This is a genomic window from Streptosporangium sp. NPDC000239 (genome assembly GCF_040300765.1).
Taxonomy (GTDB): Bacteria; Actinomycetota; Actinomycetes; order Streptosporangiales; family Streptosporangiaceae; genus Streptosporangium.
In genome coordinates, this window is the sequence record NZ_JBEPEI010000013.1 from 57,672 (window position 1) to 114,426 (window position 56,755).

Annotated in this window: 53 protein-coding genes (2 of these 53 only partly in view); 29 read left to right on the forward strand and 24 right to left on the reverse strand. The window is 70.8% G+C overall.

Going from position 1 to position 56,755, the window contains the following annotated elements:
• Positions 1-717, reverse strand: the 5' portion of a protein-coding gene (locus ABT340_RS27810) for a 5-deoxy-glucuronate isomerase (protein WP_352013782.1). 75 nt of this gene lie to the left of the window's left edge; the window shows 717 of its 792 coding nt (coding positions 1-717); the start codon lies at positions 715-717; the stop codon falls past the left edge of the window.
• 273 nt (positions 718-990) lie between these two features.
• Here ABT340_RS27810 and ABT340_RS27815 point away from each other — a divergent pair, with 273 nt between their 5' ends.
• Positions 991-1,797 carry an SDR family NAD(P)-dependent oxidoreductase gene (locus ABT340_RS27815; RefSeq protein ID WP_352013783.1) on the forward strand — a complete coding sequence of 269 codons (807 nt, stop codon included), beginning with the start codon at positions 991-993 and terminating at the stop codon, positions 1,795-1,797.
• Between the two features lie 20 nt (positions 1,798-1,817).
• Here ABT340_RS27815 and ABT340_RS27820 read toward each other — a convergent pair whose 3' ends face one another.
• Positions 1,818-2,093: a hypothetical protein gene (locus tag ABT340_RS27820; RefSeq protein ID WP_352013784.1), complete on the reverse strand. Its 276-nt coding sequence runs from the start codon at positions 2,091-2,093 to the stop codon at positions 1,818-1,820.
• 199 nt (positions 2,094-2,292) lie between these two features.
• On the opposite strand from ABT340_RS27820, the gene ABT340_RS27825 reads away from it, so the two are divergent.
• From ABT340_RS27825 to ABT340_RS27845, 5 genes are all read left to right on the forward strand, one after another.
• Positions 2,293-3,945, forward strand: coding sequence for a fumarate hydratase (locus ABT340_RS27825; RefSeq protein ID WP_352013785.1), 1,653 nt, complete (start codon positions 2,293-2,295; stop codon positions 3,943-3,945).
• Between the two features lie 104 nt (positions 3,946-4,049).
• Positions 4,050-4,493, forward strand: a complete 444-nt coding sequence (locus ABT340_RS27830; protein WP_352013786.1) for a TIGR03668 family PPOX class F420-dependent oxidoreductase — start codon at positions 4,050-4,052, stop codon at positions 4,491-4,493.
• 257 nt (positions 4,494-4,750) lie between these two features.
• Positions 4,751-5,359, forward strand: a complete 609-nt coding sequence (locus tag ABT340_RS27835; RefSeq protein ID WP_352013787.1) for a superoxide dismutase — start codon at positions 4,751-4,753, stop codon at positions 5,357-5,359.
• A 69-nt stretch (positions 5,360-5,428) separates the two neighbouring features.
• Positions 5,429-6,607 (forward strand): serine/threonine-protein kinase, encoded by a 1,179-nt coding sequence (locus tag ABT340_RS27840; protein WP_352013788.1) that lies wholly within the window; start codon positions 5,429-5,431, stop codon positions 6,605-6,607.
• A gap of 35 nt (positions 6,608-6,642) precedes the next feature.
• On the forward strand, positions 6,643-8,274 hold the full coding sequence (locus ABT340_RS27845) for a serine/threonine-protein kinase (protein WP_352013789.1): 1,632 nt from the start codon (positions 6,643-6,645) through the stop codon (positions 8,272-8,274).
• A 64-nt stretch (positions 8,275-8,338) separates the two neighbouring features.
• Here the strand turns inward: ABT340_RS27845 and ABT340_RS27850 are convergent, their stop codons facing one another.
• Positions 8,339-9,586 carry an SLC13 family permease gene (locus tag ABT340_RS27850; protein WP_352013936.1) on the reverse strand — a complete coding sequence of 416 codons (1,248 nt, stop codon included), beginning with the start codon at positions 9,584-9,586 and terminating at the stop codon, positions 8,339-8,341.
• 144 nt (positions 9,587-9,730) lie between these two features.
• Here ABT340_RS27850 and ABT340_RS27855 point away from each other — a divergent pair, with 144 nt between their 5' ends.
• Genes ABT340_RS27855 through ABT340_RS27875 form a run of 5 tightly spaced genes read left to right on the forward strand, consistent with a single transcriptional unit; the run spans position 9,731 to position 14,872 of the window.
• On the forward strand, positions 9,731-11,152 hold the full coding sequence (locus ABT340_RS27855; protein ID WP_352013790.1) for a class II fumarate hydratase: 1,422 nt from the start codon (positions 9,731-9,733) through the stop codon (positions 11,150-11,152).
• Entirely contained in the window at positions 11,149-11,535 is a 387-nt protein-coding gene (locus ABT340_RS27860) for a tautomerase family protein (RefSeq protein WP_352013791.1), read from the forward strand. Before ABT340_RS27855 ends, ABT340_RS27860 begins: the two co-directional genes overlap by 4 nt.
• 43 nt (positions 11,536-11,578) lie before the next feature.
• Entirely contained in the window at positions 11,579-12,142 is a 564-nt protein-coding gene (locus tag ABT340_RS27865) for a GyrI-like domain-containing protein (protein ID WP_352013792.1), read from the forward strand.
• A 50-nt stretch (positions 12,143-12,192) separates the two neighbouring features.
• Positions 12,193-12,939, forward strand: coding sequence for a 3-hydroxybutyrate dehydrogenase (locus ABT340_RS27870; protein WP_352013793.1), 747 nt, complete (start codon positions 12,193-12,195; stop codon positions 12,937-12,939).
• 34 nt (positions 12,940-12,973) lie between these two features.
• The gene (locus ABT340_RS27875) at positions 12,974-14,872 is read left to right on the forward strand and encodes a helix-turn-helix domain-containing protein (RefSeq protein ID WP_352013794.1); all 1,899 of its coding nucleotides are present in this window, start codon (positions 12,974-12,976) and stop codon (positions 14,870-14,872) included.
• Here ABT340_RS27875 and ABT340_RS27880 read toward each other — a convergent pair.
• The gene (locus ABT340_RS27880; protein ID WP_352013795.1) at positions 14,857-16,836 is read right to left on the reverse strand and encodes a glycosyltransferase family 2 protein; all 1,980 of its coding nucleotides are present in this window, start codon (positions 16,834-16,836) and stop codon (positions 14,857-14,859) included. The genes ABT340_RS27875 and ABT340_RS27880 overlap by 16 nt on opposite strands.
• 60 nt (positions 16,837-16,896) lie before the next feature.
• Positions 16,897-17,607, reverse strand: a complete 711-nt coding sequence (locus ABT340_RS27885) for an aggregation-promoting factor C-terminal-like domain-containing protein (protein ID WP_352013796.1) — start codon at positions 17,605-17,607, stop codon at positions 16,897-16,899.
• 326 nt (positions 17,608-17,933) lie between these two features.
• Between ABT340_RS27885 and ABT340_RS27890 the strand changes: the two genes are divergently transcribed.
• Genes ABT340_RS27890 through ABT340_RS27900 form a run of 3 tightly spaced genes read left to right on the forward strand, consistent with a single transcriptional unit; the run spans position 17,934 to position 20,625 of the window.
• Complete coding sequence (locus ABT340_RS27890) at positions 17,934-18,608, forward strand: response regulator (RefSeq protein ID WP_352013797.1); 675 nt, start codon at positions 17,934-17,936, stop codon at positions 18,606-18,608.
• Positions 18,605-20,032 (forward strand): ATP-binding protein, encoded by a 1,428-nt coding sequence (locus ABT340_RS27895; protein WP_352013798.1) that lies wholly within the window; start codon positions 18,605-18,607, stop codon positions 20,030-20,032. The genes ABT340_RS27890 and ABT340_RS27895 overlap by 4 nt, the downstream gene beginning before the upstream one ends.
• A gap of 32 nt (positions 20,033-20,064) precedes the next feature.
• A complete protein-coding gene (locus tag ABT340_RS27900; protein WP_352013799.1) occupies positions 20,065-20,625 on the forward strand; it encodes a hypothetical protein in 561 nt (186 codons plus the stop codon).
• Positions 20,626-20,648: 23 nt separating this feature from the next.
• On the opposite strand, the gene phoH2 is transcribed toward ABT340_RS27900, so the two are convergent.
• The 8 genes from phoH2 to abmR form a co-directional block, all read right to left on the reverse strand.
• Positions 20,649-21,998 carry an RNA 5'-3' helicase PhoH2 gene (phoH2, locus tag ABT340_RS27905; RefSeq protein WP_352013800.1) on the reverse strand — a complete coding sequence of 450 codons (1,350 nt, stop codon included), beginning with the start codon at positions 21,996-21,998 and terminating at the stop codon, positions 20,649-20,651.
• Between the two features lie 222 nt (positions 21,999-22,220).
• On the reverse strand, positions 22,221-22,988 hold the full coding sequence (locus ABT340_RS27910; RefSeq protein ID WP_352013801.1) for an isoprenyl transferase: 768 nt from the start codon (positions 22,986-22,988) through the stop codon (positions 22,221-22,223).
• Between the two features lie 47 nt (positions 22,989-23,035).
• The gene (locus tag ABT340_RS27915) at positions 23,036-23,545 is read right to left on the reverse strand and encodes a hypothetical protein (protein WP_352013802.1); all 510 of its coding nucleotides are present in this window, start codon (positions 23,543-23,545) and stop codon (positions 23,036-23,038) included.
• 129 nt (positions 23,546-23,674) lie between these two features.
• Positions 23,675-24,076 (reverse strand): SCO6045 C-terminal-like domain-containing protein, encoded by a 402-nt coding sequence (locus ABT340_RS27920; protein WP_352013803.1) that lies wholly within the window; start codon positions 24,074-24,076, stop codon positions 23,675-23,677.
• A complete protein-coding gene (locus ABT340_RS27925) occupies positions 24,069-24,890 on the reverse strand; it encodes an MbnB/TglH/ChrH family RiPP precursor modification enzyme (RefSeq protein ID WP_352013804.1) in 822 nt (273 codons plus the stop codon). The genes ABT340_RS27920 and ABT340_RS27925 overlap by 8 nt, the downstream gene beginning before the upstream one ends.
• Positions 24,883-25,878, reverse strand: coding sequence for a TIGR04222 domain-containing membrane protein (locus ABT340_RS27930; protein WP_352013805.1), 996 nt, complete (start codon positions 25,876-25,878; stop codon positions 24,883-24,885). The genes ABT340_RS27925 and ABT340_RS27930 overlap by 8 nt, the downstream gene beginning before the upstream one ends.
• Before the next feature lie 215 nt (positions 25,879-26,093).
• On the reverse strand, positions 26,094-27,893 hold the full coding sequence (locus ABT340_RS27935; protein WP_352013806.1) for a phosphoenolpyruvate carboxykinase (GTP): 1,800 nt from the start codon (positions 27,891-27,893) through the stop codon (positions 26,094-26,096).
• A 290-nt stretch (positions 27,894-28,183) separates the two neighbouring features.
• Positions 28,184-28,711 (reverse strand): ATP-binding transcription factor AbmR, encoded by a 528-nt coding sequence (gene abmR / locus ABT340_RS27940; RefSeq protein ID WP_352013807.1) that lies wholly within the window; start codon positions 28,709-28,711, stop codon positions 28,184-28,186.
• Between the two features lie 122 nt (positions 28,712-28,833).
• On the opposite strand from abmR, the gene ABT340_RS27945 reads away from it, so the two are divergent.
• A complete protein-coding gene (locus tag ABT340_RS27945) occupies positions 28,834-29,433 on the forward strand; it encodes an acyl-CoA-like ligand-binding transcription factor (RefSeq protein ID WP_352013808.1) in 600 nt (199 codons plus the stop codon).
• Between the two features lie 194 nt (positions 29,434-29,627).
• On the opposite strand, the gene ABT340_RS27950 is transcribed toward ABT340_RS27945, so the two are convergent.
• The 3 genes from ABT340_RS27950 to ABT340_RS27960 form a co-directional block, all read right to left on the reverse strand.
• Entirely contained in the window at positions 29,628-30,875 is a 1,248-nt protein-coding gene (locus ABT340_RS27950) for a C40 family peptidase (RefSeq protein WP_352013809.1), read from the reverse strand.
• 198 nt (positions 30,876-31,073) lie between these two features.
• Positions 31,074-31,574, reverse strand: coding sequence for a transcription elongation factor GreA (gene greA / locus ABT340_RS27955; RefSeq protein WP_352013810.1), 501 nt, complete (start codon positions 31,572-31,574; stop codon positions 31,074-31,076).
• Between the two features lie 106 nt (positions 31,575-31,680).
• Positions 31,681-32,109: a DUF4307 domain-containing protein gene (locus ABT340_RS27960; RefSeq protein WP_352013811.1), complete on the reverse strand. Its 429-nt coding sequence runs from the start codon at positions 32,107-32,109 to the stop codon at positions 31,681-31,683.
• A gap of 222 nt (positions 32,110-32,331) precedes the next feature.
• On the opposite strand from ABT340_RS27960, the gene mca reads away from it, so the two are divergent.
• Both mca and ABT340_RS27970 read left to right on the forward strand, forming a co-directional pair.
• The gene (gene mca, locus ABT340_RS27965; RefSeq protein WP_352013812.1) at positions 32,332-33,216 is read left to right on the forward strand and encodes a mycothiol conjugate amidase Mca; all 885 of its coding nucleotides are present in this window, start codon (positions 32,332-32,334) and stop codon (positions 33,214-33,216) included.
• Between the two features lie 67 nt (positions 33,217-33,283).
• The gene (locus ABT340_RS27970; protein ID WP_352013813.1) at positions 33,284-33,475 is read left to right on the forward strand and encodes a hypothetical protein; all 192 of its coding nucleotides are present in this window, start codon (positions 33,284-33,286) and stop codon (positions 33,473-33,475) included.
• On the opposite strand, the gene ABT340_RS27975 is transcribed toward ABT340_RS27970, so the two are convergent.
• The gene (locus tag ABT340_RS27975; RefSeq protein ID WP_352013814.1) at positions 33,470-34,609 is read right to left on the reverse strand and encodes a hypothetical protein; all 1,140 of its coding nucleotides are present in this window, start codon (positions 34,607-34,609) and stop codon (positions 33,470-33,472) included. The genes ABT340_RS27970 and ABT340_RS27975 overlap by 6 nt on opposite strands.
• Positions 34,610-34,892: 283 nt before the next feature.
• Here ABT340_RS27975 and ABT340_RS27980 point away from each other — a divergent pair, with 283 nt between their 5' ends.
• Complete coding sequence (locus ABT340_RS27980) at positions 34,893-37,589, forward strand: M4 family metallopeptidase (RefSeq protein ID WP_352013815.1); 2,697 nt, start codon at positions 34,893-34,895, stop codon at positions 37,587-37,589.
• Positions 37,590-37,689: 100 nt separating this feature from the next.
• Positions 37,690-38,901, forward strand: coding sequence for a pyridoxal phosphate-dependent aminotransferase (locus ABT340_RS27985; protein WP_352013816.1), 1,212 nt, complete (start codon positions 37,690-37,692; stop codon positions 38,899-38,901).
• Positions 38,902-38,944: 43 nt separating this feature from the next.
• Here ABT340_RS27985 and ABT340_RS27990 read toward each other — a convergent pair whose 3' ends face one another.
• From ABT340_RS27990 to leuC, 6 genes are all read right to left on the reverse strand, one after another.
• Positions 38,945-39,856, reverse strand: a complete 912-nt coding sequence (locus tag ABT340_RS27990; RefSeq protein WP_352013817.1) for an SCO6745 family protein — start codon at positions 39,854-39,856, stop codon at positions 38,945-38,947.
• A 74-nt stretch (positions 39,857-39,930) separates the two neighbouring features.
• On the reverse strand, positions 39,931-40,224 hold the full coding sequence (locus ABT340_RS27995; protein ID WP_352013818.1) for a YciI family protein: 294 nt from the start codon (positions 40,222-40,224) through the stop codon (positions 39,931-39,933).
• A 103-nt stretch (positions 40,225-40,327) separates the two neighbouring features.
• The gene (locus ABT340_RS28000; protein WP_352013819.1) at positions 40,328-41,323 is read right to left on the reverse strand and encodes an SAM-dependent methyltransferase; all 996 of its coding nucleotides are present in this window, start codon (positions 41,321-41,323) and stop codon (positions 40,328-40,330) included.
• 305 nt (positions 41,324-41,628) lie between these two features.
• A complete protein-coding gene (locus ABT340_RS28005; protein WP_352013820.1) occupies positions 41,629-41,862 on the reverse strand; it encodes a tautomerase family protein in 234 nt (77 codons plus the stop codon).
• Between the two features lie 107 nt (positions 41,863-41,969).
• Positions 41,970-42,572 (reverse strand): 3-isopropylmalate dehydratase small subunit, encoded by a 603-nt coding sequence (gene leuD, locus ABT340_RS28010; protein ID WP_352013821.1) that lies wholly within the window; start codon positions 42,570-42,572, stop codon positions 41,970-41,972.
• Positions 42,573-42,576: 4 nt separating this feature from the next.
• Entirely contained in the window at positions 42,577-43,980 is a 1,404-nt protein-coding gene (leuC, locus tag ABT340_RS28015; protein WP_352013822.1) for a 3-isopropylmalate dehydratase large subunit, read from the reverse strand.
• A gap of 326 nt (positions 43,981-44,306) precedes the next feature.
• Between leuC and ABT340_RS28020 the strand changes: the two genes are divergently transcribed.
• The 10 genes from ABT340_RS28020 (at position 44,307) to ABT340_RS28065 (ending at position 54,404) form a co-directional block, all read left to right on the forward strand.
• Entirely contained in the window at positions 44,307-45,362 is a 1,056-nt protein-coding gene (locus ABT340_RS28020; protein WP_352013823.1) for an iron-containing redox enzyme family protein, read from the forward strand.
• Between the two features lie 69 nt (positions 45,363-45,431).
• Positions 45,432-45,713: an acyl carrier protein gene (locus ABT340_RS28025; RefSeq protein WP_352013824.1), complete on the forward strand. Its 282-nt coding sequence runs from the start codon at positions 45,432-45,434 to the stop codon at positions 45,711-45,713.
• On the forward strand, positions 45,710-47,302 hold the full coding sequence (locus ABT340_RS28030; RefSeq protein ID WP_352013825.1) for an amino acid adenylation domain-containing protein: 1,593 nt from the start codon (positions 45,710-45,712) through the stop codon (positions 47,300-47,302). Before ABT340_RS28025 ends, ABT340_RS28030 begins: the two co-directional genes overlap by 4 nt.
• Positions 47,299-47,982 carry an acyl-CoA dehydrogenase family protein gene (locus tag ABT340_RS28035; protein ID WP_352013826.1) on the forward strand — a complete coding sequence of 228 codons (684 nt, stop codon included), beginning with the start codon at positions 47,299-47,301 and terminating at the stop codon, positions 47,980-47,982. The genes ABT340_RS28030 and ABT340_RS28035 overlap by 4 nt, the downstream gene beginning before the upstream one ends.
• On the forward strand, positions 47,975-49,171 hold the full coding sequence (locus ABT340_RS28040) for an acyl-CoA dehydrogenase family protein (RefSeq protein WP_352013827.1): 1,197 nt from the start codon (positions 47,975-47,977) through the stop codon (positions 49,169-49,171). Before ABT340_RS28035 ends, ABT340_RS28040 begins: the two co-directional genes overlap by 8 nt.
• Entirely contained in the window at positions 49,168-49,941 is a 774-nt protein-coding gene (locus ABT340_RS28045; protein WP_352013828.1) for a thioesterase II family protein, read from the forward strand. Before ABT340_RS28040 ends, ABT340_RS28045 begins: the two co-directional genes overlap by 4 nt.
• A gap of 54 nt (positions 49,942-49,995) precedes the next feature.
• A complete protein-coding gene (locus ABT340_RS28050; RefSeq protein WP_352013829.1) occupies positions 49,996-50,667 on the forward strand; it encodes an MPN domain-containing protein in 672 nt (223 codons plus the stop codon).
• On the forward strand, positions 50,664-50,984 hold the full coding sequence (locus ABT340_RS28055; protein WP_352013830.1) for a Dabb family protein: 321 nt from the start codon (positions 50,664-50,666) through the stop codon (positions 50,982-50,984). Before ABT340_RS28050 ends, ABT340_RS28055 begins: the two co-directional genes overlap by 4 nt.
• Positions 50,985-51,063: 79 nt before the next feature.
• On the forward strand, positions 51,064-52,305 hold the full coding sequence (locus ABT340_RS28060) for an MFS transporter (RefSeq protein WP_352013831.1): 1,242 nt from the start codon (positions 51,064-51,066) through the stop codon (positions 52,303-52,305).
• Between the two features lie 113 nt (positions 52,306-52,418).
• Entirely contained in the window at positions 52,419-54,404 is a 1,986-nt protein-coding gene (locus tag ABT340_RS28065; protein ID WP_352013832.1) for a thioredoxin domain-containing protein, read from the forward strand.
• Between the two features lie 167 nt (positions 54,405-54,571).
• On the opposite strand, the gene ABT340_RS28070 is transcribed toward ABT340_RS28065, so the two are convergent.
• Positions 54,572-56,755: the 3' portion of a transglycosylase domain-containing protein gene (locus ABT340_RS28070; RefSeq protein ID WP_352013833.1), read on the reverse strand. The gene runs 48 nt beyond the window's last position; 2,184 of the gene's 2,232 nt are visible here — the last part of the coding sequence; the start codon falls outside the window, past its right edge; the stop codon is at positions 54,572-54,574.

Sequence of the window (56,755 nt, forward strand, 5' to 3'; positions counted from 1 at the left end):
CGGGCGCTCGGGCCCGGCCAGCACGCTCAGGTGGTAGAGGTCATGGCCCGGCGCCGCCGTCGACGGACCGTGGCAGCCGTGCGGGACGAGCACCACGTCCCCTGAGGAGACCTCGGTCACCGTCTCGTGGGCGCCGTGAATCCGCTGGTAGCCGGGCCCGCCCTCGAAGTAGTAGATCCGCTCGCGCACGGCCCCGCACTCCGGGGTCGCGTCGTGCTCGTACGGCGGGCAGGGCGTACGGTTGCCGCCCGGGGTGAGCACCTCGACCGCGACGAGCCGGTCGCACTCGAAGGCGCCGGGGGCGCAGAAGCCGTTGATCTGGCTGCTCGTCCGGCCCTCCCCGCGCACCTCGACGGGCACCTCGCGGGCGGGGCCGTACCTGACGGGAAAGCTTCTGCTCGCGCGGGCCGTGGGGAAGGCGAAGCGGCCTGCGCCGGTGATCCTGACCGTCGCGCCGACGGGCAGGTAGGCGAAGTCGCTGACCGCGTGGAAGACGGAGACACGCCCTTCGAGGGCGAGCCGTACGCCGTCGCACTCGATCCGGCACGAACCGGAGAGCGGCAGGACCAGCATCTCCTCGTCGCCGGTGCAGAAGAGCACGCTCTCGTCGGAGAGCGTGAGCAGGCGGAGCCCGGCGTGGTTCCAGCCCGCCGTCTCCGGGGTGATCCACAGCGCCCACGGCGCCAGGGTGGAGGTACCCGCGGGGACGAGGGTCATGGTCTCTCCCGACGTCGTGTTTCGCACGATCCTTCGCCCATGCCGCCTCCAGCGTGTCCTGGCCGTTACCGGCAGGCGTATAACACCGTCGGCCCGACCACAAGACCCACCGCCGCACACGGTATGACGGCGGCCGTGGACATCGACATAACGACGGCCGATTCCCGCGCGAATTACCCGTCCGACCTGCGCCGGGGCCGGGGCGGGCGGCCGGACTACCTTCGACAACCGCGGCCCGGGACCGGGTCGCGGGGTTCGACTGGAGGAGGACACATGGACCTGCGACTGTCCGGACAGGTGGCCGTCGTCACCGGGGCGTCCAAGGGAATCGGGCTGGCGGTCGTGAGCACCCTGCTGGCCGAGGGCGCCCGGGTGGTCGCCGCCTCGCGCGGGAGCAGCCCGGGGCTTGAGGCGCTCGCCGGAGACGACCTGGTGCACGTCGCGGTCGACCTCATGGAGCCGTCGGCTCCCGGACTGGTCGTCGCCCGTGCCGTCGAGGAGTTCGGCGGGCTGGACATCCTGGTCAACAACGCCGGAGGGCCGCCGCCCGGGGTGACGTTGCCGCGTTCGTCGTTCTTCGAGGCCGGTGACGACGACTGGCGGACGGTGTTCGAGCTCAACCTGTTCTCGGTGGTGCGCGCCGTACGGGCGGCCGTCCCACTGATGCTGCGGCGGGGCGGCGGGGCGATCGTCAACGTCTCCTCGGGCAACGCCAGGCAGCCCTCGCAGATGAACGTCGACTACGGCGCGGCCAAGGCGGGCGTGAACAACCTGACCAAGGCTCTGTCCGAGGAGTTCGGCCCGCAGGGCATCCGGGTGAACACGGTCTCCCCCGGTCCGGTCCGCACGCCGTGGTGGACCAAGCAGGGCGGCGCGGCCGACGTCATCGCCTCGATGACGGGTTCCGACCGGGACAGCGTGATGGACCGCCTGGCGCCGGAGATGATGCGCCTGACCACCGGCCGCCTGGTCGACCCGCAGGAGGTGGCCGACGCGGTCGCGCTGCTGGCCTCCCCGAGGTCGGCCAGCACCACGGGGGCCGACTTCGTGGTGGACGGCGGCTTCCTCAAGGCGGTCTGATCCGTCGCCTCCTCCGGAGGTCAGTGGGTGAGCCGCTCGTGGGTCTGTCCCTGGATCTGTCCGGGGCTCTGCTCCGGGGCGCTGCGCTGGCTGGGCAGGTCACTCCTCTCCAGCCGGCGCCTGCGCTGCTCCGCCTTGGAGATGTCGGCCGGCTGCTGGGGCGCCTCGCCTTCGTTGCTTCTGATGGTCGCCAGCGCTATCGCGATCAGCGAGACCGCCAGTCCCGCGACCACGAGGAGAGCCAGGATCGCGAGCATCACGATGTTGCTGCTCAGGATGGTGTCCACGGTTCCCATGACGTCCTCCGGCCTTCTCTCTTTCCACCTTTCTCCTCTTCTTCGCGAAGGGTGGTCGAAAAGCCGTCATTAAAGGCCCAAATGTTGATATATGCCTTTTGGTGGGTTTGTGGTGCCCGACCACGGCGAGGAGGCGTGAGCGGCAGGCCGTACCCTCTATGAGACCGGAGAAGGCCACCGGCACGGAGGACCGAGGACGATGCCCGAGTTCGACTACACCGACCTGCTTCCGCTGGGACAGGACGAGACCGAGTACCGCCTGATCAGCACCGAGGGGGTGCGTGTCGTCGAGGCGGCGGGCCGCAGGTTCCTCGAAGTCGATCCCGAGGCGCTGCGACTGCTGACCGAGACGGCCGTCCACGACATCTCCCACTACCTTCGCTCCTCCCACCTGGCCCAGCTTCGCAAGATCGTCGACGACCCCGAGTCGAGTGGGAACGACCGCTTCGTCGCGCTCGACCTGCTCAAGAACGCCTCGATCTCGGCGGGCGGCGTGCTGCCGATGTGCCAGGACACCGGCACCGCGATCGTCATGGGCAAGCGGGGGCGTCACGTGCTCACCGACGGCGCGGACGCCGAGCACATCTCGCGCGGTGTCTACGACGCCTACACCAGGCTGAACCTGCGCTACTCCCAGATGGCCCCGATCACCATGTGGGAGGAGAGGAACACCGGCTCCAACCTGCCCGCCCAGATCGAGCTGTACGCCGAGGACCCCAACGGGCACCCCGACGAGTACAAGCTGCTGTTCATGGCCAAGGGCGGCGGCAGCGCCAACAAGTCCTTCCTGTACCAGGAGACCAAGGCGGTCCTCAACGAGAAGCGGATGCTCGCCTTCCTTGAGGAGAAGATCCGCTCCCTGGGCACCGCCGCGTGCCCGCCGTACCACCTGGCGATCGTCGTGGGCGGCACCTCTGCCGAGTTCGCCCTGAAGACGGCCAAGTACGCCAGCGCCCGCTACCTGGACTCCATCCCCACCTCGGGCTCCCCCAGCGGCCACGGCTTCCGCGACACCGAGCTTGAGGCGAAGGTCTTCGAGCTCACCCAGAAGCTCGGCATCGGCGCCCAGTTCGGCGGCAAGTACTTCTGCCACGACGTCCGCGTCATCCGCCTGCCCCGGCACGGCGCCTCCTGCCCGGTCGCCATCGCGGTCTCCTGCAGCGCCGACCGCCAGGCGCTGGCCAAGATCACGGCCGACGGGATCTTCCTTGAGCGGCTGGAGACCGACCCGGCGAGGTTCCTGCCCGAGACCACGGACGAGCACCTGTCCGACGACGTGGTACGGATCGACCTCAACCGCCCGATGCAGGAGATCCTCGCCGAGCTGACCAAGTATCCGGTCAAGACGCGCCTGTCCCTGACCGGCCCGCTGGTCGTGGCCCGTGACATCGCGCACGCCAAGATCGGCGAGCTGCTCGACGCGGGCGGCGAGATGCCGCAGTACATGAAGGACCACGCGGTCTACTACGCCGGTCCCGCCAAGACCCCCGAGGGATACGCCTCCGGATCGTTCGGCCCGACGACGGCGGGCCGCATGGACTCCTACGTCGAGCGCTTCCAGGCCGCGGGCGGTTCCATGGTCATGCTGGCCAAGGGCAACCGCTCCAAGCAGGTCACCGACGCCTGCGCGACCCACGGCGGCTTCTACCTCGGCTCCATCGGCGGCCCCGCCGCCCGGCTCGCCCAGGACTGCATCAGGAAGGTCGAGGTCCTGGAGTATCCGGAGCTGGGCATGGAGGCCGTCTGGAAGATCGAGGTCGAGGACTTCCCGGCGTTCATCGTGGTCGACGACAAGGGCGACGACTTCTTCACCGACCGCACGGGGCCGGTGCTGTCCATCGGGCGGCGCTGACCTGAGACGACCCTGGGAGGGGGCGGGGAGATCCTCGCCCCCTTTTCCGTGTTCCGTTTTGCGTCCCTGCCAAGGTGTTCCGGCGGCCGCGTTTCAATGGCCGGATGGACACCTCACGGGCGCGGGCCCTGTTCGTGACCGCCAGGGTCGCCCGCCTGGCAACCGTCAGCGCCGGTGCCGCCGTCAGCGCCGGCGCGCCCCGGATCGTCCCGGTGACCTTCGACGTGGACGGTGACACGGTCGCCTTCGCGATCGACCACAAGCCGAAGCGCACGACGGATCTGCGGCGGCTGCGTGACATCGCCGCCGACGACCGGGTGTGCCTGCTGGCCGACCACTACGAGGACGACTGGACGCGGCTGTGGTGGGTCCGTGCCGACGGCAGGGCCAGGATCGTCACGGACGGGCCCGGCAGGGAGCGCGCCCTGGCCCGTCTGGCCCGGCGCTACCCGCAGTATCGCGAACGGCCTCCGCACGGCCCCGTCGTGCTCATCGAGGTGACGTCGTGGACGGGATGGGCCTTCAGCGATCCGCCGGGAGAGGGCTGAGAAAGGTCCCGCGCGGGAGGACGGTGCGAACGCCCTCGATCCGACCGGCTCGGGACGGCCCGGACCACACGGACGTCCGTGCCGCGCCGCGCCGTACGGGTGTGCGGGACCCCCTCCGGACCAGCTGACACCTGCCATCATGATGTAATTGCGAATTACTTGCAACTACTAAGAGTCCTAGGTCGCAAGTCTGATGCACATGCATGTATCCGGCAGTAGTGTCGGCGAAGTACCGACCAACGAGGAGGTAGACCTTCATGGGTGAGTACACCCTTCCGGATATGCCCTACGACTACGCGGCGCTTGAGCCCGCGATCACCGGCGAGATCCTGGAGCTGCACCACTCCAAGCACCACGCCGCCTACGTCAAGGGCGCCAACGACACCCTGGAGCGGCTGGCCGAGGCCCGCGACAAGGGCGAGTTCGGCGGTCTCGTCGGCCTTGAGAAGACCTTCGCCTTCAACCTGTCCGGCCACGTGCTGCACTCGATCTTCTGGGAGAACCTCTCCCCCGACGGCGGCGACCGCCCCGACGGTGAGCTGGCCTCCGCCATCGACGAGCACTTCGGCTCGTTCGAGGCCTTCCAGAAGCAGCTGACCACCGCGACCGCCGGGGTGCAGGGTTCCGGCTGGGGCGTGCTGGCCTGGGAGCCGCTCAGCCGCCGCCTGGTCGTCGAGCAGATCTACGACCACCACGGCAACGTCGGGCTGAACACCACGCCGCTGCTGGTCTTCGACGCCTGGGAGCACGCCTACTATCTCCAGTACCGCAACGTGCGCCCCGACTACGTCGAGAAGCTGTGGTCGCTGATCAACTGGGACGACGTGAAGCGGCGCTTCTCGACAGCGACGAGCGCGAAAATCTGACCGAAGAACGCAAGAAGTTTCGGCCCGGTCCCTACTGGTCGCATTACGCAAATCGGTAAGCTGCCCATCATGCGTGCGCCCTCCGGATACCTCCTTGCAGCGCGCTACCGGCTTTCCGAGCCGGTCGGGCGCGGCGGCATGGGTACCGTCTGGCGCGCGCACGACGAGTTGCTCGACCGCGAGGTCGCGGTCAAGGAGGTGCGGCTGCCCCTCGTCCTGGACGAGGACCTGCGGGCGGAACTGTGCGCCAGGACCGAGCGTGAGGGGCGGGCGACCGCGATGGTCGCCCATCCCTCGGTCATCACCGTCTTCGACGTCGTGACGGAGGACGAGCGTCCCTGGATCGTGATGGAGCTGCTGCGCGCCAGATCCCTGGAGCAGCTCCTGCAGGACCGGGGACCGCTGCCGCCCCGCGAGACCGCCGAGATCGGCCGCCAGGTCCTCGGGGCGCTGCGGGCCGTACACGCCAAGGGGATCCTGCACCGGGACGTCAAGCCGAGCAACGTCCTGGTGACCGACGACCGGGCGGTGCTCACCGACTTCGGCCTGGCCGCGCTCGAAGGCGACGTGTCGATCACCCAGGCGGGCATCGTGCTCGGCTCCGCCGGATACATCGCCCCTGAGCGCGTGCTCGGCGCCAAGGCCACCCCCTCGGCCGACCTGTGGTCGCTCGGCGCGACCCTCTACACCGCCGTCGAGGGCCGCGGCCTGCACGGACGCCGTACGGCGGCCGCCGCCCTGGCCGCGTTGACCAGCGGTGAGCCGATCCCGATGGAGAAGGCCGGCCCGCTGACCCCGGTACTGCGCGGCCTGCTCATGATCGACCCGGCGGCCAGGCTCGACGCGGTGCGCGCCTCGATGATGCTCGCCAGGGTCGCGGCGGGCGGGACGGCGGAGGAGCCGCTCGCCAGGACCACGGGCAGGATCGGCAGGAACACCGCGACGCTCACGGTCCCGTCGTTCAACCGCCGTCCGCAGCACCGTGGGCTGCACCGCGCGGGTTCCGCGCCGTTGCCGCCGCCCCCGCTCATCCCTCCGCCTCCGCAGACCGTGGCGCAGCCTCCCGCGCCACCCCCGCCGTACCCGCCGCCCTCGTCCAGGGCGCACCGCCGCCCGGCGGAGGGGATGCACCGCAAGCCGATGAGCCAGGCCCCGGAACCGCGGCCGTTTGTCCGGTTCGTCACGCCCCTGATCCGCCTGGTGCTCCCTCGGCTGTTGTGGCCTAAGGAGCTCCGTAAGCGAAGATAAAGCGAGCTTCAAGGAAGAATCGCTATCTTCTTCTCATGCCGGAACAGCAGACGCGCGTGCTCGCTGACCGCTACGAGCTGATCACACCGCTCGGCCGGGGGACGATGGGGACCGTTTGGCGTGCCCACGACCGTTCCCTCGGTCGTGAGGTCGCGATCAAAGAGATCCGTCAGGAGCCCGGGCTCAGCGAGGCACAACGCGCCGAACTTCGGGAGCGCATGATCCGTGAGGGTCGTACGGCAGCCCGCATCAGTCATCCCTCGGTGGCCACCGTCCACGACGCGATCGTCGAGGACGGCAGCCCGTGGATCATCATGGAGCTCGTCCAGGCCCGCTCCCTCGAACAGGTCATCGAGGAGGAGGGGCCGCTGCCGCCCCGGCTCGTCGCCGAGATCGGCGTGGACCTGATCGGCGCGCTGCGCGCCGCCCACGACCAGGGCATCCTGCACCGGGACGTCAAGCCGGGCAACGTGCTGGTCACCGAGAGCGGCAGGGTGGTGCTCACCGACTTCGGCATCGCCAAGGCGGAGGGGGACAGCAGCCTCACCAAGACCGGCATGGTGATCGGCTCGCCCGGCTACACGGCGCCGGAGCGGGCACGCGGTGAGCACACCGGCCCCGAGTCCGACCTGTGGTCACTCGGCGCGACGCTGTACTTCGCCGTCGAGGGCCGTCCGGCCTACGAGCGTTCCTCGGTGGCCGAGACCCTGGCCGCGCTGATGACGGACAAGGCCGATCCGCCGACCCAGGCCGGCCCGCTCCGGCCGGTGCTCGAACACCTCCTGGAGCGGGACCACACCGCCCGTCCCTCACACCTGCAGGCGATCGCGATGCTCAGGACCGTCGCGGACACCCCGACCGGGTCCATCCCGGTCGTGCCGCCCCTGGAGGCCCCCGGCGCGTCCCAGAAGGCGGCCTCCCAGAAGGCGGCGCCCGGAACAGCCGCCGGGGGCACCGGAGGCACCGAAGGCACTGCCGCGAAGGCCGTCCCTGAGGCGTCCAGGCCTGCCGGGGTACCCGTCAACCCCGTCCAGTCCCCGTCCCGCCCCTCCACGGCCCAGCCGCCCGTACAGGCCCCGGCTCCGGCTCCCGCCCAGCCCTCCGCGCCGGCTCCCGCTCCGGTCTCCTCGCAGGGAGACGACGAGGAGTTCGACGCCAACCGCACGGTGGTGGTCATCCGCCCCAAGGGGGGTCTGCGCCTGCCTCCCGGTCCGCAGGCCGCCGCTCCCGTCCCGCCGACGGCCCCCGCGCCGGTCGACGGGCGCCCTGCCGTACCCGGCCTCGGAACGCCGGTCGCGGGAGCGCGGACTCCCTCCCCGCCTGCCCCTCCGGTGCGGGACAGGCCGGTCGCGGGCCCCTCGGCCCCTCCCCCTTCCCCGGGCTTCCCGCCCGGCGGAGCCGTACCGCCGCCGCAAGGACCGCCGCTCCAAGGACCGCCGCAGGGTCCCTGGGCGCCCGCCGGGCAGCCGGGGGACGGCGTGCGTTCCCACGGGCTCGGGACCGACCTGTTCGCCATCGCCGGGCAGAACGGCCCCTCCGCCCAGAACGGTCAGGCGCCCCAGCGGAAGTCCTCCGGGAGCCGGACCGGGGTGCTCGTCCTCATGGGCGTGGCGGCCGTCGCCCTGGTGGTGATCGTCATCCTGGGCGTGTCCTTCCTGACCGGCTGAACCGGCTGAACCGGCTGAACCACGGCGCCCGGCGACGGACCGGGCGCCACGGGGCGTCGCCGGGTCAGACCCCGATCACGTTCAGGGACGCCCACAGCGCCACGACCGCGAGCGGCAGCGTGGCGCCGACGGTGAGCAGGCCGAGCCGGGTGAACTCCCCCAGCCCGACCCCGGTGTCGTGCTCGCGCACGATCCGCCGCCACAGCAGGGTCGCCAGGGACCCGGCGTAGGTGAGGTTGGGCCCGATGTTCACCCCGATCAGCACCGCGAGGACCGCGCCCGGCCCGGCGGGGGCGGTCAGCGGCAGCAGGACCAGTACGGCGGGCAGATTGTTGATCACGTTCGCCAGGACCGCGGCCAGCGCCGCGATCCCCAGCAGGGCGGGCAGGCCGGTGCCACCCGGGACCAGGTGACCGAGCGCGTCGGCGAGGCCGTTGCCGACCACCGCCCGCACCACGACGGCCAGCGCCAGGACGAAGGCCAGGAACGGCACCGCGGCCGACCGCACGACGGCCACCGGGGTGGTGTGCCCCCTGGCCAGGGCACGACAGGCGAGTACGGCCGCGCCCGCCAGGGCCGCCCACGCGGGGTTGATCCCCAGCCAGGAGGCGACCACGAACCCGGCCAGCGTGCACACCACGGTGACCAGCGCGAAGACCGGTGTCTCACGAGGCTCGGCGACGGCCGGGGCCACGGCCCCCGCGTCCAGGTCCGTGGCGAAGAACCTCAGGAACAGGACGTACTCCACCCCGACCGCGGCCAGCCAGGGCAGCGCCATCAGGGCCGTGAACCGGGTGAAGCTCAGGCCGCTGGCGGCGAGGGCGAGCAGGTTCGTCAGGTTGGAGACCGGCAGCAGCAGCGAGGCCGTGTTCGACAGGTGGGCGCAGGCGTACACGTGCGGCCCTGGGCGGGCGCCGAGCCGGGCGGCGGTGGCGAGCACGACCGGCGTCAGCAGCACGACCGTGGCGTCCAGGCTGAGCACCGCGGTGATGAGCGAGGCGGCGGCGAACACCTGGGCCAGCAGGTGACGTGGCCGTCCCGCCGCGCCACGGGCCATCCAGACGCCGCAGGCGTGGAACAGCCCCTCGTCGTCGCACAGCTTGGCCAGGACGAGCACGGCCGCCAGGAAGCCGACAACCGGTCCCAGCCGGGCCATCTCGGCGACGGCCTGTTCCACGGAGATCGCCCCGATCGCGACGACCGCTCCGGCGGCGGGGACCGCGACCACGGCCTCCTGCCAGCCCCACGGCCGGATGACCGCGCAGGCCAGCACCACCAGGAGCAGGAGGACCGAGACCGTCTCGGCGAGCACGGCGTTCAACGGCGTCCTTTCCTGGGCGGGACCTTCCGGGCACGGACAGGGCGGCCACGACTGTGGGAGGAGTCTCGCAAACGCCCTCAGGTATGGTCACCTCACCCCAGGCGTCCGTGTCCGGCGAAGGCGCAAACTGGAAGCATGAGCGAGTTTCGGATCGAACATGACTCGATGGGCGATGTGCGGGTCCCGGCGGACGCGAAGTGGCGGGCGCAGACACAGCGGGCCGTCGAGAACTTCCCCGTCTCCGGCCGTGGCCTGGACAGCGCGCACATCGCGGCGCTCGGCCTGATCAAGGCCGTCGCGGCCGAGGTCAACACCGAGCTCGGTGTGCTCGACAAGGAGATGGCCGAGGCGATCGCCGAGGCGGCGACGGACGTCGCGGAGAACGAGTGGGACGCCGAGTTCCCCGTCGACGTCTTCCAGACCGGCTCAGGCACCTCCTCCAACATGAACGCCAACGAGGTGATCGCGACCCTCGCCGAAGAGCGTCTCGGCCGCCCCGTCCACCCGAACGACCACGTCAACGCCTCGCAGTCCTCCAACGACGTGTTCCCGACCTCGATCCACGTCGCGGCGACGACCGAGGTGACCTACCACCTGATCCCGTCCCTGCGGCACCTGGCGACCGCGCTCAGGAACAAGGCGCTGCAGTTCGAGGACGTGGTCAAGGCGGGCCGTACGCACCTGATGGACGCCACCCCGGTGACGCTGGGGCAGGAGTTCGGCGGTTACGCCACCCAGATCGACAACGCCATCACCAGGGTTCGCGGGGTGGTCCCCCGCCTCGTGCAGCTGCCGCTCGGCGGCACGGCCGTGGGGACCGGGATCAACACCCCGCCCGGCTTCGCCCCCAAGGTCATCGAGAAACTCCGCGAGGCGACGGGCCTGCCGTTCTCCGAGGCCCCCGACCACTTCGAGGCGCAGGGGGCCAGGGACTCCATCGTGGAGCTGTCCGGCCAGCTCCGCACCGTCGCGGTCTCGCTCAACAAGATCGCCAACGACCTGCGCTGGATGGGCTCGGGGCCGCGCACCGGACTCGGGGAGATCAACCTCCCCGACCTCCAGCCCGGTTCCTCGATCATGCCGGGCAAGGTCAACCCCGTCGTCCCCGAGGCCGTGTGCATGGTCGCGGCCCAGGTCATCGGCAACGACGCGGCCATCGCCTTCGCCGGGGCCTCGGGCAACTTCGAGCTCAACGTGATGCTGCCCGTCATCGCCCGCAACGTGCTGGAGTCGATCCGGCTGCTGGCCAACGTCTCCCGGCTGCTGGCCGACCGCTGCGTCATCAGGATCACCGCCAACGTGGACCGGCTGCTCGAATACGCCGAGTCGTCCCCCTCGATCGTCACCCCCCTCAACCGGCACGTCGGCTACGAGGAGGCCGCGAAGATCGCCAAGCAGGCCCTGGAACAGCGCAGGACGATCAGGGAGGTCGTGGTCGAGCGCGGTCACGTCGCCAGCGGCGCCCTCACCGAGGAGCAGCTCGACGCGCTGCTCGACGTGCTCTCCATGACCCGGCCGCCGTCGGCTCCCGAGGATCGGGGAGACTCCCGGACATGACACAGATCAAGATCTACGGCCGCCGCGACGTCTGGGCCGACCGGCGCCGGGAGGTGTCCGACACCCTGCACGCGTGCCTCACCGAGGTGTGGCGGCTGCCCGAGGACAAGCGTTTCCACCGGTTCCTGCTGCTCGACGCCGAGGACCTCCTCTGCCCGCAACGGAGCGAGCGGTACCTCATCGTGGAGATCGTCTGTTTCACCGGCAGGACGGACGAGGCCAAACGCGACCTCATCCGCACGCTGTTCGCCAGGGCCCAGGAGCGACTCGACCTGCCCGCCGCCGACCTGGAGATCGTGATCATCGAGTCTCCGCAGGTCAACTGGGGCATCAGGGGCCTGCCCGGTGACGAGCTCACGCTGACCTACCCGGTTTCCGTCTGAGGCGACTGGACTTTCCCCCCGTGGGAGAGTCCAGCCTTACGGCATGAAGCAGATCCACCGCGACCTCTACAAGGCCACCACGACCCCACGCCTCCTCGACGTCCCCGAACTGCCCTGCCTCATGTTCGACGGCTCGGGCGCCCCCTCGGACGAGTCGTACCTCGACGCCGTCGCCGCCCTGTACGGCGTGGCCTACGCCGTACGCGCCGAGTTGAAGCCGGTCGTGACCTACTCGGTCGCCCCCATCGAAGGGCTCTGGGACGGCGACCCCGGGGACCTGTCCACCATGCGCTGGACGGCCCTCATCCCCCAGCCCGCCCAGGTGACCGCCGAGATCGTCGAGCGGGCGGTGGAGACCGTACGGCGTAAGCGGCCCGGGACGCGGCTCGACGGCCTGCGGCTGGGCACCATGAACGAGGGCAGGTCGGCCCAGATCCTGCACGTCGGCCCCTTCAGCGAGGAGCCCGCGACGGTCAAGACGCTGATGGAGTTCATCACCGGGCAGGGCCTGGCCCTGGCGGGCAGGCATCACGAGATCTACCTGTCGGACTTCCGCCGCACCGCCCTGGAGAAGCAGCGGACCATCATCCGTTACCCCGTCGGCTGACGGGCCTGGCGTCCACCGGATCGGCGGGACCGGACACTACATTCGACGTCATGACTGATCTGGCGGGGCGACTGGCCCTGGTGACCGGGGCGGGCAGCGGGATCGGACGGGCGTGCGCGCACCGGCTGGCCGCCGCCGGGGCGCACGTGGTCGTGCTGGACAGGGACGCGGGGGCCGCCGCCGAGGTGGCCAGGGAGGTCGCCGGGACGCCGGTCGTCGCCGACCTGGCCTCGCCCGGCTTCGTCGACCTGGTCCCCGCCGACGTGGACGTCCTGGTGAACAACGCCGGGTTCCAGCACGTGGCGCCGATCGAGGAGTTCCCGCCCGAGGTGTTCTCCACGATGCTGAAGGTCATGGTCGAGGCGCCGTTCCTGCTGGTCAGGGCGGTGCTGCCGGGGATGTACCGGCGGGGCTGGGGGCGGGTCGTCAATGTCTCCTCGGTCCACGGCCTGCGTGCCTCGCCGTACAAGTCGGCCTATGTCACGGCCAAGCACGCCCTCGAAGGGCTGTCGAAGGTCGTCGCGCTCGAAGGCGCCGAACACGGCGTCACCTCCAACTGCGTGAACCCCGCCTACGTCCGCACGCCCCTGGTCGAGGAGCAGATCGACGACCAGGCGAGGAACCACGGCATCGGCAGGGACGAGGTCGTGGAACGGATCATGCTCGGCCCGGCGGTGATCAAGCGGCTGATCGAACCGGAGGAGGTGGCCGAGCTGGTCGCCTACCTGTGCGGCCCGCACGGCTCGTTCGTCACCGGGGCCTCCCTGCCTCTCGACGGAGGCTGGACGGCCCGCTGAGAGCCACCGCCGGGGCGGGCGCGACAATGACGTCATGAGCGCGCGGGTCTTCCTCGAACTACTGGCCAGGGAGGCGTCCGCCGTGGAGTTCGAGGGCCCGGTCCTGGCCGCCAGGAGCGCGGGCGCGGACGCCGCGACGCTGGCCGACCTGGAGGAGGCCAAGATCGTCGCGCTGCGGGTGCGGGAGCTGCTGCGGCGCAGGGCCCGGCGTGAGGCCGAGCTGTCGGCGCTGTTCGACACCGCGGGCGACCTGGCCGGGCTGCGCGACCTCGACGCCGTCCTTGAGGCCATCGTGCGCCGGGCCAGGCAGCTGCTCGGCACCGACGCCGCCTACATGACGCTGCACGACCCCGACCGGGGAGACACCTGGATGCGGGTGACCGACGGCTCGGTCTCGGCCAAGTTCAGGGCGTTGCGGCTGCCCATGGGGGCGGGGCTCGGCGGGCTGGTGGCCCAGACGGCGACGCCGTACTCGACGGCCGACTACTTCGCCGACCCCCGTTTCCGCCACAACACGGACATCGACGACGCCGTGGTCGAGGAGGGGCTGGTCGCCATCCTGGGCGTCCCGCTCAAACTCGGCGGCCGGGTCATCGGCGTGCTGTTCGCGGCCAACCGCGGCGTGCGGCCCTTCAGCCAGGACGAGGTGGTGCTCCTGGGCTCGCTGGCCGCGCACGCGGCGGTGGCGATCGACAACGCCAGGCTGCTGCAGGAGACCAGGAACGCCCTTGAGGAGCTGAGCGAGACCAGCCGCCTGGCCAGCGCCCACAGCGGGGCCGTCGAGCGGGCGGCGCACGCCCACGACCGGATGGCCGGGCTGGTGCTGCGCGGCGGCGGCGTCGAGGACGTGGCCGCCGTGGTGACCGAGGTGCTCGGCGGCTCGCTGGTCGTGCTCGACGACGCGGGACGGCCGATCGCCGGCGACCCGGGCGAACTGGGCGAGGGCGTCACGGCGGTGATCGCCGAGGCGGCCAGGACGTCCCGCGCGCTCGGCCGTACGGTCAGGAGGGGCAACCTGCTGGTCGCCTCGGTCGACGTGGGCGCGGAACCGTTGTGCACGCTCGTGCTGCGGGCCGCGGAACCGGTCGCCGACACCGACCAGCGCATCCTGGAACGGGCGGCGCTGGTCACCGCGCTGCTGACACTGTTCCGCCGTACGGTCGCCGAGGCCGAGGGCCGGGTCAGGGGCGAGCTGCTCGAAGACCTGATCTCCCGTCCCGGCATGGACGGCCTGACCGAGCGGGCCCGGCGGGTCGGCGTCGATCTCGGGGCCGCCCACGTGGTCGTCGTGGCCCGCTACGGCGACGAGCGGGAGCGGGCCGCGTTCTGGGCCTCCTCGCACGCCGCGCTCAACCGCGGCCTGGCGGCCCAGGGCGGGGACGAGGTCGTGCTGCTGCTGCCCGGCGAGGACCCCGGCGCGCTCGCCAGGCGGGTCGCGGCCGAACTCGGCGCCGCCCTCGGCCGTCCGGCGACGGCGGGCGCCTGTGGCCCCGTACGCGGCCCCGGAGAGGTGGCCGGGGCCCACCAGGAGGCAAGGCGCTGCGCGGACGCCCTGGTGGCCCTGGGCCGCGAGGGAGAGGGTGCGGGCGTCGCCGAGCTCGGCTTCGTCGGGCTGCTCGTCGGCGGAGGCCGTGACATCGAGGCGTTCCTCACCGCGACCGTGGGCCCGGTGCTCGACTACGACGCCCGGCGGGGGACGGCGCTGGTGCGCACGCTCACCGCCTACTTCGGCACCGGCTGCTCCCTGTCCCGTACGGCCGAGGCCCTGCACATCCACGTCAACACGGTCACCCAGCGCCTTGACCGGGTGGCGCAGCTCCTGGGGCCGGGCTGGCAGGCCCCGGAACGGGCCCTGGAGGTCCAGCTCGCCCTGCGGCTGCACCGGCTCAGCGGCCGGCCGGGCTCGGCCCCGCCGGGTCAGCCGGGCACGTAACGCCGCTGGGCGGCCCTCGTCACCCTGACGACCCTGCGAACCCCCGGGATGCGCAACGCCACCCGTTTGAACAGCGGGTAGCGCGGGGCCGGTCTCCTCGCGGCGGAGGCCGCGCGGACCTCGACCCGGCCACCGAGGCTCATCCCGACCTTGAAGCGCAGTCCGACCTCCCGGTCCCCGATCCGCAGGAACGGCCGCCAGTCGCCGGGGGCGAGGAACCCCTCACGGTAGACCCGCCGTACCGGCACCTTGGCGACGAGCCGCCCGGCGAGCTGCCCCGGCACGCCCGGCTCGACCAGCGCGGGCGCGCAGATCTCGTGCTCCCCCCTGCTGGCCCTGCGCAGCACCAGCTCCGCCGCGGGCCCCCCGCTCGGCGGCACGTACGGCACGGGCACCACGACGAACACGTGGTCGCGCCGCGAGGTGACGGTCGCCCCCGGGGAGACCAGCGCGATCGACTCGGCGAACGAGCGGGGCTCGACGCACACGCCGAGTTCGCCCCGGTCCGACCACCAGGGGATGACCAGGCGCTCGGAGTGGTCGGCCAGTGTCCCGGTGCGGTTCGGCGGGGAGCCGGTCACCCGGGCGCGGACCTGGTGGGGGCCGCCGTACATGCGGACGTGGACCTCCCACAGGCCGGGGGGCAGCGCCTCCCCGAGGGCCGCGGAGGAGGCGTCGAGCCTGGCCGATCCGGTGACCTGGAGCCTGACCCCGTTGTGGTGCCTGCTCTGGATCACCGAGCAGGTGACGGGCAGGAAGTAGATGAGCCCGCTCTCCTCGTGCCTGACGTAGACCTCGAACCTGGCCCGGGAGGCGGCGTGGGTGACGTCGGCCAGCTCGGGCCGCAGGCTGAGGCCGTCGAGGGGGACGGGCGGCTCCCAGGCCAGGCCGTCGTCGCCGTACCGGACGAACCGCACCGGTTCCCCGCCCGCGCGGACGATCTCCACGGCGAGGTTCATGGTGAAGGCGCCGTCCTGCCAGGACAGGCCCCTGAGGTCGGCCCGCAGGCGGGTGCCGCGCATGGCCTGGGCGAGTTCGACGAGCTGGTCGAGCCTGCCCGCGCGCAGCAGCGCCGCGCGCACACGCATGTGGACGGGCAGGTAACGGTCCAGGCGTGGGGGGAAACGCTGCACGACCAGTTCGCGCAGGGTCGTGAAGGTCGCCGCCCTGTCCTTGGACGAGGTGACGAACCCGGCCCCCGCGAGACGGCGCAGCACGGCCGTGCGGAACCAGTGGGCGTACATCCGGTCGCGCCGCCGCCCCTGGGGGACCTCGTAGTCGACGACGTCGAGCAGTTCGCGTAGTTCGGTGGCGTGGACGTAGGGGTCGTCCTCCTGACGCGCCGGACGTTCCCCGAGGAGGCAGCAGACCCGGTCGGCCAGGACGGTGATCGTCCTGGCCCGCAGGTAGGCCCTGGTCACGAACGTCTGCTCGGCCAGCGTCCCCCCGGGGTCGGGGAAGGTGAGCACCTCCTCGTCGAGGAACTCCCTGCGGTACAGCTTGTGCGGCGTCGGCAGGGTCAGCAGCCGGTCCCCGAGCAGGTCGGCGTTCTCCCGGTTGCGTTCGAAGATCTTGGACGGCGGCGCCTGGCCGTCCGCCAGCCGCCCGATGAGGATGTCCGCTCCGGTCTCGACCGCCCGGTCGTACATGCGCTCAAGGGCGAGGCGGTCGAGGCGGTCGGTCTGGTCGAGCAGGTAGACGTACTCGCCCCTGGCGACCGCCATGGCGACGTTGCGCCCGCGCATCGGCGAGCCGGTCCGCCCGAGGTGCAGGACCCGGACGTTCGAGCGGACCGCGGCGATGGCGTCGAGGCGGAGCTGGATTCCGTCGTCCGATCCGTCGTCGGCGAAGATGACCTCGTACTCCTCCGAGGACATCGACTGTTCGAGCACGGACCGGATACACGCGTCGGCGGTATCACCGGGGTTGTACACCGGCACTACGACGCTGACTTTTACATCCATGCGCCCAAGCGTGCGACGCCCGCGTCTTCGAGATGGTCAGACTTGCCGACTCTTGGAGTCTCAGTACCACCCCGTGGCCTGGGAATGGCCCCAAGCACCACAAGGGGTGCCGTAACGCCCCTTGATGTAGGTGAGGCCCCACTGGATCTGGGTGGCCGGGTTGACCTGCCAGTCGCTGCCCGCGCTGGCCATCTTGCTGCCGGGCAGGGACTGCGGGATGCCGTAGGCGCCGCTGTAGCGGTTCATCGCCCGCTCGTTCCAGCCGCTCTCCTTCATCCAGAGCTTCTCCAGGCAGCCCCACTGGTCGCCCCAGCCCATGGCCTCAAGCATGCTCTTGCCGAGGGCCTTGTTGCCGGTGGGGTTCGCGCTTCCCGGTGGGAAGGCCTTGGGGTCGAAGCCATTGCCGCCCGGCGCCTTCTTCGGGATGACGATCGGGTCCAGCGGGTCACGGTCGCCGCGCGCCGCCTTGAGTTTGTCCTCCTTGGCGGCCTGGGCCGCCTGCGCCTTCATGACGTCGGTCTTGGGGTCGGGCGCGAACGGGTCGCCGCCGCCGAACACCCTGGCCAGTTCGTCCACCGAGAGCGCCGACGCCGAGGAGGTGGCCGAGGCGTTCTGGATGGCGGTGTGGACGGTGAAGCCCCCGCCGCCGACCACCACGACGATCGACGTGCCGATGATGACGGCGCGCTTGGGAGTCAGCCATCCCCGCGGCTTGACGGTCCCGTCGGAGCGGGCCGTACGACGGGAACGCGGAGCCCGGGGCTCCTTCAAGTGCGGTGATCCTGAACTCACGACCTATGAGCTTGCCGTGCTCTGGGGGGTGCTTCGCAACCCGAACGATGGAGTTGACGGCTGTTCACGGAACGTCCAATGGGATTTGTGTGACCTAGGTGCGTGACTACATGGTCTTTCCTTGACACTGACCGGCAAATGTGATGTTAATCACACTTTTCTCAAGAGACCTGTCCCACGGGCCCCTGTTCCGAGGGAAGTGGCCTCGGTCAAGCCTCACAGAACAGCGTCATGATCTCGCCCAACCCTCGTCACAGTTTCGTGACGTGGCAGGTGCTATCGGGCATTGCAACAATAATGACCGCGTGGCTGGCATCCTCCTTGTAGAAGACGACCCCTCGGTCCGGACGGGACTTGAGCTGGCACTGAGCCGTCAGGGCCACACCGTGACCTCGTACGGCACCGGCGAGGAGGCACTCGACCACATCCGGTCGCGCCGCCCCGAGATCGCCGTGCTCGACGTCATGCTTCCCGGGATCGACGGAGTCGAGGTGTGCCGCAGGATCAGGAAGCTGGACCAGCTCCCGGTGATCCTGCTCACCGCGCGGGGCGACGACCTGGACGTGGTGGTCGGGCTTGAGGCCGGAGCTGACGACTACGTGATCAAACCGGTCGAGCCGAGGGTTCTCGACGCCCGGATCCGCGCGGTCCTGCGCCGGGTCGAGTCCCTGGCCTCCGACCGCATCACCTTCGGCGACCTGGTCGTCGACCGGGGGGCGCTGAAGGTCTCGCTCGCCGGCCGGGAGGTCCACCTGACCCCGACCGAACTGCGCCTGCTGCTCGAACTGGTCCGTCACCCCGGCCAGGTCCTCAACCGCAGATACCTGTTGCGGGCCGTGTGGGACCACACCCACGTCGCGGACTCCCGGCTGGTCGACGCCTGCGTCCAGCGGGTCCGCGCCAAGATCGAGGCGGTGCCCGCCGAGCCCGAGTTCATCCACACGGTGCGTGGTTTCGGCTACCGCTTCAGTCCGCCGTGAGACGGATCTACACCGGCCTGCGCGGGCGCCTGGTCATCACCTTCACCCTGATCGCCATCGCGGCCTCCTCCCTCGTCGCGGGGATCGGCTACGAGCTGGTCAAGACCCGGGTGATCGAACGCGCAGAACAGGTCGCGGTCGGCGACGTGCGCAACACCCTCGAAGGGATAAGGGTGCCCATCGGCGGCCTCTGGCCCGGTGAGACACCGCCGACCGACACGGAGATCGACGAGCTGCAGAAGAGGCTGCGGACCCCCAACGGCGCCGTCGTCGTCCGCTACGAGGACCCCCGCGTGCCGCGGGACGAGTACCTCTACCCGGACGGCGACTTCAGCATGAACGACGTTCCGACCGACCTCGTCCTCGGGGCCGACCGCAAGATCGCGATCAAACGGCAGCGGATCAACGGCCGCATGTGGCTGATCGTCGGCACCCCGGTGTGGCGGATCGAGCCGATCCACACCGCCCAGCCGACCGGGATGAGCATCTTCGCCTTCGTCCCGCTGTCCGAGGAGGAGCAGCTCCTGAACGACCTGCGCCAGCCCCTGGCGGCGGCGGGGGTCATCATGCTGGGCATCGCGCTCGCGGTCGCCCTGCTGTCGGCCAGGCGGGTGCTGCTGCCCGTCAGGAGGCTCGGCTCCGCCGCGCGCGCCCTCGGCGCCGGCCACCTGGACACCCGGCTGCCGGTGCACGGCCAGGACGAGCTGGCCGAGCTGACCGCGACGTTCAACGACACCGCGGCCGCCCTTGAGCGCAGCGTCTCCGAGCTGCGCGCGCTTGAGGCCATGTCCCGCCGTTTCGTCGCGGACGTGTCCCACGAACTGCGGACCCCGCTGACCGCGATGACCGCGGTGACCGACATGCTCTCCGAGGAGGCGGACCGGCTGCCCAGCGAGCCCGCGGCGGCCGTACGGCTGGTGCTCAGGGAGATCGCGCGGCTGCGAACCCTGGTCGAGCAGCTCATCGAGGCCAGCCGGTTCGACTCGGGGACGGCGACGCTGCACCTGGACAGCGTGAACGTCGCCGACGCGGTCAGCGACTGCCTTGAGGTGCGGGGCTGGCTGGACAAGGTGCGGACGAACGTGCCGCAGGGCCTGACCTTCTCCCTCGACCCCCGGCGCTTCGACGTGATCGTGGCCAACCTGGTCGGCAACGCCCTGCGCCACGGCGAGCCCCCCGTCGTGGTGACCGCGCGGAGCACGCCGAACGGGCTTGAGGTGAAGGTGCGCGACCACGGCAAGGGAATCCCCGCCTCCGACCTGCCGCACGTGTTCAACCGCTTCTACAAGGCCGGGGCCAGGGGCGACGGCAGCGGTCTCGGCCTGTCCATCGCGCGGGCCAACGCGCACCTGCACGGCGGCACGATCTCGGTGCGCCCGCAGGACCCGGGCACGCTCTTCACGGTCTGGCTGCCCCCGGCATGAACCGAGACACCAGGAGAACGAGGAGAACGGCGATGCGGCGCGCGCGGCGGCTCACCTGCCTGCTGACGGCCGTCCTGACGCTGAGCGCGTGCGGGATCGCGCCGACCGAGGTGCAGGACCTGGGACGCCCCCCGGTGATCAGCTACAGCCCCACGTGGGTGACGGTCTACCTGCTCCACAACGGCCGTCTGGAGCCCGCCAACGTCCCGGTCGGCTCGAACTCGGCGAAGAACATCATCGACGCCCTGTTCAGGGCGGGCAAGCAGCCGCCGAAGCCGGAGCTGAAGCTGACCAGCGCGCTCGGCTCCTTCAGCCACCACGACACCGAGACCACGAGGTACCGCGACGAGTCGCCGCGCAACGACCCGTCGGGCAACCTGGGCTACCGGCTGACCGTGATCGTCACGGGCGCCGGGGAGATGTCCAGGGAGGCTCTCGCCCAGATCACCTGCACGATCCGGCAGAACAAGCAGGAGAGCATCTGGAGCGTCGAGGTCACCAGGCTGTTCCCCGGAGCGCCGAAGACCTGGGGGGAGCACACCTGCTTCGAGTACCGCGATCTCGCGGCCAAAGGGGTGCGACTCCCCCCGTGATCGTCACGGGCCCTGCGGCCCGATCACATCGTGACGTCCTCCAGCATCTCGGTGACCAGCGCGGCGATCGGCGAGCGCTCGGAACGGGTCAGCGTGACGTGGGCGAACAGCGGGTGTCCCTTGAGCTTCTCGACCACCGCGACCACGCCGTCGTGCCTGCCGACCCGCAGGTTGTCGCGCTGGGCGACGTCGTGGGTGAGCACGACCCTGGAGTTGGCGCCGATCCTGCTCAGCACGGTGAGCAGGACGCCCCGCTCCAGTGACTGCGCCTCGTCCACGATGACGAAGGCGTCGTGGAGCGAACGCCCGCGGATGTGGGTCAGCGGGAGGACCTCCAGCATGCCCCTGTCGATGACCTCCTCGATCACCTCGGGGCTCGTCACCGCGCCCAGGGTGTCGTAGACGGCCTGGGCCCACGGGCCCATCTTCTCGTTCTCCGAACCGGGCAGGTAGCCCAGCTCCTGGCCGCCGACGGCGTACAGGGGGCGGAAGACGATGACCTTGCGGTGCTGGCGCCGTTCGAGCACGGCTTCGAGGCCCGCGCACAGGGCCAGGGCCGACTTGCCGGTTCCCGCCCTGCCGCCCAGCGAGACGATGCCGACCTCGGGGTCCATCAGCAGGTCGAGCGCGATGCGCTGCTCGGCGGAACGGCCGTGCAGGCCGAAGACCTCCCGGTCGCCGCGCACCAGACGGACCGACTTGTCCGGCTGCACCCGGCCGAGGGCGGAACCACGGCTGGACAGCAGCCGCAGGCCGGTGTGGGTGGGCAGGTCACGTGCCTCGGCCAGGTCGGCCGTGCCGTGCTCGAAGAGCGTCTCGACGTCCTCGGTGGTCACCTGGAGCTCGGCCATGCCCGTCCAGCCCGACTCGACGGCGACCAGTTCCGCCCGGTACTCCTCGGCGGCGAGACCGATCGAGGCGGCCTTGATCCGCATCGGCAGGTCCTTGGAGACCAGAACCACGTCGTGCCCCTCCGCGGCGAGCGTACGCGCCACGGTCAGGATGCGGGTGTCGTTGTCGCCGAGCCGGAAGCCGACGGGAAGGATGGATGGGTCGCTGTGGTTGAGCTCCACCCGGATGGTGCCCTCTCCGATGGGCATCGGCTCGTCCAGCCGTCCGTGTGTCACCCTCAGGTCGTCGAGGGACCTCAGCGCCTTGCGCGCGAAGTATCCGAGTTCTGGATGATGGCGCTTGCCCTCCAACTCGGTGATGACGACGATCGGGAGGACCACCTCGTGCTCCGCGAAACGGCTTATCGCCGCTGGATCCGCCAGGAGGACCGAGGTGTCCAGGACGTACGTACGCCGGTTGGTGACCGGCGACGTCGGTGAGGACGACGAAGGGTTTGCCACGCGTTCTCCCCCGGGCGCCATGGGGGGCGCCCTGCCATGAGCTGGGATGCGGACCGGACCCGGACCCACGCTCGCGGCATGACGAGGAGGCACCGGTGACCGGCCCTCCTTGGCAGGTCGTGACGCAAAGGTGGGCCCTCTCCGGAGTAGACGAGCTGCGCCCGTCTACTTGTTACGGTACGTCCTGAATGCCCGTCTTCCAACAGGGCAAGTCCTGCTGAAAGACGGAGTTCACGTCCTGTTTCAGGAGCCGTACCGTCGGTGCCGCGCGGCGTACGAGCGCAGGGCCCGCAGGAAGTCGATTCTGCGGAAGTCAGGCCAGTAGGCCTCGCAGAAGTAGAACTCCGAGTGGGCGCTCTGCCACAGCAGGAAGCCGGACAGCCGTTGCTCTCCCGAGGTCCTGATGACCAGGTCAGGGTCGGGCTGGCCGCGCGTGTAGAGATGCTCCGCGATGTGCTCGACATCGAGGACCTCCACGATGTCCTCGATGCTCGCGCCCTTGCTGGCGTGCTCCTGGAGAAGGGAGCGCACCGCATCAGCGATCTCACGCCTTCCCCCATACCCAACGGCAACGTTCACAATCAAACCCGGACGGTGTGATGTTGCCTCTTTAGCGTTTTTCAGGACACGGGCCGTGTGATCGGGCAGCAGGTCAAGCGCTCCCATGGGCTTGACATGCCAGCCGTCATCCACGAGTTCCTGGACCACGTCCTCGATGATCTTCACCAGGAGGTCCAGCTCGTCCTGGGACCGGTTGAGGTTGTCACTGGACAGCAGCCACACGGTGACCACCTCGACCCCGGCCTCCCGGCACCAGCCGAGCAGCTCGGAGATCTTGTCCGCGCCCTTGCGATGACCTCGGCTGACGTCCTCAAGGCCCATCGAACGCGCCCAGCGCCTGTTCCCGTCGACGATCACGCCGACATGCCGGGGGACCATCTCGCTCTGACGGGACAGCTTCCCTTCCAGCCGCCTCTCGTAGAGCCGGTAGACGAGATCACGCACGCCCATTGAAGCCCTCCCCTCAACGCCCGCCGTCGAAGGGCGCCGCCAGGCAATTATCGCCGCCCCAGAGACCTCCGCGCCCCCTCTATCGGGGTTCTGGGGGAGTTGCCGGACTTCTGTGCTCCCAGACATTCCTCGGCCTCGGCGACGAGTCCGTCCACGAAGGCCCCGAGTTCCGCTGAGGTGAGCACCGCGCGCATCCCGACACCGCCCTGGCCCCAGGCTTCGAGGAAAGCCCGCCTGGCCAGGCGCCACTCTCCGGGGTGGTCCCGGCCCCCGGGAATCCAGATCGGGATGGTACGCAGCTGGCAGCGCAGCTCACCCCCGCTGACGATCCCCCTCCTCGTCCGGTACCGGAAGGTGAACAGCTCGTCGTCCTCGGGGAAACGGTCGTCCGGATCCGGCCACTGGTCCTGCTGACCGGCGCGGGCCTCCGCGACGCCCGTGGCGAGGCTGACGAGGAACCACCCGCACCTCTCGCCGACCGTCCCGTACAGCGCGCCGTCCCGGTGGAGTTCGAGCGTGACCTCGTACGGCGAGCCGATGCTGTCGCGGCACGCCACCGGCGTAACGGTCAGGTACGACCCATCAAGGCAACGCAATCCCCCCACCTCAGAGAGGGTATCCCTGGCACAGGCTGCCAAAACGTCCCCGGGGCCGAGCGGGCCACCATGGGACACCCCCGTCCCGGCTCAACCGCTCCCTCTCCCCAGGACCCGGCCGAGCAGCCGTCCCAGCCCGCCGGAGCGGCCGACCGGCGCGGCGGCACCGGGGGGCTCCGGGAGCAGCCCCCGCTCGCCGAGCCAGGCCGCGAAGTCACGCGCGTCGGCCCGGGAGCCGCCCTCCGGCTTGGGGCGTCCGCGCGCGTAGCCGTCGAAGTGGGCCGCGAAGCCGCCGCCGAGCAGGACGACCAGGTCGGGCCTGACCCTGGCGACCGCACCGCGCCGTTTGGAGATCAGCGCCCCCTCCTGGACCCGCAGCCGCGCCGCGTCGAACCCCTCGGGGACCTCGCCCCCCGCGACCAGGGCCGCGACCAGCTCCGCCTGCGCCCTGCCCAGCTCCTGCCGCGCCCGCTCACGGGAAGGCTCAGACACGGGCCATCGCACCGCGGATACGGCCGAGCTCCTCCTCGAACACGACGTCACTGGGGTAGTCGCCGTCCCATTCGAGCAGCACGCCCGGCGGCTCGGTCCTGGCGCACAGCTCGGTGAGGATCTCCAGCACCTCCTGCGGCACCCGGGAGGTGTGCGTGTCGTGCCAGAGCCCGTGGTGGGAGTGCCCGCCCGCGACGTGGACGTAGGCCAGGGCGGAAAGCGGCAGCCCGTCCAGCGCGGAGACCGCCCCGAGCCCCAGGTTGACCTGGTTGGTGTAGAGGTTGGCGACGTCGACCAGCAGCCCGACCCCGGTCGCCTCGACCAGCTCCCCGAGGAACTGCGCCTCGGTCATCTCGTCCTCGGGCCAGCCGAACAGCGCCGCCACGTTCTCCAGCGCCAGCGGTACGGCCAGCGCGTCCTGGGCCCGCCGTACGTTCTCCACCACGACCGACAGGGCGGCCCTGGTGCGCGGCACGGGCAGCAGGTGGCCCGCCTCCATGCCGCCCGCCCGCACGAAGGCCAGGTGCTCGCTGACCAGGGGTGAGCCCAGAGCCCGCGCGCAGGCGTCCAGGTGGGCCAGCCTGTCCGGGTCGGGCGGCTCCGCGCCGCCGATCCCGAGGCCGACCCCGTGCGGGATCACCGGAACGCCTCGGGCCAGCAGCACCCGCAGCGACTCGGGGAGCGCGCCGGGCCGGATGTTCTCCGCGATCACCTCGACGAAGTCGACACCGGGCATGCGCTCGACGGTCAGGTCGATCTCGGGCCGCCAGCCCAGGCCGACCCCCAGTCGCCCGGCCGCCCCGTGCTCAGCCACCGCCGCATCCTCCTCCGCAGCCGGAACCACAGCCGGAGCCGCCGCCGCAGCTCGACCCGCCCGAGTCCCCACCACCGCCCGAGTCCCCTCCTGCGCCCCAGTCTCCCGACCCGAAGTCACCACCGCCGCCGAAGGAGGAGCCGTCGGAGGAGGACGAGCCTCCGCCGCAGGCGCCCGCGGCGCAGCTCGACCCGCCGCCGGCGGTGTGGGCGTTCCTCTTCAGCTCCTCGGTCAGCAGCGGGTCGCCCAGCTCGCCCAGGCCGTACAGGGCCACGGGGAAGGCGACCGCGAAGGCCAGGTCGGAGGTCGCGGGACGGGCGCCGCGCACGTGGACCCCGCGGGCGGCGGCGAGCGTTTCGTGCCCGGCCCGGCTGAGCGCCCCCCGCAGGGCTCGCCGCATCCGCGAGTAGACGACGAGGCCGCTCACCGAGGCCACCGCCCCGGCCAGCGTGGACAGCACGCCCAGGTGCCCCCACGACAGGACGGACAGCAGCGAGCCGAACTCGAAGAGCGCCGCGATCACGGTGAGGACCAGCAGCCTGCGGTGGAGTCTGCGCGCCTCGGCGAAGGCGCCCTCGGGCACCAGCAGTCCCATCCCCAGCAGGCGGTAACGCAGGCCGTCCACGGCGACCCCGGTCCCCACCGTACGGCGCAGCTCCGCCGCCGGGCAGGAGCCGCCCCGCTGCCTGAGGGCGTCGAGAACGGCCTTCTCGACAGGTTCCGCAGGAGGCAGGGCGCCCGTCACGAGGCTGATCCGGCCGCCCCTGGCGACCCGGATCGAACCCGCCCTGGCCAGCACGCCGAGCGCGGTGTTGACCGCCCTGAGCGGCCCACCGGCCAGATAGGCCAGCTCGTAGGGGCCCAGGGGCGCGCCCGTACCCCTCGGGGGGCCCGCGAGCACCCTGCGATGCTCGCTCCGCAGCCCCACCGCGGTGGTCCATACAGCCGCCACGAGGGTGACGCCGATGACGAGCAGTGTGAATTCCATGTCCGCCTCCGGGGGAAAGGCAAGGCGTGCGCGCGTGACTGTTCTGTCAGGTAGACGTGGGGAACGTCCCCGAGGTTGCGCCTGACCGCCTTTTTGTCGTCATCTTTGTCGCCTTGGTCTTCCCCTACCCCCGTACGGCACCCGTACGACACGACACGCCGGTCCCCGTACCGGAACCGGCGTGTCGGATGTCCCCGGCGAAAGGGACGCGTGGATCAGCCCAGACGCTCGACCAGCGCCCGGTACTCGTCCCACAGTTCCCTGGGCAGGTGGTCGCCGAAGGTCTCGAAGAAGGCCGGGACCAGGGCCGCCTCCTGGCGCCAGACCTCCTCGTCCACGGTGAGCAGGGTGCGCAGGTCCTCGGCGGGGATGTCGAGGCCCTCGGTGTCCAGCTCGGCGGGCAGCAGGCCGATGGGCGTCCGTACGGCCTCCGCCTCACCGTTGAGGCGGTCCACGATCCACTTCAGGACGCGGCTGTTCTCCCCGAAGCCGGGCCAGATGAACCGGCCGTCCTCGCTCTTGCGGAACCAGTTCACGTAGTAGACCCGCGGGAGGCTGACGCCCTCACGCCTGCCCAGGCCGATCCAGTGGGCGAAGTAGTCGCCCATGTTGTAGCCGCAGAAGGGCAGCATCGCGAACGGGTCGCGGCGCAGCTCGCCGACCTTGCCCTCGGCGGCGGCGGTCTTCTCCGAGGCGATGTTGGCGCCGATGAACACGCCGTGGTTCCAGCTCAGCGACTCGGTCACCAGCGGTACGGCGCTGGCCCTGCGCCCGCCGAAGAGGATGGCCGAGATCGGCACGCCCCTGGGGTCCTGCCACTCGGGGGCGATGGTCGGGCACTGCCCGGCGGGCACGGTGAAGCGGGCGTTGGGGTGGGCGGCGGGCTCGTCGCTCTCCGGCGTCCAGTCGCGGCCCCGCCAGTCGGTCAGGTGCGCGGGAGGCTCGTCGGTGAGCCCCTCCCACCACACGTCGCCGTCGTCGGTCAGGGCGACGTTGGTGAAGATGCTGTTGCCCCAGAGCGTCCTGATCGCGTTGGCGTTGGTCGACTCGCCGGTGCCGGGGGCGACGCCGAAGAACCCGGCCTCGGGGTTGATGGCGTACAGGCGGCCGTCGTCGCCGAAGCGCATCCAGGCGATGTCGTCGCCGACCGTCTCGACCTTCCAGCCCGGGATGGTCGGCTGGAGCATGGCCAGGTTGGTCTTGCCGCAGGCGCTGGGGAAGGCCGCGGCGATGTAGCGGGTCTGCCCTGAGGGGGGCGTGAGCTTGAGGATGAGCATGTGCTCGGCGAGCCAGCCCTCGTCGCGTGCCATCGTGCTGGCGATGCGCAGGGCGTAGCACTTCTTGCCCAGCAGGGCGTTGCCGCCGTAGCCGGAGCCGTACGACCAGATCTCGCGGGTCTCGGGGAAGTGGCTGATGTACTTGGTGGAGTTGCACGGCCACGGCACGTCGGCCTGGCCGGGCGCGAGCGGCGCGCCGACCGAGTGGACGGCCTTGACGTAACCGCCGCGCTCCTCGATGAGCCGCAGCGCCCGCTCCCCCATCCGCGTCATGATCCGCATGGAGACCACCACGTACGGCGAGTCGGTGATCTCGACGCCGAGCTGGGAGATCTCACCGCCCAGCGGCCCCATGCAGAACGGCACGACGTACATCGTGCGCCCGCGCATGCAGCCCTTGAAGAGCCCGGCGAAGGTCCGGCGCATCTCGTCGGGGGCGATCCAGTTGTTGGTCGGGCCCGCGTCCTGTTCGCGCTCGGAGCAGATGTAGGTCCGGTCCTCGACACGGGCGACGTCCGTGGGGTCGGAGGCGGCGTAGAAGCTGTTCTGCCGCTTGGACAGGCGGGTGAGCGTCCCCTGCTCGACCAGCAGGTTCGTCAGCCGGGTCCATTCGACCTCCGAGCCGTCGCACCATTCGATCCGGTCGGGCTGGGTCAGCTCGGCGATCTCGTTGACCCACGCGGCCAACTCTTCGTGGGTGGTAGGACTGGGGGCGGTTACGTCCTCGATAACGGACACTGCTACGGCTCCTTACGCTCCTCAGGGCCAGGTCATCATTGACGACCAAACCGCCGTTAATCCAATTGGCATAGACCAGTGAATAACGGCTGTCCGTCGCCGCAACGACTCCGAACCGGCCCCGGCGACCGGCATAAGGGCAGGCAGGAGTCATGATGTTCCGGGTGACCTACCCAAAAGAAGCGACGTTAAAGGAGCGTGTTCCGGCAGTGGTATAGGCCATTAACAGAGGTCTAAACCAATCACCGCACAGGTTCAGACCAATTTCGGCCCGTTTTCCCTGGCCCGCCTCAGGAACCGATGTCCGGGCCGGAGGCGCGCACCCGGTCGACGTGCTGAAGCGCGTCGCGCAGATCGGCCAGCCAGGTGTCGGTGTGGGCGCCCACCAGACGCACACACCAGGCGAGCGCGTCACTACGGCTGCGTGCGACCCCAGCCGCCACAAGAGTGTCCAGGACGCGCCGCTCGGGCTGGCGCAGACGTGTCATGACCGGGACCGAGAGTGTGGTGAACATCACCGTCTCGTCACCCACCGCGATGCCCCACGAGACCTTCCTGCGGAAGCGGTGCTCGGCCTCCCTGGCGATCTCGACGCGCCGCTCCCTGGTCTCCTCGCGGAAGCGCTGGATGCCGCCCTCGACGGCGGCGGCCCGCTCGATCTCGGAGACGCCCTCGGCGGGCGCGGGCGCGGCGAGCCTGCCGACGACCGTGATCTCCTCACGGTCGAGCACGATCTCGGGACGCCCCTCGAACCACCCCTCGGGCAACCGCCCGGAGAACCAGCCACGCAGCTTCTCGACCGCTTCGTCACTATCCATGTAATCGAGATTACATCGCTTCATCCAAGGGGACCATCGCCGGCCCCGGACAGGGACGGGTGGGCCTCCTGTGGCACTCGTTGCAGTGTTCACACCTGTCGCCTAGACGCGACAATCGGCCCATGAGCTCACCTCAGCGCCCCGAGGGACTACGCGAACGCAAGAAGGCCAGAACCCGGCGAACCATCCAGGAGCAGGCACTGCGCCTGTTCGCCGAGCAGGGCTACGACGAGACGACCGTCGAACAGATCGCGGAGGCCGCGGAGATCTCGGCGAGCACCTTCTTCCGCTACTTCCCCACGAAGGAGGACGTCGTCGTCCAGGACGACCACACCCCCCTGGTGATGACGGAGCTGGCCGCCCAGCCCCCTGAGCTGGCACCGGTCCCGGCGCTGCGCGCGGCGGTGCACACCGCCTTCACCCGGCTCGCCCCCGAGGAGGAGGCGCAGATCCTCGCCATGACCAGGCTCCAGCTACGCCACGTCGCGCTGCGGGCCAGGGCCGTGGACAGCATGATCTGCACGATCGACACCCTGGCCGAGGCCCTCGCCGGACGTCTGGGCCGCCACAGCGGCGATCCGCTGAGCCGTACGGCCGCGGGCGCGGTGGTCGGCGCGATCCTGCCCGCCCTGTTCGGCTGGGCCGAGTCCGGCGGCGTCACCCGCCTAGCAGACACCGTCGACGAGGCCCTGTCCCTCCTGGAAGGAGGCCTAAAGGTCTAGGACTCCTCCGGTGCCATCCGTGAGGGGTGTGGCTTGTGCCTTACCGGTGCCGTGTGTGAGGAGTTTCGGCTTGGGCGCGTCGGTGCTTGGACTGAGGAGCGAAGGAGCGAAGCGGATGAGCGGCGAGGGAAAGCACCGACCCGACGCGCCCAAGCCCGCGCCGCCGCAGGCGGCGCAAAGAGACAGAGCCGCAGCTACCTGACCTGGGCGGCTATCTGGGGGCTGATGCGGACGGCGCCGGCGAAGTTTCTGGTGTAGATCGGGACGAGCTTCACCACGTCACCGGTCCTCGGCGCGTGCAGCATCTTGCCGTCGCCCCAGTAGATCGCCACGTGGGAGACGTAGCCGGGGTTGGTCGGGTCGTTCCGCCAGAACAGCAGGTCACCCGGCTGGGCCTGGGACAGTTCGATCCGCGGCCCGGAGACGAACTGCTGGTGGGTCACCCGGGGGACCTGGATGCCCGCCTGGCGGTAGGCCCACTGGACCAGGCCTGAGCAGTCGAAGGTGTCGGGGCCCTCCGCCCCCCACACGTAGGGGCGGCCGAGTTTGCTGATCGCGGCGGTGAGGACGGTCCTGATCTGGGGGGCCGTCGGGAAGGCGCCCACGGGCCAGACGGTGCGCCTGGGCGCGGTGAACACCGGGTTGATCGTGGCGACCTGGCTGCCCTTGGGCAGGACGCGCAGCAGCCTGTTGCGCAGCTCGGCCGAGTCGGCGCCCGGCGCGCTCACCACCAGCGCGTTGTCCTGGGGGAAACCGAGGGAGCGCGCGGTCTGCTGGGAGACGACGGCGTCGATGGCGCCCATGCCCATGGTCGCGTAGGCGCCGACGCGCAGGCTCGTCCTGGAGGTGGAGACGGTCTTGCCCAGGGTCATGCCGCCGTCGTTGCCCAGGACGAAGGAGACGACCAGTTCTCCCGCCGAGACGTTGCGCCAGAGCCGGTCGGAGCGGGCGGTCGGCTTGGGGGTGAAGGCACGGAACGTCGAGGGGTTGACCCCCAGCGTCTGCACCCGTTTCCCGTCGAGGACGACCTCGGCGGCGTCGGCGCGTTCCACCGCCCGTACCCCGGAGAGCCGGGTCACCCTCGCCACGACCGCCGAGCTGAGCGGTTTGTTCGTCACGACGAACAGGTGCGGCTTGCGGATCGTGGTCAGCGGGGCGACCGGCGGTGGCGGGGTCTGGGCCGGGGTGGGGGTCGCCGTGTTCTGCGGGACCTCCTGAAGAGCTCCCTGGAGCGTCTGTCTGGCGACGGGCCTGCGCAGGGCCGTCGTCGAGGAGTCGTCGGGCAGCCTCAGGACGATCACCACGGCCGCGGTCAGCATGACCACCGCGACCGTCGCCACGATGGGAACGGCAGGGCGCGGCGTGCGGATGCGGGGGCTGTAGGCGAGGTCCTGTCTGGCCTCGTCGATCAACCGGGAGACACGCGTCCGCCTGTCGGGCACGACATCTTCCCTTCCACCCGTCCTGATCCACCCCTACGTAGAGTGCCGTACGCTGCGCCACAATGCGCAGGAACTCACCAAAACGCTCCAAACACGACACGCTGTGCAGTGGCGGCGGGGTTTCGGCCGGCCCGAAGGGCCCTGGACATGGCTATCCGCCGGGACCCGGTCCCGGCGGATCAGCGTGTCCGATGCGGATCAGTTGCCGATGTACGGCACGGCCTCGATGATCTCAACCGTGTTGGACCTGCCGTTCGGCATGGTGTAGGTGGCCTTCTCGCCGATCTTCTTGCCGTTGATCGCCGCCCCCAGCGGCGACTTGGGCGAGTAGACGTCGATCGGGGCACCGCTCTCCTCGCGGGAGGCGAGCAGGAAGGCGACCTCCTCGTCCTCTCCCTCGAACCGTACGGTGACGGTCATGCCGGGCCCGACCACGCCCTCGGCACGGGGGGCCTCACCGACCTTGGCGTTGTCGATGATCTGGCGGAGGTGGAAGATGCGGGCCTCCATCTTGCCCTGCTCGTCCTTGGCGGCGTGGTAGCCGCCGTTCTCCTTCAGGTCGCCCTCTTCCCTGGCGGCCTCGATCTTCTTCGCGATGTCGACACGCCCGGGCCCCGAGAGGTACTCAAACTCCGCCTTCAGGCGGTCGTACGCCTCCTGAGTTAGCCAGGTGACGCTCTCGTTTCGGGAGTCGGCCACGGGTTCTCCTTGCTTCCTCTGTGGGGCTTGGTACTAAGGGGTAGCGCTCGTTCGAATTTCGACAGGCTAACAAGTTAACCGGCCGAGCGCTTCCCCAAATGTCTCACTATACGAGATAGCAGTAGTGAACGTCGCCGGAAGTAGCCTGGCTACTGGTCTCTAGCCTCTCGGTAAGGCGGACATACCCCTCACCAGCGGGAATATTGACCTCGCGGCTGCCCACTTCGACGTGATCCACATCCATGGCCCTGAGCCTGCACACGGCGGCGCGGCTGGACGGCTTGACCACTTCGAAGGTGATCTGCAGAGAATCGCCGCGGCTGGTGTCGAACGCGATGACCTGGTCGATGACCTCGGTGTTGCCCTTGGACGCCCACATCACGTATCCCCAGCCCCCGGCGCACACCGCGCAGAGGATCGCGATCACGACGTGCACGACGAAGCGCCCCCTGCGCTCCGGACGGTCGGGGAAGTCGTCCGGGGTGCCAAGCACGGGGCCGGTCTGACGGCCCGTCCCGGCCTCGCTGGTGGCCATGCGGAATCTCCCTGCGCTACCTCGGTGTTATCCAAGACAATTGTCTCTCGCGGGGGCCTTGCCCTCGCGACCGCCCAAGAGAAACTAACCTCTCTTTAGAGTGACCCAGCCCAACCCGGGGAGCGGTGCGGCAGGCGGGGGCCGAGCACGTCACGGCGATGAGCGCGTCCGTGCGGCCCGCGCGGACCCCAGCGCGCCCAACGAAGAGGAGACACCGAGCCCGTGAGTGCACCGCTGAGGCTGATGGCAGTTCACGCGCATCCCGACGACGAGTCGAGCAAGGGTGCCGCGACCATGGCACGCTATGTCGCCGAGGGCGTGGACGTGCTCGTCTGTACCCTCACCGGAGGGGAACGCGGCTCGATCCTCAATCCCAAGATGGACCGTCCCGACATCCTGGAGAACATCGGGGAGGTCAGGCGTCTGGAGATGGAACGCGCGCGGGAGATCCTCGGCGTCGAGCAGCGCTTCATGGGGTTCGTCGACTCGGGCCTTCCCGAGGACGAGAGCGAGCCGTTGCCCGAGGGGTGCTTCGCCGTGCAGCCGCTTGAGGTCGCCGCCGCGCCGCTGGTCGCCGCGGTGCGCTCGTTCAGGCCGCACGTCATCCTCACCTACGACGACGACGGCGGCTACCCGCACCCCGACCACATCATGACCAACCGTGTCTCGGTCGAGGCCTTCGAGGCGGCGGGCGACCCCGACCGCTACCCGGAGGCGGGCGAGCCCTGGCAGCCGCTCAAGCTCTACTACCAGATGGGCTTCACCAAGGCCCGCTTCGAGGCGCTCCACGAGGCGATGAACGCCCGCGGCATGGGCTCGCCGTACGCCGACTGGATCTCCCGGTGGGAGGACCGGCCCGAGAAGTGGCCGGTGACCACCCGGGTGCCCTGCGGCGACTACTTCGAGGTCCGTGACCTGGCGCTCCTGGCGCACGCGACGCAGGTCGACCCGGACGGCTTCTGGTTCGTCTGCCCGCGCGAGCTCCAGGCGGAGATCTGGCCGACCGAGGACTACCACCTGGCCCGCTCCCTGATCGACACCACGCTCCCCGAGGACGACCTGTTCGCCGGCATCCACGCCGACGAGGTCTCCCCCGCCTGCCACTAGGGAAATCACCGGCCCCTTCGGCCCCGCCGGAGGCGGGACCACGGGGTCGGGATGGCAGACTTGAAGGGTGCCTACAGATCCGAACTCTCTCAATTCCCTGGTCAGCCCCGGCCTGCTGGGCTTCCTGATGGTCGCCGCGCTCGGGCTCGCCCTCTACCTGCTCGTCAAGTCGATGCGGCGGCAGATCTCCAAGATCGAGGTGCCGTCCGAGGCCGAGCTGCGGCAGCGCGACAGGGACGGCGCCACGCCGATCTCATGACCAGGCGCGCTCAAGGGCCTTCGGCAGGCCCCAGCGCCCCAGCGGGGTGAGCACCTCGCTCTTGTCGACGATGCCCAGGCAGGCCCACAGCGGCGTGACCGAGCTGAAGAGGGTCTCCGCCGCCTCCAGGTCCTCCGGGTCGTCCATCTGGACGTCGATGTCCTCGGACTCGGCGATGAACCTGGCGATCCGCTCCGGTGAGGCCAGCACGCCGGGCCCCCGCCTGGCCAGCGTCGCGACCACGGCCAGCCAGTCGGCGTGGTGGATGGCGCACAGCGCGGCCAGCACCGCGTCCTCGTGGCTCAGCTCACCGTCCAGGTCGGCGAACTCCTCGGGGACGTCGTCGTCCTCCGGCAGGTCGGAGACCGGTCCCGCGATGCCCGCGGTGACGCTCAGCCACAGCTCCTCGTCGTCGGCGGGAAGCGGCTCCCCCTCGTAGCCCGCGCAGGCCCGCAGCACGTTTCCCGGGTAGCCGGGGTCGGCCAGCACCTCGCGCAGCCGTACGCAGGCGGCGCGCAGGTCCGCGGCGGGGCGCTCCGGGGGCGGCAGTTCGGCCAGGATGCGCCGCAGCTCGCCGAGCGCGAACGCCTCCTCCTCGTCCCAGGCCGCGAACAGCTCCTCGTCCTGCTCGTCGCTCACCGCGATCCCCGGCACCCGCCCGTCGGGCAGCGGGCCGTTGAGCCAGCGTTCCTGCAGGTCCTCGTAGGCCTCCCTGGCCCGTTCGTCCCGTAGCGCGAGCGCGTCCGGGTCGATCTCCCCCGAGGCGACCCGCTCCTCAAGGAAGGACACCATCCGCTGGAACATCTCCCTGGCGACCGGGCCTCGTTCGTCCTCCTCGGGCCAGACGAAGAAGCTGCGGGTGAGCAGGAGGGGTTCCGTACCGGTCGACTCCAGCCACCGCTGCACGTCACCGACCGTCGCGTTGCCGGACTCGATCGCGCCAAGCGTCGTCTTGGCCGAGTCCCAGAAGTGGGGGGACAGCGGATTGCCCAGCGCCGCCAGCGCCCTGCGCAGGTCGGGAACCGCCACCAGGGCGACCCCCGAGGGTACGGCGAGCAGCGCGCGGGCCACGTCACGACGGGTCAGCTCAAGGGCGGGCCGTCCCGCGTGCACACAGACGAAGTCGAGATCCACGCCCAGTGAGCCTACGCGCGAAGCCGCTCGAACACACCTCCCAGCCCGTAAACTTCCTCCCCGCGTCCAAAGAGGGATCGCCGGGACACCTCACCCCATCCCTCCGGCCGTTTTCCCCGGCGCCGGGAAAGCCATCTAGAAAGCACCCATTCCTCATTTGTCGCTTTAAATCTATCAGACAACAGACATGACTAATAGTCATGATTTTTCGCCAATCTCCTGCTAGATCATGATTATCGCCTTTTGAGCAGTCTCGGCGATCTTCGAGACGTCAGGAGAACTCGTGCTACGACCCCCCAGAAGCGTCGCCACGGCGACGCCCGTCGCCGTGATCCTCTCCCTCACCGCGGCCCTCGTGACAAGCACCCCCGCCCACGCGGCCGACCCGCCCGCCCAGGTGGAGCCCCGCACCGGCACCGAGACCCCCGCCCTGGTCAGCGGCCTGAACGAGGCTCCGGTCAGCGGCGACCCCGTCACCGTCGCCCGGCACCACCTCCGCCAGGGCCGGTACGGGATCACGAACGTGAACACCGACCTGGTCCCCCTCGACGTGGTCCGCGACGGCCAGGACGAGACCGTCCGGTTCGAGCAGCGCTACCAGGGCATCCGCGTTTTCGGCGCCAACTATCTCGTGCAGATGACGAAGGAGGGCAACGCCCACCGGGTCACCGGAGCGGGCGGCCGTTTCCTCACCGAATTGAGTGTTTCGACCACGCCGAAATTCCCGGAAAGACTCGCGCTCGACGTCGCGCTTTCCCGGACCGCGGCACGGACCGGCGGCGAGAAGGAGGCCCTCACCGCGGTCTCCGGCGGCCTCGTCGTCGTCCCGACCGGCAAGGGCCTGCTGGCCTGGCGGGTGACCGTCACCGGGACCGACGCGCGCAGGCAGCTGCCGCTGCTCACCGACGTCTACGTCAACGCCGGGAACGGCGCCCCGCTGTTCGCCTCCGACCGGATCCGCACCGCCGTCGAGAGCTCCGCCGAGGGACCCCTCGCCACCACGGGCACGACGGTGCGCGGCGCCACGGTGCCGATCAACGCCTACCAGCGGGCCGACGGCAGGTACGAGCTGCGCGACCGCACCCGGTGGAACGGCACCGCCGGCGAGGTCGTCACCTACGACGCGCAGAAGCGCGACGTCTCGCGGTTCCAGGGCTCGCTGCCCGCGGACACCCCGATCGTCGCCTCCGACACCCCCACCTTCACCGGCGCCACCACGGAGATCGGCGCGGTGGACGCCCACTGGGGCGCGAACCAGGTCTACGAGTACTACCGGCGGCTCGGACGTGACGGGCTCGACGGCAAGGGCGGCTCGATGCTCTCGGTCGTCAACGTCACCTCCTCCGGCAGGCCGTACATCAACGCCTTCTGGGACGGCACCAAGATGGTCTACGGCGGGGGCGGTGACCAGTACTACTCGCTGGCCTCGGCCCTGGACGTGGTCGGCCACGAGATGACCCACGGCGTGGTCGAGCACACCGCCAACCTGGTCTACTTCGGCCAGTCCGGCGCGATGAACGAGGGCATCGCCGACTACTTCGGCAACGCCATCCAGAGTGACGCCGAGGGGACCGACCCGGCCGACCCCGACGCGGGGCTGCTCGGCGAGACGCTCTGCCGTACCGGGACACCGCGTCAGTGCGCCCTGCGTGACCTCAACGACGGGCGGGTGGCCGCCGACGACTACGTGGGCTCCACCGGCCGCATCGACAGCGCGGGCGTCCACCTCAACTCGACGATCTTCAGCGGCGCGCTGTGGGACATCCGCGAGAAGCTCGGCGCCAGGGCCGACAAGGTCGTCCTCAAGGCCCTGTCCGAGTACATGACCCCGCTCGACGACTTCAGCGACGGCAGGCGAGCGGTGCTGGCGGCGGCCGTACGGTCCCGGCTCGGGGCGCGGGACCTGCTGACGATCGCGCGGGCCTTCGACGCCCACGGCATCAGGAACGGCTGGGAGCGTCGCATCGCCACCGACCACGACGTCCTGCTGCGCGGCGTCACCGACCCCTACGCCCAGCCGGACGCGGCCGGTGACCGTTACGTGGTCACCAACTCCTCCGCCGACCAGACCGCCCCCGCGGCCGTCTACACCGGACGGGTGCGCGGCGGCAAGGCCGTCCAGCTCTCCGAGCCGAACGAGATGTCGAGCTACGACGCCGTGACGGACGGCAGGAGCGCGGTGTGGACGACCTACGTCCAGCGGGAGGACGGCTGGAAGATGCAGGTGTGGAGCAGGCCGCTCGACCGCTCCCAGCCGCAGCGGCTGATCCACGAGGGCGACGGCGACGTGCCCAACATGGCGGTCGACGGTGACACGATCGCCTACTCGGTCTGGGACTCGGCCACGGGCGGCTACGACCTGTGGGTCAAGAAGGGCGACGCGGCCCCGGTCAACATGACGCCGCAGCCCGGGATCTACAGCAGGGTGCCGACGATCAGCGGCGGCCGGATCGCCTACATCAAGCTGTACCTGTGGGAGGGCGGCCCCCGCCGTATGGTCATCACCACCCGTGACCTCGCGACGGGCCAGGAGACCGACCTGCCGGCCCCGCCGAGCCCGCCGAACGTGATCGGGCTCGTGAGCGGCCCGGTGCTGACCGGCACCTCCCTGTTCTGGCTCCAGGACGCCCAGCAGGACGGTCTTCAGGGCATCATGCGCGCCGACGCCGACGGCGGTTCCCCGGTGGCGCTCACCCCGGACGACGCCACCTCGCCCAAGCTGCTGGACATGGACGCCACGGACACGGCCGTCACCTACAGCGTCTACCCCGACCTGACGGTGATCAGCAACGACACCCTGCCCAAGATCACCCAGATCCCGGCCAGGGGCGGCAAGGCCGTACGGGTCACCTGCAACCGGGGTGAGCAGGCCCAGTTCGCCTCGGGCGAGGGCGGCAGGGTGATCTGGATCGACGGCACCGCGGCCCACGTGGACCTGGCCACCCGGGCCCGCCCGAGGGGTGCCTGCCGGGCGGCGTAACCGTACCGAGGTCGTCCAGCGGGCGTGGGGCGCCCGCTGGACGGCTCCGCGAGCGGGATCAACGGGCGGTATCGGATGGATCCGCCGTTAAAGTGTGATGATGTACGTACGGCAGTCCGACAAGCTGGCCAACGTCTGCTACGACATTCGCGGTCCCGTACCGAAGCGCGCGGCAGAGCTGGAGTCCCAGGGTCACCACATTCTCAAGCTGCACATCGGCAACCCTGCTCCGTTCGGCTTCGAGGCTCCCGAGGAGATCCTGCAGGACATCATCCGCAACCTGCCCGTCTCCCACGGCTACGGTGACTCCAAGGGCATCCTCAGCGCCCGCAGGGCCGTCGTGCAGCACTACGAGGGGCACGGCTTCCCCGACCTCGGCGTGGAGGACGTCTACCTCGGCAACGGCGTCTCCGAACTGATCGTGATGGCGATGCAGGCGCTGCTCAACAACGGCGACGAGGTGCTGGTCCCCTCCCCCGACTACCCCCTGTGGACCGCCGCGGTCTCGCTCAGCGGCGGAACCCCCGTCCACTACGTCTGCGACGAGGGGGCCGACTGGCTGCCGGACCTCGACGACATCGCCTCGAAGATCACCGACAGGACCAAGGCCCTGGTGATCATCAACCCGAACAACCCGACGGGCGCCGTGTACCCGCCCCGGCTGCTCGAAGGCCTGGCCGACCTGGCCCGCAGGCACGGTCTCGTCGTCCTCGCCGACGAGATCTACGACCGGATCCTCTACGACGGCGCCGTCCACACCTCGATCGCGGCGCTGGCCCCCGACCTGTTCTGCCTGACCTTCTCCGGCCTGTCGAAGACCTACCGGGTGTGCGGCTACCGCTCGGGCTGGATGGTGCTCTCCGGTCCCAGGGAGCGGGCGTCGTCCTACATCGAGGGCCTCGACATCCTGGCCAACATGCGCCTGTGCCCCAACGTGCCCGGCCAGCACGCCATCCAGGCCGCCCTCGGCGGCCACCAGAGCATCGAGGACCTCGTACGGCCCGGCGGACGCCTGTGCGAGCAGCGCGACCGCGCCTGGAAGCTGCTCAACGACATCCCCGGGGTGAGCTGCGTCAAGCCCCTGGGCGCGCTGTACGTCTTCCCCAGGCTCGACCCCGAGGTCCACCCGATCACCGACGACGTCCGCTTCGCCCTCGACCTGCTCGAACGGGAGAAGCTCCTCATCGTGCAGGGCACCGGCTTCAACTGGGCCCGCCCCGACCACTTCCGCCTGGTCACCCTCCAGCACGCCGACGACCTCGAAGAGGCCATCGGCCGCCTGGGGGGCTTCCTGTCCACCTACCGGCAGTGACGTCCCGTGACCGCTTCTCCGTCGTGCCCTGACGGGAAGGCGGTCACGACCGCCCGGCCCCCTCACGGTGGCGCGGCGAACCGTCCACCGGCGCCTCCCGCGTGTGCGCGGCCCCTGGCCGGGCGGGCAGGCCGAGGTGGGCGATGATCCGGTCGGCGACGGGGGCCAGCAGGTCGTGGAGCCGGCGGGTGGCGTCAGCGCCGAGGGTGGCCCAGGGGCGTTCGGCGAGTTCGTCGGTCCGTTCCTCGACCGCCCGGCGGAGGGCCTGGCCCGCGGTGGTGAGAGAGCGCGTGTCGGGCTCCAGCAGCCCGCGGGTGATCAGGCGCCGCTCGGCCGCCTCCCACTCCTCGTCCGTCCACTCCCGGATCCCCTGCAGACGCTCGCGCCGGTCCGCGCCCGCGGCGACGACCAGCACCAGGGCCTCCGGCCCTTCGACGCCGGAGTGCAACAGCGTGGCGAAGTGGCCGTCACCCCGGTGTTCACGCAGAGTGGTCGCGGCCTGCCAGAGCGCCAGGTGAGGTCGCGACGGCAGGGGCAGCGCGGCGTTGGCGCTGCCCAGCGGGCGGCCCGGGGCGTCCCGGCAGGCGTTCGCGGCGAGCCCGGCGAGCCCGGCCGCCTCGGCCAGCTCGGGTGCGGCGACGGACTCCTCCCCGAGGATCGCGCGGAGGCCGGCGTCCGCGGCGGCCAGTCGCGCCGCGAGCACCGCTTCGGGGTTCGTCTCCGCCCGGACCGCGCAGACTTCGCGCTCCACCATGCGCGGGCTGAAGTGGTGGAACAACGCGTGGACAGCGGCTGGGGAGACCTCCCCCAGCGGAGCGGTGCGCAGCGCGAAGTACGGCGTCCAGCGGCCGGTCAGCCCGAGCCGCCGGAAGGCTTCGCCAGCCTGCGGGGCGAGGACGGCCACCAGATGGTAGGGCTCCAGGACGGCGCGCATGGCCCGGGTGAGATCGTTCACGGAAGCCTCCGAGGCGGGTGGGAAAGGTCATGGAGCAGGAGCCCGGGCCGTGCTCCGATGTGCCCGGCGACCTGTCAGGGAACGCCGATCACCGCCGCCAGGTCGGGCCGGGCCCGGGTCGGCAGCAGTTCCGTGACCTCGTGCGCCACCAGACCCGCCCGCAGGTAGGGGTCCTCCCCCAGAATGCGGTCGAGCTCCTCACGGGACACCCCCTGGGCGAGGATGAACCCTCCGGTGGCCGGCACCTTGCGGCCGCCCAGAAGGAACGTCCCGCTCCTGAAGTGCTGGTCGATGAAGACGTAGTGCTCATCGCGCAGCGGGAGAATTCGCTCCTCCGGGACCAGATAGGACAGCAGTACCAGGAACATGCGGCCGCTCCCAGAGCTCATTGTCGGTGATGGGCGACGACGGACGGGGTGAGGGGACGCACCGCCGGACGACGACGGCGCGCCCCGCTCCGGTCCGTCCGGGTCAGTCGGTCTTCTGGGCCAGCAGCAGCAGGCCACCGGGGATGTTGGGACGGACCGTCTTGCGGATCTCGAACCCGCCCTGGCGGAAGGCGTCGCTCCAGCCCTCCTCGCTGAGCAGGCCCTGGCCCATCAGCGCGTGGATGAGGGTGAACTCCGGGGTGAAGGTCTCCGGGCAGGCGCGGTCCCGCTGCGGGGGAAGCACCTCGGCCGCGAGCACGTGCGCCCCGGCCGGGAGCCGCTCGGCCAGGCCACGCAGATATGAGACGAAGTAGTCGAGGCCCTGCTCCAGCACCTCGTGCATGAAGAAGAAACCGACCACGAGGTCCACGGTCTCCAGGCCGGGGATCGCGGCGGCGTTGGAGGCGTCCGCCTCGACCACCGTGATGCGCTCCGTCAGGCCGTCCTTGGCCACTTCACGGCGGGCCTCCGCGATCGCGTCGGCGCTGATGTCCACGCCCAGGCCGTCGGCGTCCTTCAGCCCGCAGATCCCGATGAGGTTGCGGGCGTTCCCGCAGCCGAAGTCGGCGACCCGGGTGAACTCGATCTCGGACAGCAGGGAGTGCACGTACGGCTTGAGGTCCTCCAGACCGAGGTCGGCCGAGGAGACCGCGACGATCCGGCCGTCGCGCGAGATGTCCTTGCCGTACTTGCTCTTGCCGGAGACCAGTTCGCCGAAGCGCCAGAACGGCTCGCCGAAGCCTCCCGCGATCCAGAAGATGTAGCCACGGTCGCGCAACAGTTCCCGGCCGTACCCGGTGAGCCGGTAGACGTCGCCGTCGGGTGCCACGACCCCGCGGTCGACCAGGTAGAAGACGGTGTCCCGGGCCAGCTGGAGGTTGCCGCCCACGTCCTCGACGCGCAGCCCCTTCTCCTCAAGGATGTCCAGCACGCCCAGGTCGTCGAGCGAGGCGATGACCGAACACATGATGTAACCCTCAAGCAGCTCGAAGGAGTGCCGACGGGGAATGCCCCGGATAGCGAAGTCGTTCGTGGCCATAACAGTCCTTTCATGTTTCCTCTCCGCGGCCCCACGGGCAGCGGCGCAGGAAATTGGACGACAGGATACGAGGACGTTCAGCGCCCGCCGGAAAGCCGCCCCGACCATGGGATAAAACGTTCGCCCAGGGCCGGAAAAAGAAATCCGGAAACTATCGGCGGGGCTGTCGAAAACGGGCCGACGGGTAAATCCTCCAGGCTCGCCGTGGGAGTCGAATCAGCCGACGCGATGATTATGCCGCACGCGCCGGTGACGAACCAGAGGCCGGGATCGATTTTCTCTTATTCTGGGACGGAATGCGATGATCACTCGTGCTTCGGGCAGGTGCACAAACCGTCGAAGCCCTGGGCGCGGCGCTCAGAAACAGTGAATCCTCCGGCGCCCCAGTTGTCCAGCGGCACTTCCTGAACAATGACGTAGATCCGCTCCGGATCCTTGCGCAGCACGTCGTGCACCAAGTCGGTGACGCCGTCGATGAGTTGCTTCTTCTTCTCGGCGGTGAGGTTCTCGTTGATAACCTGAATGGTGACGATCGGCATAACGCTACCTCCGGGTCGGGAAGCCGTCGGCGCCGGCCGTTGGCGGCCTCGGACCGGCGCCGTGATCAATGAATCAGGTGCAGCGCGTCTGGGACGGCGAGCCTCGGTCAGGCCGCCGGACGGGGCAGGGTCCGCGGCTTGTAGGACGGGCGGTTCGCCTCGAACGCGGCGATCTCGTCCTCGTGGCCCAGTGTCAGAGTGATGTCGTCCAGACCGTTGAGCAACCGCCAGCGGGCGTTCTCGTCCATCTCGAACGGGGCGGTCACACCGTCGGCGCGTACCTCACCGGACTCCAGGTCCACGGTGATCTCGGCCGCCGGGTCGGCCTCGGTCAGGGACTGCAGCCGTTCCACGACCTCCTGCGGCAGCACCACGGTGAGCAGGCCGTTCTTCAGCGAGTTGCCGCGGAAGATGTCGGCGAACCGGGAGGAGATCACGGCCTTGAAGCCGTAGTTCTGCAGGGCCCAGACCGCGTGCTCGCGCGAGGAGCCGGTACCGAACTCGGGTCCCGCGACCAGCACGGTCGCGCCCTGCCGTTCGGGCCGGTTCAGCACGAACTCCGGGTCGGCGCGCCAGGCCGCGAAGAGCGCGTCCTCGAAGCCGTCGCGGGTCACCCGCTTGAGGAAGTGGGCGGGGATGATCTGGTCGGTGTCGACGTTGCTGCGGCGCAGCGGGACGGCCCGGCCGGTGTGGACGGTGAACTTCTCCATGGTGTCAGGCCTCCAGCAGGTCGGCGGGGGAGGAGAGGCGGCCGGTGACCGCGGTCGCGGCGGCGACGACGGGCGAGACCAGGTGGGTGCGTCCGCCCTTGCCCTGCCTGCCCTCGAAGTTGCGGTTCGAGGTGGACGCGCTGCGCTCGCCGGGCGCCAGCTGGTCCGGGTTCATCCCCAGGCACATCGAGCAGCCGGCGAACCGCCAGTCGGCGCCGGCCTCGGTGAAGACCTGGTGCAGGCCCTCCGTCTCCGCCTGCAGCCGGACCTTGGCGGAGCCGGGGACCACCAGCATCCGGACCCCCTCGGCGACCCGGCGGCCCCGCAGCACGTCGGCGGCGGCGCGCAGGTCCTCGATCCGGCCGTTGGTGCACGAGCCGAGGAACACCGTGTCGACCCGGACCTCGCGCAGCGGCGTGCCGGCCTCAAGCCCCATGTAGGACAGCGCCCGTTCGGCGGCGGAGCGCTCGACCGGGTCGGTGAAGGACTCCGGAGCCGGGATCAGCGAGCCCAGAGGAGCGCCCTGTCCGGGGTTGGTCCCCCAGGTGACGAAGGGCGTCAACGCGGCGGCGTCGATCACCACCTCCTTGTCGAAGACCGCGTCCTGGTCGGTGTACAGCGTCTTCCAGTAGGCCACCGCCGCGTCCCAGTCCTCGCCCTGCGGCGCGTGCGGACGGCCCTTCAGGTAGGCGAAGGTGGTCTCGTCCGGGGCGATCATCCCGGCCCTGGCGCCCGCCTCGATGGACATGTTGCAGATGGTCAGCCGGCCCTCCATCGACAACCCGCGGATCGCCTCGCCGCGGTACTCGATCACATGGCCCTGGCCGCCGCCGGTGCCGATTTCGGCGATCACGGCCAGGATCAGGTCCTTGGCGGTGACCCCCTCCGGCAGCTCGCCCTCGACGGTGACGGCCATCGTCCGGAACGGCGCCATCGGCAGGGTCTGGGTGGCCAGCACGTGTTCGACCTGCGAGGTGCCGATGCCGAACGCCAGGGCACCGAAGGCGCCCAGGGTCGAGGTGTGCGAGTCTCCGCAGACCACCGTCATGCCGGGCTGGATCAGGCCCAGCTGCGGGCCCATGACGAAGACGATGCCCTGCTCGGCGTCGCCCAGCGAGTGCCGCCGCACACCGAACTCGTCGCAGTTGCGGCGCAGCGTCTCGATCTGGTTGCGGGAAACCGGGTCGCTGATGCGGTCGATCACGTCGGTCGGGACGTTGTGGTCCTCCGTCGCGATGGTCAGGTCGGTGCGCCGTACCGAGCGCCCGGCAAGCCGGAGGGCTTCGAACGCCTGCGGGCTGGTGACCTCGTGAAGCATGTGCAGATCGATGTAGAGAAGGTCGGGCTCGCCCTCGACACGTCGGATGACGTGCTCGTCCCAGACCTTCTCGGCGATTGTCCGTCCCATACGGCCCTCCGAGTTTCCGTGCATTATCTTGAAATGTGAGACGACACGTCTCGCAACGGACCGGACTCTAGTCGATCACAAGCCACGTCCGGAGCCAAATCCCAAAACGGCACAGGACAACTGTGACCCAATCTCTTTACGGACTAAACCCCCTTCGGAATATCTGGAATCTCCCTATGGATTAAACCCCTCCTGATATGAGTCTCGAATTCTGAGATTTTTAGCCGGAATCGTAGACATACTCGGTCTCCAAAAGTAGCTTCGCCAACGGCGCAACCCTGCCCGGGAGATGGCCGAGTGGCCGTTCACAGAAGGAGATTGTCGCTATGTCCGTTTCTGTGGAGTTAGCCCTTCCCCGATGCGCGGACGCTCTCAACCCCCGTGCACTCGTCGAAATCATCAGCTCCTGGCTGCACATTCCCGCCACCGAACTCGATCTCACCGTCAACGCCGACCAGCGCAGGATCGTGATCGAGGCCGTGCGCACGATGAACGAATTGGCGGGCGGCGGCGACTCAGCGGCTTTCCATCAACAACAGTTACTGCTCTCCAGGCTCTACGGCCTGGTGCTGCGACTCCCCCAGGCGGTCACCGCCGAAGGTTCCGTGGTACTCCACGAGGTGGTCCGGCTGCTGGAGGAGGCCACTCTGGCCCGCGAGGACCACGGGGTCGACACCGTCCTGCTGGACGAGGCGCCCGCCGACCCGAAGGACTACCTGTCCTGGCTCAAGAACCTCGCCCGCCGGCACCCCGCCTACAAGCATCCGTACTACGCCGAGTTCATCCGCGACCGCGCCGGGCGCGAGGACCTGCGTACCTACGTCATCCAGGAGTCGGTGGTCGACGGCCGTTTCGACGACCTGCTGGCCATGATGCAGGTCGGAACCACGGACGACGCCAAGCTTGAGATCGCCCGCAACTACTGGGACGAGATGGGCAACGGTGACGCCGACCAGGTCCACACCCATCTGTTCAACCAGATCTTCCAGGTGTTCGACATCGGCGCGGACGAACTGGAGGACGCGCTGACGGCCGAGGCCCTGCTGTCCGGCAACCTCGCCGTGATGCTCTGCCGCTACCGGCGCCTGTACCCGGAGGCCGTTGGCTTCCTCGGGATGACCGAGTGGTTCGCCCCTGACCGCTTCGTCCAGGTGGTCCACGCCTGGGAGCGGCTGGGGCTGCCGGACGTCGGCATCGTCTACCACCGGCTGCACATCACGGTCGACTCCCTGCACGCCGCAGGGTGGTTCCACAACGTGATCATTCCGGCGGCGGAGTCGCCGGCCATGCGGCGCGGCATCGCCCGCGGCGCGCTCTTGAGACTCAACTCCTCCGCGCGCTACCTGGACGAGCGGCTGGCAGAGGCGCGCTCCCGCTCCTGAGCAGTGATGTGTCCCATGGCCGGAGGCCCGTCCTCCGGCCCCACACACCCGCACCCCCTGGAGTCCGCCATGCCCGTCCCCCAGCGCGGCCGGCCACCGCACACCGAACACGTCCTGCGTGAAGAGCTGCGGCTGCTGGTCTGCCGGATCAAGAACAGCGACCCCACGGCCCTCGGCGACACCGACGACTACGCCTCGGCACTTGAGTACGACTCGCTCGACTTCGTCGAGCTGGCGGTACGCCTGGACACCGAGTACGGGATAGAGGTCGGCGCCGAGGCCGACGACCTTCCCGCTCTGGCCTCCCTCGACACCCTGACCGCCCTGGTCCGCGACCGGAGGACGCGATGAACCCGCGCCACGGCCGGCTCCCGTCGCTTCTCGGCGCGCTCTCCGCCCTGGCCGAGGACACCCCCCGGCGCACCGCCCTGGTCGCCGACGATCGCGGCGTCGACTACGGGGAGCTGCACGAGCGCGTCCAGCGGACCGCCGCGGCGCTGGTGCGCCGGGGGGTGGGTCCCGCCCAGCGGATCGCCGTGGTCGGCCACAAGACGGTGGACGCGGTGGTCGCGCTGCTCGCCGTACAGCGGGCCGGCGCGGCTTACGTACCGCTCGATCCCCGGGCACCCGCGGCCCGGCTCGCCGACCTGGTCGCCGACGCGCGCTGCCCGCTCGTCCTGGTCTCCGCCACCGACACCGACCTCGCACGCGACCTGGCCGAACGGACCGGGGTCCTCCCGCTCGGCGTCGGCGAGGCCGCCGCCGAACCAGCGACGGCCCCGCTGCCGGAGGAGATCTCCCCGGAGAGCGTCGCCTACTGCATGTACACCTCGGGAAGCACCGGCCGCCCCAAGGGGGTGCAGATCCCGCACCGGGCGGTGGACGCCTTCTTCGCGGCGGTCCATCCGCTGCTCCGTGTCGGGCCGGACGACCGCTGCCTGAACACCTCGGCGCTGCACTTCGACGTTTCGGTCGTCGATCTGCTCTACCCGCTGACACGGGGCGCGACGGTGCACCTGGCGCCCGCCGTCCCGATGCCGCCGCTGCTGAACCGGCTGATCGAGCAGGAGCGGATCACCTATTTCGCCGCGGTCGGCTCGACCCTGACCCTGCTCGCCGACCACGCCCGCGGCTTCGCCGGACGCGACCTGTCGCACCTGCGCCGGGTGATGACCGGAGCGGAGGTGCTCCAGCCGCACACCGTGCAGCGCTGGCTGGCCGCCGCCCCCCAACTCGTCGTGATCAACGGATACGGCCCGACCGAGGCCACCTGCCTGGTCGTCGCCCATCCCATCGACGAACGGGAACCGGACCGCACCGCGCCCTACCCCATCGGCCGTCCGCTGGACGGGGTCACCGTGCGCTTCCTGCGCGACGACGGGCACATCGACGAGGAGGGGCCCGGCGAGCTCCTGGTCGCAGGCGCACAGCTCATGAGTGGTTACCTGGAGCGTCCCGAGGAGGAACGGCGGGCCTTCCTCGACCTCGACGGCACCCGCTTCTACCGCACCGGCGACCAGGCGCACCGTGACGCCGACGCCGTACTCCACTTCCACGGCCGGCGGGACGACGAGGTCAAGGTCCGCGGCTACCGGGTCAACACGCAGGAGGTGCGCCAGACGCTGGAGGCCCACCGGACGGTGGGGCGCGCGTTCGTCACCGCCTCCCGGGACGGGCGCGGCCGGGAGATCCTCGCCTGCGCGGTCACCCCGCCCGGCGCCCCGGCGAGCGTCCCCTGCGGCGACGAGAGCCCGTTGCCCGCCCTGGACGCCGACCGGGCACGCGCGCTGCGGACGCACCTGTCGGAGCGGTTGCCCGGCTACATGGTGCCCGCCGACTTCCGGCTGCTGGACGCGGTTCCGTTGCTCTCCAGCGGGAAACCCGACGTCCGCGGCATCGTGCGGCGCCTGACCGCGGCCTCCCCTCGGGGGGACGCGTGAACGCGTCGCGCGCCGCGGCCCCGGCCGGCTCGCCCGTCGACGACCTGGCGCCCGCCGGACTGCGCGCCCGCGTCACCGAGTGCCTGCGCGAGTGCGCCTCCGACCGTGCCGAGCCGGTCGTCGCCGCGCTCGACGCGGCGGGCCTGTGCTTCCCCGGGCTCCCCGACCGGGTCGTCCTCGCCGAGAGTCTCGCCGCGGCGCTGGACTTCGACCCGGCCGCCGAGGTGCTGGCCCGCCACGACAGGCCGGGGGCGGGCGCAGGCCTGCCGGTGGCCGCGCTGCAGGTCGCCGCCTCAGCCCGCCTGGTGGCCACGACCGGCGGCTGGCTCGGCACCCGCCATTCCTTCGGGCAGCGCCTGATCGACCACCAGGTCGTACGGTTCCGGCTCGCGGAGCTGATGGCCTACGCCGAAGGCGCGCGGCATCTGGTGCACGCGGCCACGGCCGACACGGCGGCCGGCGCGCGGGGGGACGGCGTGGTCGAGGCCGCCCGCCTCCAGGCCCGCAAGCTGCTGCGCCGTACCGCGAGGGTCTGCCTGCACCTGCACGGCGCCAGTGGGTATGTCGCCGGTCACCCGGCTCAGCGGCTCCTACTCGCCGGTCACCGGCCCGCCGACGGAATCTCCGACGAACAACTGCTGGACGCCGTCGCCCGGCACCTGCGAGGGGCCGATGACTGAGCCTCCGACCGCGACGGCCCCGCACCACGGGCGGCCAGGACCGGGGTTCGCCACCCCGGCCGCGTTCCGCCGGAGCGTCCGGGCGCTGGTCGACCGTCACCCCGAGGTGTTCGCGCCCGCGGTCTGGGACGTCCCCGGCCGCGTTCCGCCCGGGCGGGAGGCGGTGGTCCTGCTGGGCCACGCCGGGCTGCTCGCCCCGGCCGCCCCTGCCCCCGCCCCGGTTCTGCAGGTGCCGCCGGAGCCGGGCCCGGTCCCGTCCTGGCAGTTCGCGGCGGCGTTGCACGAGGAGCTGGGTCTGCTGCCCGCAGGGGCGGTGGTCCTCACCCAGGTCGAGGTGGCCGCCAAACTGCTGGCCGCCTTCCCGGCCACCGCCCACGCCGCCCGTCAGGCCCTGGCGGGGCGGTCTCTCGCCGCGCTCGCGGTGACCGAACCCGGCGGCGGCCTGGACTTCGACGCCATGACCACCTCGGTGCGCCGCGGTGACGAGGGGGTCGTCGTCGAGGGGGAGAAGTGGCTCTCCAGCAACGCCCCCTTCGCGGACGAACTGCTGGTGCTGGCCCGGGACACCGCCTTCGCCGACTCGGCGCTCGGGCGTCACTCCCTGGTGCGGGTCCCCGTGGACGCGCCGGGGGTCGAGGTCCACCCGCTGCGGACCCTGGGGCACCGGGGCGTCACCGGGCGGATCCGGCTGACCGGCGTCCGACTGGCGCCTGAGGCGTTGCTCGGCTCGCCCGGTACGGGCCTGCTCACCCTGATGAGGCACTGGGTCCACGAGCGCGTCATGGTGGCGCTGCGGATGACGGCGATGGCCGAGGGGCTGCTCGCCCTGCTCCGCTCCGCCGGTGGGCCACGCTCCGGGTACGCCGACCGGGCCGCCGCCGAGCTGTTCGTCGACATCGCCCAGGAGCGGGCGTCCTGCCGGCGGGCGCTCGAACTGCTCGGAGCCGGCGGCTGCCCGCCCCGGACCGCGGCGGGCTGCAAGCTCCGATCGGCCGACGTGCTGCGGCGTACGGCCGAGGCCGCGCTCCGGCGCGAGGCGGAACTCGCCTCGACCCGGCCGCGCTTCGCCGGACTCGACCCTGCCGATCCGGGGCTGGCGGAACGCGCGTTGCGCGACGCCACCGGCCTCGCCCTGGCCGGCGGCAGCGACGAGGCCCTGCTCATGGTGATCGCCCGGGAGCTGCGGTGACCGAAGCCGTTCCCGCGCGCCGATCGGCCGCGCTGCCCTGCCGTACCCCGGTCGAAGGATCGCCGCCGCTGTTCCTGCTGCCCGCCGCCGGTGGCTCGACCACGCTCTACCGCGACTGGCCGGACGCGCTCGGACCGGGGGTCACCCCGTGCCCGGTCGAACCTCCGGGCCGTGGGCGCAGGATGGCCACCCCGCCCTTCACCGATCTGGCGGAGCTCGCGGGCGCGCTCGACGAGGAGCTCACGCCCCCGGCCGGGAGTCCCTGGGCTCTGCTGGGGCACAGCATGGGCGCCCTGGCCGCCGTGGCCTGGGCGGCCAGGGCACACCGCCGGGGCCGGTCGCCGAGCGTGCTCTATCTGAGCGCGGCCGCTCCACCATGGCTCCACTCCACCGCCGAGCCCCTGGTCCACCTCGACGACGACGGCCTGTGGCGCCACATGCTGGGCCTGGGCGGCCTGTCGGCCGAGGTGGCCGGGAACGACACGGCCCGCAGGCTGCTGACCCCTCTGATGCGGGCCGACGTACGGGCCGCCGCGTCCTGGCGGCCCGCCGCCGCTGTCGCGGTCGGCTGCCCCGTGGTGGCGTTCGTCGGGGCGCGGGAGACGGAGTTCCAGCCGTCCCTGGCTCTGGAGTGGCGGTCCGTCGCCACCGGCGGATTCGCCGCGCACGTGCTGCCCGGCGGTCACTTCTACCGGCACGGCCTGACCGATCTGCTGCCCGTGGTCTCCGCCGACCTCATCCGGCGCTTTCCTCCTGCCGAACCGTCCTGAACCGTCCTGAACCGTGCGTCCACCCGCACGTTCGACCAGGGAAAGGAAACCTTCATGGTCCTGCGGTCCGACGTCCTCCCCGACACCGCCCCCGCACCGCTGGTGCTGATCGCCCCCGGGGTCCTCGACCCGCTGCTGGACGACGCGCTCTCCCAGTACCGGCGGGCCTGTGACGGCTCCCGCCGCGGCGAGCCCTACCTTCCCCGCTGCTGGGCCCTGCTGCTGGGCCAGATGGACCAGGGCGCCCTTCGGGTGCAGGCGTTGCGCTGGGCGGGCAACGTCCGGGAGAGCGACGAGGCGGTGCTGGAGGAGTTCGCCGAAGTCATCGTGCCGTGTTTCGGCTCCTCCTATACCAACGGCAGGCGCGGCTACTGGTGTGATCCGGCCGAGCTGTTGAAGATCATCCGCGAGGCGGAGGCGCAGGGGCTGGACGTGCTCGGCTCCGTCCACATGCACGCGGACATGCACCGCTTCTGGCCCGAGCACGCCAACGGCCAGCTGCTCAGCCACCGCCCCACCGCGATGGACGAGTACCTGTTCCGCAACGGGGGCTGGCCGCTGAACATGATCTGCCATCTGGAGAGCTTCGGCGACGACGTGGCGCTGAGCGTCGGCGCCTGGGCGCCACCGGTCTTCGAGGACGAGAACGGCAGGGCTACCGCCATGGAGGTACGGCTCAGCCTTGGCAGCTCCAGCGTGCCGGTGGAGAGCCGGAGGCCGGAGTGATCAAGCGCGTGGTGCTGGTCAGGACCGATCGGCCGGCTCGGATCGACGACGAACTCGCCCGCCTGGCGGGGCTCAGGGGCACCGTCCCCTGCCTGCGGGACATCGAGGTGGCCGCGGACATCGGTGGTCGTTGCCTCGGCTACGACCGGATGTTCGCGCTGAGCTTCGGTGACGCGGAGGACATCGCGGCCTGGAGCGACCACCCGGCCCACGCCCCGCTGCGGACCACGCTGCTGCGAGACGCCGAACTGCTCGTCTTCGAATACCGGACACCGACGATCATCTCACAATCCGATACAAAGCATCTCTCATATTGATCGCGACTCATCTGGCGAGTAGTCAGGAGGGAACACAGCTCGCCGGATGAACGACCAGACCGTCCAGAGGAGAACCACCGTGAACAAGTCGGCCGCCCCGACACCGGGCGACACCGGCCGCAAGCGCTGGCTGATGTTGGGCCTCGGCGTCGCCGCCCAGGCCGTCGCCTGCGTCTTCGTCTACGGGGTCCCGTACCTCGTCCCCGAGCTCCGCTCGACGGAGCACCTGTCGCTGGCGCAGGCGGGGGTGGTGATCTCCGCCCCCACGATCGGGCTCATGGCCGCCCTGGTCGCCTGGGGGGCCGCGGCCGACCGGTACGGCGAGCGCGTCGTCCTGGGCCTCGGCCTCGCCCTGTCGACCCTCATCCTGTTCGCCGGCCTCATGGTGCACGGTCTCGTCCTGCTCTGGGTCGTCTTCTTCCTGGCCGGGGCCGCCGGCGCCTCGGTCTACGCGGCCAGCGGCCGAGTCGTCATGGGCTGGTTCAGCGCCAAGGAGCGCGGCCTGGCCATGGGTGTACGGCAGACCTCCACCCCGCTCGGCATGGGCGTCGCCGCCCTGGCCATCCCGCCGCTGGCCGCCGGGAACGGCATCTCCGCCGCCCTGCTGTTCACCGCCGTGCTGACCGGTGTGGTCGGGCTGGCCGTCGCGATCTGGGTGGTCGACCCGCCGCGCCCCGCGAAGCCCACCGCCGACGGGGCCGCGACCAAGCCGCCTTCCCCCTATCGCAGCCCGGTCCTGTGGCGCGTCCACGGTGCGAGCGCCCTGTTGGTCTGGCCGCAGTTCACCGTCGGCGCCTTCGGACTGCTCTATCTCGTCGATGTCCAGCACTGGAGTGTCACCGACGCCGGCCGGTTGATGGCCGTCGGCCAGCTGGCGGGCGCGCTCGGCCGAATAGCGGTGGGCAAGTGGTCCGACCGCGTCGGCAGCCGGCTCCGTCCGATGCGGCAGCTCGCCCTGGTCAACGGCGTGCTGATGCTTCTGATGGCGCTGTGCGCGCTGTGGCCCTCCTGGGCGGCGGACGTGGTGCTGATAGCCGCGTGTGGCCTGGCCGCCAGCACCAACGGCCTGTCCTTCACCTCGACCGCGGAGATCGCCGGTCCCCACTGGGCCGGGCGCGCCCTGGGCGTTCAGAACACCGGGCAGAACCTGACCGCGTCACTGACGCCGCCACTGGCCGGTGAGCTGATCGTCGTCGGCGGCTACGCCGCGGGCTTCGGCTTGGCCGCCGTCTTCTCCCTCGCCGCGGTTTTCGCCACCCCGTCGGCCCACCGCGCCGAAACCCCCCGGCCGGACCCCGCTCCCGCCCCGCTCAAGACCTGAACCCCGCGCTCCCCGGCGGAACAGCCGGTTCCCGGGGTCGCGGCCTGGAACGCGGCCTGGCGTCCGCGCACGCCGTCCTCGTCCGGCGTGCCGCCTGTGGCAGAGTGGGTGGCATGAACAGACTGGCCGAGGCCCAGTCGCCGTACCTCCGCCAGCACGCCGACAACCCCGTCGAATGGTTCGAATGGGGCGAGGAGGCGTTCGCCGAGGCCAGGCGCCGTGACGTTCCCCTGCTGATCTCCGTCGGGTATTCGGCCTGCCACTGGTGCCACGTGATGGCGCACGAGTCGTTCGAGGACCCGGCGACCGCGGCGATGATGAACGAGCGGTTCGTCAACGTGAAGGTGGACCGCGAGGAGCGGCCGGACGTCGACGCGGTCTACATGGCGGCTACCCAGGCCATGACCGGTCAGGGCGGCTGGCCGATGACGGTCTTCGCCACCCCGGAAGGCCACCCCTTCTACACCGGGACCTACTTCCCCAGGGCGCACTTCCAGCGGCTGCTCGCCGGGGTCGCCAACGCCTGGGCCGGTGACCGGGAGGCGGTCGTCGGGCAGAGCTCGACGATCGTGGAGGCGCTGAACGAGCGCAGCGCGCTGCCCACGGGACCGCTGCCGACGGCCAGGACGCTCGCCGAGGCCGTCGAGACGCTCGGCCGGTCCTTCGACCCGGTGCGCGGCGGGTTCGGCGGGGCGCCGAAGTTCCCGCCGTCGATGGTGCTGGAGTTCCTGCTCAGGTACGGCGCCGCCGCCAAGGCGTCTCCCGGCGAGGAGCCCGCGGTCCTGATGGCCGAGCGGACGTTGGAGGCGATGGCCAGGGGCGGGATCTACGACCAGCTCGCCGGCGGGTTCGCCCGCTACAGCGTGGATGCCGACTGGGTGGTGCCGCACTTCGAGAAGATGCTCTACGACAACGCGCTGCTGCTGCGGGTCTACACGCACTGGTGGCGTCTCACCGGGTCGTCCCTGGCCAGGCGGGTCGCGCTGGAGACCGCCGAGTGGCTGCTGGCCGAGATGCGCACCCCCGAGGGGGGCTTCGCCTCGGCCCTGGACGCCGACAGCGAGGGCGTCGAGGGGAAGTTCTACGTCTGGACGCCCGAGGAGATCCGCGAGGTCCTCGGCGAGGAGGACGGTGACTGGGCGGTCGCCCTGTTCGAGGTGACCGGGACGTTCGAGCACGGCACCTCGGTCCTGCAGCTGCTCGCCGACCCCGACGACGCCGAGCGCCTCGCCGACGTGCGCGCCAGGCTGCTGGCCGCCCGGGGCCGCCGGGTACGGCCGGGCAGGGACGACAAGGTCGTGACCGCGTGGAACGGCCTGGCCATAGCCGCGCTCGCCGAGACCGGGGCCCTCTTCCGGCGGGCCGACCTGGTCGAGGCGGCACGGGTCGCGGCCACGCTGATCGACGACCTCCACACGGACGGCGACCGGCTGCTGCGCACCTCGCGTGACGGCAGGGCGGGCGGCAACGCCGGGGTCCTCGAAGACTACGGCGACCTGGCCGAGGGTCTGCTCACCCTGTACGGCGTGACCGGCGAGACCCGCTGGTTCGACCGGGCGGGCGTCCTGCTCGACGCGGTGCTCGACCGCTTCTCCGACGGCTCCGGCGGGTTCTTCGACACCGCCGCCGACGCCGAACGGCTCTTCCAGCGCCCGCAGGACCCCACGGACAACGCCACCCCGTCCGGCCAGTTCGCCGCCGCCGGGGCACTGCTGACCTACGCCGCGCTGACCGGCTCGATCAAACACCGGCAGGCGGCCGAGGAGGCCCTGGGCACGGTGACCGTCCTGGCGGGCAAGCACGCGCGCTTCGCCGGGTGGGGGCTCGCGGTCGCGCAGGCCGCCCTCTCCGGGCCGGTCGAGGTCGCCGTCGTCGGCCCCGCCGGTGACCCGGCGACCACGGCCCTGCACAGGGCCGCCCTGCTGTCGACCGTACCCGGCCTGGTCGTCGCGCTCGGCGAGCCCGGCTCGGCGGGCGCCCCGCTGCTTGAGGGGCGCGGCCTGGTCGGCGGCCTTCCCGCGGCGTACGTGTGCCGGGGGTTCACCTGCAGGATGCCGGTGACCACCCCTTCGGCGCTCAAGACCGAGTTGCTCGCCTGATCCGCCGGGCAGGTCCCAGGGCTCCGCTCTCCTGGGACCTGTTCGCGGATTCACGCCCGCCGCGGTCGCCCGGGCGGCGACCGCTCTCGCAGCCTCAGGGCAGCGGATTCACGCCCGCCGCGGTCGCCCGGACGGCGACCGCTCCACAGGCTCAGAGCAGAGGCCGGTCAGTTCGGGCGGGACTGGGTGACGCTGTCCTGGTTCGGAGCCTGCTCCCTGCCGCCGATTCCCGGCTCGTCGCCGTCGCCCTGATCGTCGCCGTCGCCGTTACCCGGACCGTTGCCCGAGCCGTTGCCCGGCCCGTTGTCCGAGCCGTCGCCCTGGCCGTCGCCGTTGCCGTTGCCGGGGCCGTCGCCGGGGCCGTCGCCGTCCGGTCCGTCGTGGTCGCCGGGCTGCGGGGTGTGGTCGGGGGCCGGGGGTGTCGTCGGGTTCGAGCGCTGGGGCGGCGGGGCGGTGTCGTCCCGGGTCCCGTCGTCCGAATAGTCGCCGGTGTCCGAGCGGTAGGTGTCGCCGTAGTTGGAGTAGCCGTAGTTGGACGGCTCGGCGAACTCCTTGACCGGTTTGCCCGCCATCGCCTCCGTCATGAAGGCGCGCCAGACCTGGGCCGGGTACGTCCCGCCGTACAGGGCGCTGCCGTCCACGACGACCGGCTTGTTGTCGTCGCGGAACATGTCGACGGCCACCGCGAGCTGCGGGGTGAACCCGGCGAACCACACCGAGGCCGACTTGTCGGTGGTGCCGGTCTTCCCGGCGACCGGACGGTCGTAGAGGCGGGCGGCCGAACCGGTCCCCGCGGTGACGACCTGGGTCAGCGCGTAGGTGGCGTCGACGGCGGCCTGCTCGGTGAAGGCCCGCTTCCCCTTGGTCTCGATCTTGGTGGTGTCGCCGTTCGCGTCGGTGATCGAGCGGATCACGTGGGCCTCGCGGTGGACGCCTCCGGCGGCGAAGGTGGCGAACCCCGAGGCGTTCTGCACGGCGCTCACCGAGGCCACGCCCAGCGGGAGCGTGGCGGCGGCGCTGTGCGGGGCCAGCTGGTCGGTGGGGATGCCCGCCTTCTCCGCGGTCTCGACGACCTTGTCCAGGCCGACCTTGCGTCCCAGGTCGACGAAGGCGGTGTTGACCGAGCTCTGGGTCGCCTTGACCAGGTTGATCTGCCCGTAGGAGTATCCGCCGGAGTTCGGGATGCCCTTGCCGTCGGTGGTGATCCGCAGCGGGGAGTTGCCGTCGACCCGGGTGTCGAGGCCGAAGCCGTTGTCCAGGGCGGCGGCCAGCGTGTAGGCCTTGAAGGTGGAGCCCGCCTGGACCTTGGCGCCGAAGGCGTTGTCGTAGGGCTGCCTGCGCCAGTCGCGCCCGCCGTAGAAGGCGACGACCTCGCCGGTCTCCGGATCGACCGCGGCCAGACCGGTGCGGACCTCCTTGGGGGTGCTCTCCGGCAGGACGGAGGTGACGGCGCGCTCGGCGGCGGCCATCAGGTCCTTGTCGAAGGTGGAGACGATCCGCAGGCCGCCCTGGTTGATGGTCTCGTCGGTGTATCCCCTGCGCCTCAGCTCCGCGGCGACCTGGTCGAGCATGTAGCCCTCCTGCCCCTTGGGGGCGAAGATCGGCCTGGACTTCTTGAGCTGGGGGAACGTGGTCGCCGCGGCCTGTTCGGCGGTGAGGGCGCCGGTCTGCCGCATGCCGTCGACCACCGAGCGCCAGCGCGCCCTGGCCGCGTCGAGGTCGGCGCCGGCGGGGTTGGCGAACCGGGAGGGCTGCTGGATCACGGCGGCGAGGTAGGCGCCCTCGGCGACGGTCAGCTTGCTGACGTCCTTGCGGAAGTAGGCGTCCGCGGCGGCCTGGATGCCGTCGGCGTTGCGGCCGAAGTAGATCGTGTTGAGGTACTGCTCAAGCACCCAGTCCTTCGACTTCGACTGGTCGACCTTCAGGGAGATCATGATCTCCTTGAGCTTGCGGACGATGGACCGTTCCTGGCTGAGGCCGCTGTAGTAGTTGCGGACCATCTGCTGGGTGATCGTCGAGCCGCCCTGGAGCTGCCGGCCGGTCAGCGTCGACCACATGGCGCGTACGGTGCCGGTGAGGGAGATGCCCTGGTCCTGGTAGAAGGAGCGGTTCTCCGCGGCGATCACGGCGTTCCTGACGTGCTGCGGGACCTGCTCAAGCGGCACGCGTTTGCGGTTGACGCCCTGCCTGGCCAGCACGGTCTTGCCGTCGCGGTAGTAGATCACCGACCCCTGGGCGGTGGCCTGCGGCTGGGTGCTTCCAGGGATCGGTGTCATCGCCCAGGCGAGGGCGAACGCTCCGGCCAGGGAGATCACGAGCGCTCCGAAGACGATGAGCGCCACCTTCAGGAG

Excerpts from the sequence above, each read along its gene's own strand:
- ABT340_RS27815 (WP_352013783.1), top strand. The coding sequence starts at position 991 with ATGGACCTGCGACTGTCCGGACAGGTGGCCGTCGTCACCGGGGCGTCC.
- ABT340_RS27820 (WP_352013784.1), bottom strand. The coding sequence starts at position 2,093 with ATGGGAACCGTGGACACCATCCTGAGCAGCAACATCGTGATGCTCGCG.
- ABT340_RS27825 (WP_352013785.1), top strand. The coding sequence starts at position 2,293 with ATGCCCGAGTTCGACTACACCGACCTGCTTCCGCTGGGACAGGACGAG.
- ABT340_RS27830 (WP_352013786.1), top strand. The coding sequence starts at position 4,050 with ATGGACACCTCACGGGCGCGGGCCCTGTTCGTGACCGCCAGGGTCGCC.
- ABT340_RS27835 (WP_352013787.1), top strand. The coding sequence starts at position 4,751 with ATGGGTGAGTACACCCTTCCGGATATGCCCTACGACTACGCGGCGCTT.
- ABT340_RS27840 (WP_352013788.1), top strand. The coding sequence starts at position 5,429 with ATGCGTGCGCCCTCCGGATACCTCCTTGCAGCGCGCTACCGGCTTTCC.
- ABT340_RS27845 (WP_352013789.1), top strand. The coding sequence starts at position 6,643 with ATGCCGGAACAGCAGACGCGCGTGCTCGCTGACCGCTACGAGCTGATC.
- ABT340_RS27855 (WP_352013790.1), top strand. The coding sequence starts at position 9,731 with ATGAGCGAGTTTCGGATCGAACATGACTCGATGGGCGATGTGCGGGTC.
- ABT340_RS27860 (WP_352013791.1), top strand. The coding sequence starts at position 11,149 with ATGACACAGATCAAGATCTACGGCCGCCGCGACGTCTGGGCCGACCGG.
- ABT340_RS27865 (WP_352013792.1), top strand. The coding sequence starts at position 11,579 with ATGAAGCAGATCCACCGCGACCTCTACAAGGCCACCACGACCCCACGC.
- ABT340_RS27870 (WP_352013793.1), top strand. The coding sequence starts at position 12,193 with ATGACTGATCTGGCGGGGCGACTGGCCCTGGTGACCGGGGCGGGCAGC.
- ABT340_RS27875 (WP_352013794.1), top strand. The coding sequence starts at position 12,974 with ATGAGCGCGCGGGTCTTCCTCGAACTACTGGCCAGGGAGGCGTCCGCC.
- ABT340_RS27880 (WP_352013795.1), bottom strand. The coding sequence starts at position 16,836 with ATGGATGTAAAAGTCAGCGTCGTAGTGCCGGTGTACAACCCCGGTGAT.
- ABT340_RS27900 (WP_352013799.1), top strand. The coding sequence starts at position 20,065 with ATGCGGCGCGCGCGGCGGCTCACCTGCCTGCTGACGGCCGTCCTGACG.
- phoH2 (WP_352013800.1), bottom strand. The coding sequence starts at position 21,998 with ATGGCGCCCGGGGGAGAACGCGTGGCAAACCCTTCGTCGTCCTCACCG.
- ABT340_RS27910 (WP_352013801.1), bottom strand. The coding sequence starts at position 22,988 with ATGGGCGTGCGTGATCTCGTCTACCGGCTCTACGAGAGGCGGCTGGAA.
- ABT340_RS27930 (WP_352013805.1), bottom strand. The coding sequence starts at position 25,878 with ATGGAATTCACACTGCTCGTCATCGGCGTCACCCTCGTGGCGGCTGTA.
- abmR (WP_352013807.1), bottom strand. The coding sequence starts at position 28,711 with ATGGATAGTGACGAAGCGGTCGAGAAGCTGCGTGGCTGGTTCTCCGGG.
- ABT340_RS27945 (WP_352013808.1), top strand. The coding sequence starts at position 28,834 with ATGAGCTCACCTCAGCGCCCCGAGGGACTACGCGAACGCAAGAAGGCC.
- ABT340_RS27960 (WP_352013811.1), bottom strand. The coding sequence starts at position 32,109 with ATGGCCACCAGCGAGGCCGGGACGGGCCGTCAGACCGGCCCCGTGCTT.
- ABT340_RS27985 (WP_352013816.1), top strand. The coding sequence starts at position 37,690 with ATGTACGTACGGCAGTCCGACAAGCTGGCCAACGTCTGCTACGACATT.
- ABT340_RS27995 (WP_352013818.1), bottom strand. The coding sequence starts at position 40,224 with ATGTTCCTGGTACTGCTGTCCTATCTGGTCCCGGAGGAGCGAATTCTC.
- ABT340_RS28000 (WP_352013819.1), bottom strand. The coding sequence starts at position 41,323 with ATGGCCACGAACGACTTCGCTATCCGGGGCATTCCCCGTCGGCACTCC.
- ABT340_RS28005 (WP_352013820.1), bottom strand. The coding sequence starts at position 41,862 with ATGCCGATCGTCACCATTCAGGTTATCAACGAGAACCTCACCGCCGAG.
- leuD (WP_352013821.1), bottom strand. The coding sequence starts at position 42,572 with ATGGAGAAGTTCACCGTCCACACCGGCCGGGCCGTCCCGCTGCGCCGC.
- leuC (WP_352013822.1), bottom strand. The coding sequence starts at position 43,980 with ATGGGACGGACAATCGCCGAGAAGGTCTGGGACGAGCACGTCATCCGA.
- ABT340_RS28020 (WP_352013823.1), top strand. The coding sequence starts at position 44,307 with ATGTCCGTTTCTGTGGAGTTAGCCCTTCCCCGATGCGCGGACGCTCTC.
- ABT340_RS28025 (WP_352013824.1), top strand. The coding sequence starts at position 45,432 with ATGCCCGTCCCCCAGCGCGGCCGGCCACCGCACACCGAACACGTCCTG.
- ABT340_RS28030 (WP_352013825.1), top strand. The coding sequence starts at position 45,710 with ATGAACCCGCGCCACGGCCGGCTCCCGTCGCTTCTCGGCGCGCTCTCC.
- ABT340_RS28040 (WP_352013827.1), top strand. The coding sequence starts at position 47,975 with ATGACTGAGCCTCCGACCGCGACGGCCCCGCACCACGGGCGGCCAGGA.
- ABT340_RS28050 (WP_352013829.1), top strand. The coding sequence starts at position 49,996 with ATGGTCCTGCGGTCCGACGTCCTCCCCGACACCGCCCCCGCACCGCTG.
- ABT340_RS28065 (WP_352013832.1), top strand. The coding sequence starts at position 52,419 with ATGAACAGACTGGCCGAGGCCCAGTCGCCGTACCTCCGCCAGCACGCC.